The sequence below is a fragment of the Thermomonospora catenispora genome (assembly GCF_006363815.1).
Classification (GTDB): domain Bacteria; phylum Actinomycetota; class Actinomycetes; order Streptosporangiales; family Streptosporangiaceae; genus Thermomonospora; species Thermomonospora catenispora.
In genome coordinates, this window is sequence record NZ_RRYT01000008.1 from 115209 (window position 1) to 172879 (window position 57671).

The 57671-nt window shown below is 71.3% G+C and carries 46 protein-coding genes, 2 tRNA genes and 2 CRISPR repeat arrays (1 of these 50 only partly in view); of the genes, 18 read left to right on the forward strand and 30 right to left on the reverse strand.

The features are described from left to right. Positions 1–672: 672 nt before the first annotated feature. From EIO00_RS25580 to EIO00_RS09075, 3 genes are all read left to right on the forward strand, one after another. Entirely contained in the window at positions 673–798 is a 126-nt protein-coding gene (locus EIO00_RS25580; protein ID WP_277752865.1) for a hypothetical protein, read from the forward strand. Next, entirely contained in the window at positions 795–1667 is an 873-nt protein-coding gene (locus EIO00_RS09070; RefSeq protein WP_140177115.1) for a M48 family metalloprotease, read from the forward strand. The genes EIO00_RS25580 and EIO00_RS09070 overlap by 4 nt, the downstream gene beginning before the upstream one ends. Positions 1668–2411: 744 nt before the next feature. Continuing rightward, positions 2412–2672 (forward strand): hypothetical protein, encoded by a 261-nt coding sequence (locus tag EIO00_RS09075; RefSeq protein ID WP_140177116.1) that lies wholly within the window; start codon positions 2412–2414, stop codon positions 2670–2672. A gap of 709 nt (positions 2673–3381) precedes the next feature. Then, positions 3382–7929: direct repeats of the CRISPR family, unit length 29 nt; unit sequence GGGACCATCCCCGCGTGCGCGGGGAGCAC. 221 nt (positions 7930–8150) lie between these two features. Here the strand turns inward: EIO00_RS09075 and cas2e are convergent. The 16 genes from cas2e to galU all read right to left on the reverse strand — a co-directional run bounded on the left by cas2e (position 8151) and on the right by galU (position 24154). Beyond that, a complete protein-coding gene (gene cas2e / locus EIO00_RS09080) occupies positions 8151–8498 on the reverse strand; it encodes a type I-E CRISPR-associated endoribonuclease Cas2e (RefSeq protein WP_140177118.1) in 348 nt (115 codons plus the stop codon). Beyond that, a complete protein-coding gene (gene cas1e, locus EIO00_RS09085; protein WP_140177120.1) occupies positions 8495–9445 on the reverse strand; it encodes a type I-E CRISPR-associated endonuclease Cas1e in 951 nt (316 codons plus the stop codon). The genes cas2e and cas1e overlap by 4 nt, the downstream gene beginning before the upstream one ends. 3 nt (positions 9446–9448) lie before the next feature. After that, the gene (gene cas6e / locus EIO00_RS09090) at positions 9449–10138 is read right to left on the reverse strand and encodes a type I-E CRISPR-associated protein Cas6/Cse3/CasE (RefSeq protein WP_140177122.1); all 690 of its coding nucleotides are present in this window, start codon (positions 10136–10138) and stop codon (positions 9449–9451) included. After that, on the reverse strand, positions 10138–10842 hold the full coding sequence (cas5e, locus tag EIO00_RS09095) for a type I-E CRISPR-associated protein Cas5/CasD (RefSeq protein ID WP_140177124.1): 705 nt from the start codon (positions 10840–10842) through the stop codon (positions 10138–10140). The genes cas6e and cas5e overlap by 1 nt, the downstream gene beginning before the upstream one ends. Next, complete coding sequence (gene cas7e, locus EIO00_RS09100; protein WP_140177126.1) at positions 10839–12035, reverse strand: type I-E CRISPR-associated protein Cas7/Cse4/CasC; 1197 nt, start codon at positions 12033–12035, stop codon at positions 10839–10841. Before cas7e ends, cas5e begins: the two co-directional genes overlap by 4 nt. Next, a complete protein-coding gene (gene casB, locus EIO00_RS09105) occupies positions 12032–12676 on the reverse strand; it encodes a type I-E CRISPR-associated protein Cse2/CasB (protein WP_140177128.1) in 645 nt (214 codons plus the stop codon). Before casB ends, cas7e begins: the two co-directional genes overlap by 4 nt. Then, positions 12673–14358 (reverse strand): type I-E CRISPR-associated protein Cse1/CasA, encoded by a 1686-nt coding sequence (gene casA, locus EIO00_RS09110; RefSeq protein WP_140177130.1) that lies wholly within the window; start codon positions 14356–14358, stop codon positions 12673–12675. Before casA ends, casB begins: the two co-directional genes overlap by 4 nt. Continuing rightward, positions 14348–17251, reverse strand: a complete 2904-nt coding sequence (gene cas3, locus EIO00_RS09115) for a CRISPR-associated helicase Cas3' (RefSeq protein WP_140177132.1) — start codon at positions 17249–17251, stop codon at positions 14348–14350. The genes casA and cas3 overlap by 11 nt, the downstream gene beginning before the upstream one ends. Positions 17252–17472: 221 nt before the next feature. Next, positions 17473–17929: a CRISPR direct-repeat array (repeat unit 29 nt; unit sequence GTGCTCCCCGCGCACGCGGGGATGGTCCC). Positions 17930–18441: 512 nt separating this feature from the next. Further along, complete coding sequence (locus EIO00_RS09120; RefSeq protein WP_140177134.1) at positions 18442–19026, reverse strand: HD domain-containing protein; 585 nt, start codon at positions 19024–19026, stop codon at positions 18442–18444. A 305-nt stretch (positions 19027–19331) separates the two neighbouring features. Further along, a tRNA-Ala gene (locus EIO00_RS09125) sits at positions 19332–19405 on the reverse strand. 72 nt (positions 19406–19477) lie between these two features. Continuing rightward, positions 19478–20053: a divisome protein SepX/GlpR gene (gene sepX / locus EIO00_RS09130; protein WP_140177136.1), complete on the reverse strand. Its 576-nt coding sequence runs from the start codon at positions 20051–20053 to the stop codon at positions 19478–19480. Positions 20054–20235: 182 nt separating this feature from the next. Next, complete coding sequence (locus EIO00_RS09135; RefSeq protein WP_140177138.1) at positions 20236–20874, reverse strand: GNAT family N-acetyltransferase; 639 nt, start codon at positions 20872–20874, stop codon at positions 20236–20238. A 36-nt stretch (positions 20875–20910) separates the two neighbouring features. Further along, entirely contained in the window at positions 20911–21420 is a 510-nt protein-coding gene (locus tag EIO00_RS09140; protein ID WP_140177140.1) for a MogA/MoaB family molybdenum cofactor biosynthesis protein, read from the reverse strand. After that, positions 21417–21890, reverse strand: coding sequence for a cyclic pyranopterin monophosphate synthase MoaC (gene moaC / locus EIO00_RS09145; protein WP_140177142.1), 474 nt, complete (start codon positions 21888–21890; stop codon positions 21417–21419). The genes EIO00_RS09140 and moaC overlap by 4 nt, the downstream gene beginning before the upstream one ends. 10 nt (positions 21891–21900) lie before the next feature. Further along, positions 21901–23091 carry a molybdotransferase-like divisome protein Glp gene (gene glp, locus EIO00_RS09150; protein WP_140177144.1) on the reverse strand — a complete coding sequence of 397 codons (1191 nt, stop codon included), beginning with the start codon at positions 23089–23091 and terminating at the stop codon, positions 21901–21903. 160 nt (positions 23092–23251) lie between these two features. Further along, positions 23252–24154, reverse strand: coding sequence for a UTP--glucose-1-phosphate uridylyltransferase GalU (gene galU, locus EIO00_RS09155; RefSeq protein WP_140177146.1), 903 nt, complete (start codon positions 24152–24154; stop codon positions 23252–23254). Between the two features lie 570 nt (positions 24155–24724). Between galU and EIO00_RS09160 the strand changes: the two genes are divergently transcribed. The 8 genes from EIO00_RS09160 to EIO00_RS09195 all read left to right on the forward strand — a co-directional run bounded on the left by EIO00_RS09160 (position 24725) and on the right by EIO00_RS09195 (position 35145). Beyond that, positions 24725–25336, forward strand: coding sequence for a 5-formyltetrahydrofolate cyclo-ligase (locus EIO00_RS09160; protein WP_140177148.1), 612 nt, complete (start codon positions 24725–24727; stop codon positions 25334–25336). A 190-nt stretch (positions 25337–25526) separates the two neighbouring features. Next, positions 25527–26522, forward strand: coding sequence for a 2-hydroxyacid dehydrogenase (locus EIO00_RS09165; RefSeq protein ID WP_241661232.1), 996 nt, complete (start codon positions 25527–25529; stop codon positions 26520–26522). 275 nt (positions 26523–26797) lie between these two features. After that, positions 26798–28282 carry a potassium/proton antiporter gene (locus EIO00_RS09170; RefSeq protein WP_140177150.1) on the forward strand — a complete coding sequence of 495 codons (1485 nt, stop codon included), beginning with the start codon at positions 26798–26800 and terminating at the stop codon, positions 28280–28282. Positions 28283–28423: 141 nt separating this feature from the next. Continuing rightward, the gene (locus EIO00_RS09175; RefSeq protein ID WP_140177152.1) at positions 28424–28726 is read left to right on the forward strand and encodes an FmdB family zinc ribbon protein; all 303 of its coding nucleotides are present in this window, start codon (positions 28424–28426) and stop codon (positions 28724–28726) included. 1536 nt (positions 28727–30262) lie between these two features. Next, the gene (locus tag EIO00_RS09180) at positions 30263–32404 is read left to right on the forward strand and encodes an MMPL family transporter (RefSeq protein WP_140177154.1); all 2142 of its coding nucleotides are present in this window, start codon (positions 30263–30265) and stop codon (positions 32402–32404) included. A 278-nt stretch (positions 32405–32682) separates the two neighbouring features. Continuing rightward, positions 32683–33048, forward strand: coding sequence for a cupin domain-containing protein (locus EIO00_RS09185; protein ID WP_140177156.1), 366 nt, complete (start codon positions 32683–32685; stop codon positions 33046–33048). Between the two features lie 137 nt (positions 33049–33185). Continuing rightward, complete coding sequence (locus tag EIO00_RS09190; RefSeq protein ID WP_140177158.1) at positions 33186–33995, forward strand: S-methyl-5'-thioadenosine phosphorylase; 810 nt, start codon at positions 33186–33188, stop codon at positions 33993–33995. A gap of 349 nt (positions 33996–34344) precedes the next feature. Further along, a complete protein-coding gene (locus tag EIO00_RS09195; protein WP_140177160.1) occupies positions 34345–35145 on the forward strand; it encodes an SAF domain-containing protein in 801 nt (266 codons plus the stop codon). A gap of 172 nt (positions 35146–35317) precedes the next feature. Here EIO00_RS09195 and EIO00_RS09200 read toward each other — a convergent pair whose 3' ends face one another. Continuing rightward, positions 35318–36349 carry a M15 family metallopeptidase gene (locus EIO00_RS09200; protein WP_140177162.1) on the reverse strand — a complete coding sequence of 344 codons (1032 nt, stop codon included), beginning with the start codon at positions 36347–36349 and terminating at the stop codon, positions 35318–35320. 1306 nt (positions 36350–37655) lie between these two features. On the opposite strand from EIO00_RS09200, the gene EIO00_RS09210 reads away from it, so the two are divergent. Continuing rightward, positions 37656–37728 (forward strand) — tRNA-Arg (locus tag EIO00_RS09210). Positions 37729–38181: 453 nt separating this feature from the next. On the opposite strand, the gene EIO00_RS24135 is transcribed toward EIO00_RS09210, so the two are convergent. The 4 genes from EIO00_RS24135 to EIO00_RS09225 all read right to left on the reverse strand — a co-directional run bounded on the left by EIO00_RS24135 (position 38182) and on the right by EIO00_RS09225 (position 40035). Next, complete coding sequence (locus EIO00_RS24135; protein WP_161602680.1) at positions 38182–38328, reverse strand: hypothetical protein; 147 nt, start codon at positions 38326–38328, stop codon at positions 38182–38184. A 100-nt stretch (positions 38329–38428) separates the two neighbouring features. Beyond that, positions 38429–38695, reverse strand: coding sequence for a hypothetical protein (locus EIO00_RS09215; protein ID WP_241661233.1), 267 nt, complete (start codon positions 38693–38695; stop codon positions 38429–38431). Further along, the gene (locus tag EIO00_RS09220; protein WP_140177166.1) at positions 38692–39015 is read right to left on the reverse strand and encodes a hypothetical protein; all 324 of its coding nucleotides are present in this window, start codon (positions 39013–39015) and stop codon (positions 38692–38694) included. Before EIO00_RS09220 ends, EIO00_RS09215 begins: the two co-directional genes overlap by 4 nt. 276 nt (positions 39016–39291) lie before the next feature. Then, positions 39292–40035: a GntR family transcriptional regulator gene (locus EIO00_RS09225; protein ID WP_140177168.1), complete on the reverse strand. Its 744-nt coding sequence runs from the start codon at positions 40033–40035 to the stop codon at positions 39292–39294. 86 nt (positions 40036–40121) lie between these two features. Between EIO00_RS09225 and EIO00_RS09230 the strand changes: the two genes are divergently transcribed. Then, a complete protein-coding gene (locus tag EIO00_RS09230) occupies positions 40122–41231 on the forward strand; it encodes a DUF1152 domain-containing protein (protein ID WP_140177170.1) in 1110 nt (369 codons plus the stop codon). A 127-nt stretch (positions 41232–41358) separates the two neighbouring features. After that, complete coding sequence (locus EIO00_RS09235; RefSeq protein ID WP_175596164.1) at positions 41359–41586, forward strand: hypothetical protein; 228 nt, start codon at positions 41359–41361, stop codon at positions 41584–41586. Here EIO00_RS09235 and EIO00_RS09240 read toward each other — a convergent pair. Continuing rightward, on the reverse strand, positions 41567–42226 hold the full coding sequence (locus EIO00_RS09240; RefSeq protein ID WP_140177172.1) for an HAD family hydrolase: 660 nt from the start codon (positions 42224–42226) through the stop codon (positions 41567–41569). The genes EIO00_RS09235 and EIO00_RS09240 overlap by 20 nt on opposite strands. 678 nt (positions 42227–42904) lie before the next feature. Here EIO00_RS09240 and EIO00_RS09245 point away from each other — a divergent pair. Further along, positions 42905–43426, forward strand: a complete 522-nt coding sequence (locus EIO00_RS09245) for a tetratricopeptide repeat protein (protein ID WP_140177173.1) — start codon at positions 42905–42907, stop codon at positions 43424–43426. A 777-nt stretch (positions 43427–44203) separates the two neighbouring features. Here the strand turns inward: EIO00_RS09245 and EIO00_RS09250 are convergent. The 8 genes from EIO00_RS09250 to EIO00_RS09285 form a co-directional block, all read right to left on the reverse strand. Next, on the reverse strand, positions 44204–44554 hold the full coding sequence (locus tag EIO00_RS09250) for a hypothetical protein (RefSeq protein WP_140177175.1): 351 nt from the start codon (positions 44552–44554) through the stop codon (positions 44204–44206). Between the two features lie 656 nt (positions 44555–45210). Beyond that, a complete protein-coding gene (locus tag EIO00_RS09255; protein ID WP_206664087.1) occupies positions 45211–45645 on the reverse strand; it encodes a hypothetical protein in 435 nt (144 codons plus the stop codon). A gap of 574 nt (positions 45646–46219) precedes the next feature. After that, a complete protein-coding gene (locus tag EIO00_RS09260) occupies positions 46220–47731 on the reverse strand; it encodes an NCS2 family permease (protein ID WP_175596165.1) in 1512 nt (503 codons plus the stop codon). A 148-nt stretch (positions 47732–47879) separates the two neighbouring features. After that, positions 47880–49559 carry an AMP-binding protein gene (locus EIO00_RS09265; protein ID WP_140177179.1) on the reverse strand — a complete coding sequence of 560 codons (1680 nt, stop codon included), beginning with the start codon at positions 49557–49559 and terminating at the stop codon, positions 47880–47882. A gap of 39 nt (positions 49560–49598) precedes the next feature. Then, positions 49599–51239, reverse strand: a complete 1641-nt coding sequence (locus EIO00_RS09270) for an AMP-binding protein (RefSeq protein WP_140177181.1) — start codon at positions 51237–51239, stop codon at positions 49599–49601. Between the two features lie 99 nt (positions 51240–51338). After that, positions 51339–52217: a helix-turn-helix transcriptional regulator gene (locus EIO00_RS09275; RefSeq protein ID WP_241661234.1), complete on the reverse strand. Its 879-nt coding sequence runs from the start codon at positions 52215–52217 to the stop codon at positions 51339–51341. 115 nt (positions 52218–52332) lie between these two features. Then, positions 52333–53205, reverse strand: coding sequence for a hypothetical protein (locus EIO00_RS09280; RefSeq protein ID WP_140177183.1), 873 nt, complete (start codon positions 53203–53205; stop codon positions 52333–52335). A gap of 242 nt (positions 53206–53447) precedes the next feature. Next, positions 53448–53780: a cupin domain-containing protein gene (locus EIO00_RS09285; protein WP_140177185.1), complete on the reverse strand. Its 333-nt coding sequence runs from the start codon at positions 53778–53780 to the stop codon at positions 53448–53450. Positions 53781–53851: 71 nt separating this feature from the next. Here EIO00_RS09285 and EIO00_RS09290 point away from each other — a divergent pair, with 71 nt between their 5' ends. From EIO00_RS09290 to EIO00_RS09300, 3 genes are all read left to right on the forward strand, one after another. Beyond that, the gene (locus tag EIO00_RS09290; protein WP_140177187.1) at positions 53852–54802 is read left to right on the forward strand and encodes a GlxA family transcriptional regulator; all 951 of its coding nucleotides are present in this window, start codon (positions 53852–53854) and stop codon (positions 54800–54802) included. A 412-nt stretch (positions 54803–55214) separates the two neighbouring features. Beyond that, the gene (locus tag EIO00_RS09295; RefSeq protein WP_140177189.1) at positions 55215–56393 is read left to right on the forward strand and encodes a Cmx/CmrA family chloramphenicol efflux MFS transporter; all 1179 of its coding nucleotides are present in this window, start codon (positions 55215–55217) and stop codon (positions 56391–56393) included. 393 nt (positions 56394–56786) lie between these two features. Then, positions 56787–57671, forward strand: the 5' end (the start) of a protein-coding gene (locus EIO00_RS09300; RefSeq protein ID WP_140177191.1) for a hypothetical protein. The gene runs 2727 nt beyond the window's last position; the window shows 885 of its 3612 coding nt (coding positions 1–885); its start codon is at positions 56787–56789; the stop codon falls past the right edge of the window.

A 57671-nucleotide genomic window follows, 5' to 3' on the forward strand; every position in this document is an offset into this window, starting at 1 on the left:
AGGTCAGCTGCGCGGGGCAATCTACTACAGCCGCACCCTCGAGAACGGACATATCGCCATAACGACCGCCGTGGGCCATGCGCACACCGCCCCGCGACGACCACCCGCACAGCACGGCGGCACAGCGCCCCGGAACCTTCGAAGCGGGCAGACGATCGTCGACGCCGCACCCGGCCCGCTGTGGGCGGAGTCACCTCGTGACGACGGGCGGACATCACGGTCTCGTGACCAGCCAGGACTTCCGTCTGACCGCGAGGTGACCTTTTCCGCCCGCCCCGGGGTCCGGACATGACCAAGGCTCTACTACTAATGTAAGAGTTCATAGCGTGAAAGCCTGGTCGAGCCCATCGCGACCGGCCGCCCACCGCGCCGGCGCCCCGGGCTCACCCGGCCGAACAAGCGGACCCGCACCGGGTCCGACGACCCCTTGGCCCCGACACTTCGTTAGGTCAGGATCGTGCGGCGTAGACCACTGGGACAGCCGAAGGTCGACGTGCCGGCCGTGAACGGCTGGGCCCGGACGGCGAGACCTCGGACCCTCCCCCACGGCGTGCTCGCCCATGCCGCGGTCGAGCACGATCCCGCCCCGGCCGCACGTCCCGCCGCCCTCCGCCCGAGCCCGCCGGGAACCCCGGCGCCGCCATCGGCCGACGACGGATGAGCCCCGGCCGAATGCACCATCGTGTGCGGCACACCGGCGATCCGGACGACGCGTTGAGCGAGCTCGTGCAGGCGCCCGCCACCCGCAAAGGGCAGGCGCCGCACGACATCCTCGACACCCGGGGAGAGCCAGGGTGAACCCGCTGACCTTCCTGCCCGTCGCGCTCACGCTGGCGCTGAGCCTGCTGCTGGGCGGGGTGACGCTGCCGCTGCATCCGGCGTGGACGGCCCGCTCCCTGGCCGTGACCGCGGCGATGACCACCCTCGCCGCCGTCGGCACCGCCGTCTTCATCGCCGTCAACTACGGCGCCACCCTGGCGCCCGGCCTGGCCGCACAGGTGCCCGAATGGGCGCTGATCGGCGACGACAGCCCGATCCCGGCCTGGCTCGGCATCCCCGGCGTCGCGGCCTCGATCGCCAGCCCGGCGCTCATCATCCGGCTGCTCGTGCGCTGGACGGCCGACCTGCGCGCCGCCCGCGCCGCCTCCCGCGAGCCCTTGGACACCGACGACCCCATCGCGATCGCGATCCCGGGCCGGAACGGCGGCGTGCTGGTCTCCCGGGGCCTGCTGCGCAGGCTCACCTCCCGGGAACTGGAGGTGGTCTTCCAGCACGAGCACTCCCACCTCCGGCACCACCACCATCGCTACCAGGCCGTCGCCGCGCTGAGCGCGACCCTGCTGCCGCCGCTGCGCCCCCTGGAGCGACGCCTGCGGCTGGCCATCGAACGATGGGCCGATGAGGAGGCCGCCGAACGCGTCGGCGACCGCGCGCTGGTCGCCCGCACCATCGCCAAGGTCGCCCTCACCCGCTCGGCGTACGCCGGCCCCACCCCGGCCTTCGCCGAATCCGGGGTCGTCGCCCGCGTCCAGGCCATGCTGACCGCGCCCCCGGACAAGAACACCATCAGCGGCCCGCTCCTCCTGACCAGCACCGGCCTGGTCACCAGCAGCCTGGCGGCCGCCGCCCTGCAACTCCACCACGCCCTGGCCTCCACCTTCCTGTGAGCACGGGCACCCCTGAACAGCCCACGACGGCATCGAGCAAGGGCAAGCAGAGGACCGTACGTTGTCAACGCCGTTCTTGGTCAAGAACCGCATCTGATGACGATCGAGGCGAGGACGCGGTCCATAGCGCCCGAGTCCAACGAGACGGCCGCGGCGGCAACCGAGATCGGCCAAGAGCCGATCAGCCGGATGACGCCCAGGCTCTGTGGGGCCGGTCCTGACCGCCGACCCGGCAGGGCAAGCCGCTGCGGCAGCAACCGACCAAGCACGCTGAAGGCACCTGGGCAGACCCGCTGGTCACTTTGACCAGGACCAGCGGCGAACGCACCGACAAGCCTGGCGACGGCTCCCATCACGGATACCGGCCGGTGCTGAGATCACTGGACCACCCCAGTCGAAAGCGACCCACTGCATAACCGCAAGAGCTCCGCCATCGTCCGCTCAACGCCTTCGACTTCCCAGAAGGCCGCCTTGCCGCTACCCCATCCATCTCGAGAAGACCGGCTTACACCACGAACTAAGCACCCCCAGCTTCCCGCTATCTACACATTAGGGAAAGAACTTCACAAAAGCAATTAGATCAGACACCTAAACACAAATAGAATAAAATTGCAAGGAGTTCTTATTTTTGGGAGCGACAAAACCAGTAGACGGCCACCAAGTCGGCACACCTTGCTAGTCTTTGACCACCCCTCCTCCAAGGCAACAGCCAAGCGTTAGCGTGAAGCCCCCTGAGGGATTAAGATGAGCACCATGAAGAAAACCAACGATTATACATTTGACCTGCACGTCTTCGTCCTTCTACTTTTCTCCGGCATTGCCGCCGCGGCCGCAGCGACCCTCACTTACCTGTCAGGCCAAGACGTTCCCCGCGCTCTGATCGCCGGAGGCGTTGCGGGGGCCGGCGCCATCACCTGGGGAAAGAGCAACGTCAGACCACCCAGGGATGATCATCGACTCGATAAGCACGATGCATCTCTGCACCCGCACGACGAAGCGAGCTAGTGTACCCTTCCTCAGGCGCCGGCCTGCTCCCTGCGTACGCAGGGTTGGCCCCAGCCATGCGTATGCGGCAACCTGCTCCCCGCGCACGCGGGGATGGCCCCGGCCGGCGCCCCTTCAAGAAATAGAGTCCGCGCGCAAACAAGGCGACTTCCCCGCAAGTCGGTTCATCTGCACACCTACAGAGCAGCTTAGCGGACGTGAGTGATCACTCATAGACTATGTACTCTCTACAAGGTGCAGGGCACGGTAATTTCACATCAGAAGCCCTCATCACACATAGAGACAGCAGGATCCTCACCTAGAAGAAACCTCAACGGGCGCCATCTCTATCCACATAGGAGCAACCACCCGGCGCCATAAAGTTGACGAGAAAGGGTCCCTGCATACACATAAGAGCAGTCCTTTGGTTCGACGGCACGCCCTTTCAAAGCACCTCACGCACGCAGGAGCAGCGGGAACGCCAATCACGTCGGCAGTGGTGAAGGAACCACCTCCGTGCGATCTGAGTGCAACCACACCGGCGAGAGCCATAGGGCTCATTCCTGCAAACGTGGCAGCAATCGCTGACATGAGCTTGCGAACGCAAGGCGCGGAACTATCCCCGCATGCGCAGGGAGCAGTCAGGCCTAAGGCAATCCAGCTCCACCTGGGCTACTCCCGCGTACGCGAAGAGCAGGTACGCCCCGGAGCTGCACACCAGCCCAGACGCCGGACCATCCCCGCGTGCACGGGGAGCACTTGCCGGGCGGCAGCACCACCAGCACATACAGGGGGCCATCCCCGCGTGCGCGGGGAGCACGCAGTGAGCGAATCCGTCCGGCTAGAGGAAGAGGGACCATCCCTGCGTGCGCGGGGAGCACTTCCTGCTACATCGCCTTGCCCTTTCCGCTCGGGGACCATCCCCGCGTGCGCGGGGAGCACACGGCTTACCGGCACCGACAAGGTTTCCGCCCGGGACCATCCCCGCGTGCGCGGGGAGCACCGCCATGATTCATCATTCCTTTCGATCACGACGGGACCATCCCCGCGTGCGCGGGGAGCACTCGCCGATCCGGTAGAGCCTGCGCCCGAACCGGGGACCATCCCCGCGTGCGCGGGGAGCACCCGCGGCCCGGGGACGTCTGGATCAGCCCCTCGGGACCATCCCCGCGTGCGCGGGGAGCACCCGCCGGGCCGGGCGCGAAGCTCCCCCTTCTCGGGACCATCCCCGCGTGCGCGGGGAGCACTGACGCTGCGCCGTCTCCTCGACCTCCTCCGGGGGACCATCCCCGCGTGCGCGGGGAGCACTGGAGGATCCGCGCCGACCAGCCTCAGTACGCGGGACCATCCCCGCGTGCGCGGGGAGCACTCTCCATGATTCTTCCCTCCTCAGACCAGACCGGGACCATCCCCGCGTGCGCGGGGAGCACCTCGGCGGCCGCGCCGGTGGGCTGGGCTCGATGGGACCATCCCCGCGTGCGCGGGGAGCACCCGCTGGTAGCGGGCCAGGTTCCGGGCCTTGCGGGACCATCCCCGCGTGCGCGGGGAGCACCATCGTGGTGGCCTCCTCCTGCTCCTGGCACGGGGACCATCCCCGCGTGCGCGGGGAGCACTGCGCAAGTCGCGGGGGTCTGCCGAGTCAAGTCGGGACCATCCCCGCGTGCGCGGGGAGCACGTCTCGATCCTGATGCGGCGACCGAGCGCCGGGGGACCATCCCCGCGTGCGCGGGGAGCACTGACCCTCGGCGGCGACAACGCGGCGACCCTCGGGACCATCCCCGCGTGCGCGGGGAGCACCTGTGCGGGCTGATGTTCCCCGGCCTGCGGGTGGGACCATCCCCGCGTGCGCGGGGAGCACTCGCCCGGAGCCTGGACGAGCTCACGCGGGAGGGGACCATCCCCGCGTGCGCGGGGAGCACGGGGGCCTTCCGTCGTTTCAGGACATCAGCTCGGGACCATCCCCGCGTGCGCGGGGAGCACCGCTCGGTCAGGTCGTCCAGGATCACGCGCCAGGGACCATCCCCGCGTGCGCGGGGAGCACAGCTGGACCCCGCCAGCCTGAGCCAGATGCCGGGGACCATCCCCGCGTGCGCGGGGAGCACGCTCGCGTGGCCGGTGAGGAGTGCCGAGGATGGGGACCATCCCCGCGTGCGCGGGGAGCACCCGGGCCGGGTTGAGGGATGAGAGCAGGGACCGGGACCATCCCCGCGTGCGCGGGGAGCACCGCCAGCTCAGCCGGTAGTCACGGGCCACAACGGGACCATCCCCGCGTGCGCGGGGAGCACCGTCAGGGTGAGGTCGGCGTCGCCGACGACGAGGGACCATCCCCGCGTGCGCGGGGAGCACTGCTAGCCCAACTCGGGCAAGGTCGGGCAAGGGGGACCATCCCCGCGTGCGCGGGGAGCACGATATGACTGCTCGGGTCTGATCAGCGCCATCGGGACCATCCCCGCGTGCGCGGGGAGCACCATGGCGACCGTGTCCCATGCGCCGGTTTCAAGGGACCATCCCCGCGTGCGCGGGGAGCACTCGAACTGGTGTTGATGTGACGAAGTGACGAAGGGACCATCCCCGCGTGCGCGGGGAGCACCGTACCCCGCGGAGACAGCCCCAGGCCGAGGCGGGACCATCCCCGCGTGCGCGGGGAGCACTCGCGAGGGCCCGTCCCACTGACGCTTGGCTTGGGACCATCCCCGCGTGCGCGGGGAGCACCGCAATTCCCCGGTGCGGAGATCGACCACGCCGGGACCATCCCCGCGTGCGCGGGGAGCACGGCCACCCCATCGCATGGGACACCGACACCCTGGGACCATCCCCGCGTGCGCGGGGAGCACCCCGGACGGGGTAACGACGGTCATACCGTTGAGGGACCATCCCCGCGTGCGCGGGGAGCACCTGGCCAACCGCCTGGTGTTGATGCTGCGCGGGGGACCATCCCCGCGTGCGCGGGGAGCACCAGCTCGATCCGCAGTACGTCGCGGTTGGTCAGGGACCATCCCCGCGTGCGCGGGGAGCACCTACCCGGCTGGTGTACGACATTGGGGACGAGGGGACCATCCCCGCGTGCGCGGGGAGCACGCGCGCGCACCCCGAATCCGCTTGCCGACGCTGGGACCATCCCCGCGTGCGCGGGGAGCACTGGAGGACCAGCGCCCACCAGCCTCAGTACGCGGGACCATCCCCGCGTGCGCGGGGAGCACCGGCCCGTCGATGGCGCGGATGATGTCGGCCAGGGACCATCCCCGCGTGCGCGGGGAGCACCCGCGAGACGATTGTGTTCAACCTGTAAGGGGGGGACCATCCCCGCGTGCGCGGGGAGCACGTACGCGCACCCAATTTGTCGGTGATTCCAGCGGGACCATCCCCGCGTGCGCGGGGAGCACCGCCCGGTCACCGGCTGGGTGCGCTTCCGGCGGGGACCATCCCCGCGTGCGCGGGGAGCACCCGGAACCCGGCGTCGAGCAGGGCGTGTGCCTCGGGACCATCCCCGCGTGCGCGGGGAGCACATTCCCCGTTGAGGCTGTCCCAGATGACGAGGGGGACCATCCCCGCGTGCGCGGGGAGCACCCCTGCGGCTGAATGCCACGCAGATCGCCGCGGGGACCATCCCCGCGTGCGCGGGGAGCACTTGGTCCCGGAGATCGACCCGGATAACACCCGGGGACCATCCCCGCGTGCGCGGGGAGCACCGGGTGCCGAGCAGCACGGAGCTTGCCCGGGAGGGACCATCCCCGCGTGCGCGGGGAGCACGCGATCTACCCGGCCCTCGTCGCGCTCAAGCTGGGACCATCCCCGCGTGCGCGGGGAGCACTGTCCGACCCTGCCCGCTGCCCGAACGGGACGGGGACCATCCCCGCGTGCGCGGGGAGCACGGTCGGCGGTGGCGGTGAGGGCGTGAACCGCTTGGGACCATCCCCGCGTGCGCGGGGAGCACTGCACGCGCGGCGGACACAGGCACTGCCCCTTGGGACCATCCCCGCGTGCGCGGGGAGCACTGCACGCGCGGCGGACACAGGCACTGCCCCTTGGGACCATCCCCGCGTGCGCGGGGAGCACCGCCTTGGACACCCCGACCGCCTCGCACAGCGGGGACCATCCCCGCGTGCGCGGGGAGCACCGGTCCATCACCCAGGTGTAGACGTCCCGCATGGGACCATCCCCGCGTGCGCGGGGAGCACACCACGACGCCGGCGAGGTGCTGGAGGGCACGGGGACCATCCCCGCGTGCGCGGGGAGCACCAGTTGCCGCACTTGAGCTTGGTGCCGCGGATGGGACCATCCCCGCGTGCGCGGGGAGCACTGCATGACCGCACCTCGTTCATCGACAGACCGGGGACCATCCCCGCGTGCGCGGGGAGCACCATCGCTCGATCGACCCCTGCCGAGCATCAGCCGGACCATCCCCGCGTGCGCGGGGAGCACGCCCTGGCTCCTGAGGCCGCCGGCGGCCGGGTGGGACCATCCCCGCGTGCGCGGGGAGCACTCCGGCACGGCCCCCTTGGACGTGACATGGATGGGACCATCCCCGCGTGCGCGGGGAGCACGAAGACCGGCCGGTCTTCACGGGCCGGCACCCGGGACCATCCCCGCGTGCGCGGGGAGCACGTGGTAATGCTTGGCGTCACCGCTCCCGAAGTGGGACCATCCCCGCGTGCGCGGGGAGCACGCGATCACGTTCGACGAAGCGGAGCAGGAGACGGGGACCATCCCCGCGTGCGCGGGGAGCACGCGATCACGTTCGACGAAGCGGAGCAGGAGACGGGGACCATCCCCGCGTGCGCGGGGAGCACGATTCGCTCAGCCGCCAGAGCCCAAACGGACGGGGACCATCCCCGCGTGCGCGGGGAGCACTTTTGCCGCGGGTGGTGTCCCTCCCGATCAGGGGGACCATCCCCGCGTGCGCGGGGAGCACGTGGACCGGGAGAGGGAGTTCCGCCCGTCGGCGGGACCATCCCCGCGTGCGCGGGGAGCACCCCGAACGCCGCCTACCCTCTGCCGGCGCCGGGGGACCATCCCCGCGTGCGCGGGGAGCACTCGCCGTAGCTGGCCGTGCGCCGGCGGCGCCGGGGACCATCCCCGCGTGCGCGGGGAGCACGTACACCGCAGCAAGGGCGAAGAGGGCGTTGAGGGACCATCCCCGCGTGCGCGGGGAGCACATTATATCGGGCGGAAAAGCGCCCCGCCTTCGGGGACCATCCCCGCGTGCGCGGGGAGCACGCCATTTCCTGTGCGTATTTGGCGTTTTTGCCGGGACCATCCCCGCGTGCGCGGGGAGCACACTCGCTGACCTGCAGTTTTATCTCGGACTGACCTCGGAATTCATCACTTCTTGCAACTCAGACATATCGGGCATCGGGAATCGTGCTGGAGGCATGATGAAGCTCTGCCGGTGACCTGCCGCCGTCCAACGGCCTTGCCTGCCCTGAGACCACCCGGACGGCAGGCCCTGCCGTGGCGGACGCGACCGCCGTTCCTGAGCCGTCGTGACGACGGAGCAGATCAACGTCTATAGCGGCGACGTTTGGATGCCTTGCTCCAGCCGCTCGGCGGCGGGGCCGCGGAGACCGCAGGCCTCTGCTTAGGGCGGCGGATCAAGGTGACGCCTTCGTAGTCGACGGGGTGCCACTTGTGGTCCCACGTCTCGAAGGTGAAACCCTGCTCATTGTTGGTGGTGTAGGCGAGGAGAGCACGGCCGGCTCCGGCGTACTGGCGCACCTCTCGCCAAAGGGCCTCCCGGACGCGTGCGGAGGGGCCGCCGATGAAGACGCCCGGGGATATCTCCATCAGCCACCGGGTGAGGAAGCCGCGGAGACCGGTGGGGCACTGGGTGAGGATGATGATCGTCACCAGGGCATCCCATCGTCGTAGTTGCGACCCGATTCCAGCTCCGCCCCTCGATCGCCCTGGAGGGTGACGCGATCAATGCCGCCGTCCATGGGGTCGTCGACCTCCTCGGGCAGCAGAAGGCTCTTGATGTCGTCGACGCATCGGCGGAGCAGGCCGATGCGGTTGACCTCGTCGCGGACGGCTCGACGGGTGCGGGAGCCCACGTCCTCAGGGCTTTCGGCGGCGGTGGCGAAGGCTATGGGTAGGGCGATCTCGGTCTTGTAGAGGTCGGCGATGTCGAGGACGAAGGCCAGTTCATGGCCCGAGTGGATGAAACCGAGGCCGGAGGCGCAGCCGAGGGCGGCGACGGTGGTCTGAGCGATGCCGTACATGCACTGGGCGGCGGCCGTGACCGCTTGGTTGACCGGGTCACCTGAGCCGAAGTCTCCCGGTATGTAGTGGCGACCGCCCCATGTGATGCCGTATTTAGCGGCTTCCGTCCGATAACGCTCCTTGACTCGTCGGCCCTCTCTGCCGAGGAGTTCTTGGCGGGTGAGGCCGGCGGGATCCTCGTCGGGGAAGCGCATCCGGTACATCGCGCGGGCGACTTCCAGGCGGGTACGGTGGTTGGCCCATTTCTTCGCCTGGGCCTCGACCAGGGCGGAGGATCGGGTGAGGGATCTTCCGCCCGAGTAGAAGCGGACCCCTTGCTCGCCCACCCACACCACGCCTGCTCCGCTGTCGCCCAGAACGCTCATGGCCTGGTGGGTGACGCGGGTTCCGGGCCCCAACAGCAGGCAGCCGATCGTCGCCGAGGGGATGTGCGTGATCCCGTCCGCATCCTCTGCGGTGATCGCGTTGTCCTCGCGGTGGATGGTGCAGCGCTCCAGGTAGAGGAACGAGATCCGGTCGCCCATCCTGGTCAGTTCTCGCGGCGAGGAGGCTCCTCGCCGGCTGACGGTGGACATGGGTCACGCCGCCGCGAGGGTCATCAGGCCGCAGCCGTAGGCTTTGGCCCGGCCCAGTCCGCGGGTGAGGGTGCGGCGGAGGGCGTCGGGGTCGGTGACCTCGAGCCTGCCGTCATAGGTCACGGTGAGCAGGGTGACCGGTTTGGTGCCGCCGCGCTTTCGGAACGTCAGCCGGCGTCGTTCCCGGATGACCACTTCGTGGAGGTCGACGCCGGGGATGAGCTGGCGTTCGCCGGGTTTTTCCACCACCCGGAAACCGGCGGCCTCCTGGCGTTGCAACAGCCAGCGGAGCTGGTGCCGCAGGCCGACGTGGGCTGTGATCTTGGTGGGTTCGGTGTCGTTGCGTCGGGCGGTGTGCACGGGGTTGGCGGTGAGGCGGAAGGCCCACTCATCGCCCTTGGCCAGGCGGGAGAGGAACGGCTCGTAGTCGTAGGTCTGCCAGGTGCCGGTGGTGGGCCAGCCGGCCTGTTCGACCAGGTGGGTGAGGTCGGGTCTGGTCGGGCTGACGATGTAGAGATAGGTCTCCGCCCGGCTGTTGCGGTCGATCCGCCACAGCACTCGCGGTCCGCCGTCCTCCTGGGCCGGGATCTCGGCGAATGAGGACATCACCGCGGCGTGCATCGTCTGGGGCGAGGAGAGGACCTTGCGGGCGGTGATCCGCGCCGTGTTGATGCGGAAGCGGGTCAGGTACATCACTCGCCTCCAAGGACAGCGATCGGGTCGTGGTCGGGCGGTTGTGGGGCCATGGGGTTGGGCACCTCGACGTATCCGTGGCGGACGCCGCGCAGGGCGTACCGGCGATGGGCGGGGTCGAAGCTGATGGGCTGGTCACGGATGCTGTCGACCCGGCCGTCGTCAGCGGTGGCTTCGATGAGGGTCTCCAGCCGCACGGTCGGCTCGCGGTGCCGTCGCTGATACCAGCGGGAGGCCCGCCACTCCTCTTCGCGTAGGGCCTGCTCGACGCCGCCGGCTTCGCGGACCCTCAGGTCGAGCGGGCGTGAGGGCGGGCAGGAGCGGCGCCCGAGGTAGGGCAGGTACGTCGGTCGGCGCACGGCCCGGTGCAGCTCGTCGATCAGGTCGTCGGGACCTTCGAGCGCGACGACGAACACGGCGTCCGCCAGGTAGAACCGCTCGGAGACCGGCATGGACTTGCCCGTCTCGAAGTGGTGGGCGGTCTGATAGTCGCGGACCGGCACTCCGCGCTGGTCGATGCGGACGCCGAACCGCAGTGCCGCCAGGTCGGCGGGATCGTGCGAGCGGTCCCGTCCGAGTGCCGCGGCGAGCAGGCCGATCACACCGCTCTTGGTGGGGGCCGGCTCCGTGGTGCGGCGGGCGAATCGCGCCGAGGAGCCCCATGCCTGGAGGGGGCCGGCGAGCTGAAGCAGCAGAACGCTCATGATTCGTCGTTCTGTCGGGCGGCGACTTCGGCGCCGACCGCTTTGACGAGTTCGGGAAGGGACACCTCGGTGCCGAGGCCGGCCAGGGCGGTGGTGTTGGGGCCGACGCGCAGCACCCAGGTCTTGGTGTCGTCGGTGACGCCGTAGGCGCGCTCGATCTCCGGAATGTACCGAGCCAGGCGTTCGCAGGCTTCGCGCATGTGCCCGCCGCCGCCCTGGTCGGGGCGGCAGGGCTCTTCGAATGCGCTGACGAAGTTGATCGGGCGGGTCGAGCGGATCTTCACCACGACCGCATCGGGCAGGGTGTGGTTGCCGAAGGTGTTGAGCTTTCCGGTGGGCAGCGAGGTGATGAAGCCTTGGATGAAGGCTTCCACCGCGCGGCGGACCGGCTCGGTGAGGGGCTCGTCCTCGCGCAGTCCCTTGCCGAGGTTCCGGCTCAGCAGGTCCACGTCGACCGCCGCGTACCGGTAGAGGGTGGCGGAGGTGAACTCGACGGTGCCGATCATGCCCGCGCCGGCATCGTCGTCTTCGCGTTCCTTGTGGTCGTCGACGGCGGTGTAGTAGTCGGATTCGCTCTCCGCCTGGTGGACGCTGATGGCGTGGGCCACCTGGGCGGCGGCGTCGACGTTGATGTCGACGCCGTCGGCGACCATCCGGCCGAACAGCGCGATGTCGACCGAGTGCCGGCTGTTGGCGATCTGCTTGGCCTCGGCCTTGTTGCCGGAGTCTTTGAAGAACGCCTTGATGTCGTCGCGGCCCTTGACGGCGAGCTCGGCCAGGCCGTCCAGCTGGCGGGCGCTGAAGAACAGCAGGTACTTGGCCTCCGGAGGCGGCGTGGAGCCGCCCTCTTTGGCGGACGCCTTGCGCTTGGGCGGTTCGACCTTCGTGCCGGTGGCGGCTCGGACGGTCTCGGCGGCCAGGTCCCAGGCCTCGGTCTCGGTGATGGAGTCGTCCAGCCCGCGGATCCGGCCGGCCAGCAGTTCGGCGACTCGCCTGGTGCGGACGCCCAGCTCGCTGGGGTCCAGCAGCTCGTGGAAGGCACGGCGGGTGGCGCGCTTCCAGGACTGGCTGGAGACCCGGGCGCGGCGGACGCCTCCGTAGACGGCGGTCTTGGGGGCGCCGGTGTCGTCTCGGTTGAGATTGCTCGGCGGGACGGTCTGCAGGGCGTGGAGTTCGACGATGGTGCGGGTCATCGGGCGTCCTTGTCGTTCGTTGTCGCGATGGGGGTGTTTTCGGTGTCGGCGTTCTCGGGCCGGTAGGCGTGGAAGCTGCCGCCCCAGATCTGCCGGACTCGCCGCATGCCGTCCGGCGTCTGGGCCTGGTAGAGACGGGTCGCGAGCAGCCGGTAGTCGAGGGGGATGGCGTATCGGCGCAGGAGGGTGACGAGCTCCCGCAGCCGGTAGGCCAGGACGTCCGGGGTGGACGCCGCTCCCACGCGGACGAAGCGTCGGCGGATCGGCTCGTCGATCTCGTTGCCGGGCATCATCCGGCGGACGGCCGCGCCGAGTTCGATGCCGGGTTGGTGCATGCCCTGCTCGGTGCGGGACTGCTGGTGGAGCGCGTACAGGGTCACCGCCAGGAACAGGGCGTTCTCGGCGCGGATCGCCTCGGTCTCGGAAAGGTCTTCTTCGAAGAGCGCTTCGGTGCCGATCATCCCCCACAGTTCGGGCATGTCCTGGGGCAGTTTGCCGGCGCCGCGCCGCAGCTGGGCCAAGGTGGCGACGGCCGCGCTCTGGTCGGCGAGGTAGCCCTTCTGCCATCTGGTGATGGACTCGTCGGCGACCTGGCCCACCAGGTCCTGCAGGCGGTGTCGGGCGGGCGGAGCCGTGGTCATGACCGGGCCTCCAGAATCTGGTCGTCGTCGGCGGAGGGGGTGCTTCGGGCCGCTTTGGGCAGGGCCGCGGCGAGCTCGCGGCGGAACGTCCGGAAGGCGCGGGAGGAGTTCAGCCAGATCTCCTGCCCCTTCTTGGTCTCGATGACCCGTCCCTCCCATGCCGGGTCACCGGCCGCGTTCACCAGGTCGCGTCCCAGGGCGTGGACGATCCGGTGGGCGCGGCTCTGCCATGCGGTCCGGCGTTCGTCGGCGTCGACCCCCGGTTCGAGCCCGGTCAGCCATTCGCGGAACGGGCCGTCCAGCATGCCGAATCCGAGGGTGCGGGCGGTGGCCGCCGCGGGCTCGGGGTCGGTTCCGGACGCCCTGGCCAGGTCGGCGGCGAGGGTGCCGAGGATCCGCACGGCGTTCTCCGCGTCGGCCACGGCGTCGATCGCCGTCTGCCCCAGGTCCTTGTCCCGGTCGTGGAGGAGGACGACGGGCATCGTCACGGCGTCGTCGATCATCTCGTCGATGACCGACTGCTGGGTGCCGTACACCACGCCCAGCAGCCGGGCCCGGATCAGATGGTCCTGCGGCAGCGGCCCCTCGATCGTCAGGCGTGCGACCCAGTCCAGGATGCGGGGGCGCACGATGGCGGCGGCCTCTCCGCGCCGCTCGGCGCCGTCGGCGCGGCCGGCGATCAGGGCGCCCAGGCCGCGCCATGCGCTGCGGCCGGGGTCGTGCTCCCGCGGCAGGTACACCTGGGGTTCGCCCAGTTTCTTCTCCTGGGCGGGGCTGCGCCGCCAGGCCGTCATCGGTTCGTGCGCGTGCTTGTTGTGCGGGGCGAGGGGGTCGCCGTAGGCGAGGACTACGCCGTGGACGCCGTCGGCGTCGAAGTGCAGTCGTATGCGTCTGGACTGCCAGGTGTAGAGGTCGCGGACGCCGGCGGGGCGGGTTGTCAGCTCGGTCGCGTCCAGCTCCCGGGGGCCGCGCGGTTCCTGTCGCCAGGCCGGCCTGTCGCGATCCGGGTCGACCTGCAGGTTGGGAGTGTCGAACGCGATGAGGTTGAGCAGCAGCGTCTCGCGCAGGTCGTCGCCTTCGACGAGGACGCCTCCGAGGTTGCCCGCCCAGGCGACTCCTTGCGGGTACACCTTGCCGCCCTTGACCCTGGGGTCGCCCACCGCCCCGGACTTGATGCCTGAGGTGTCGAAGGCGTGGGCGTGCACGAGCCACCGTGCGGCCTCGGCGAACTCGAGCCGTTCCACGCCGGTCGCGCGCATCGTGAAGAACAACGCGCCGTTGGGAACGTCGGCGACGATCCGGTCCAGGGAGAAGACCTCGTCGTTGGCGGTGCGCAGGTCGGCGGTCTGCAGAAACGGCGTCCGGGGGTGGAGCAGGTCGAATCGCTCACGGTGCCGTTCCAGGTAGGCGGTGATCCGGTCGACGGGCAGTCCCTCTTCCCACAGTTCCGTCCAGGCGTGGACGTCCTCGGGCCCGTCGATCACATCGTGCAGCACGGCCAGCAGCAGCCGAAGGAGCGCGAACTCCTGGGTGGGCACGTCGCCGACCAGCCGGTGCAGGTCGTGGGCCTGCTGGAAGACCTCGGCCAACGACAGCACGTCCTCAGAGCCGTCGCGACGCAGCACCGGCAGCCACGGGCGGCTGGTGAGGTCGAAGGACGGTATGGCCGGTTCACTCGGCACGGGTCACCTCCAGGCCATCCGTGGGCGTGTAATGCAGGTCGTAGCCTGCCAGCCGGGTCCGACATTTCTCGTCCAGGAACAAGATCAATTCACCGGCCAGCCAGTGGCATTCCTTGGACTGCCAGGCCGGAATGCATTCGGCCTCCAGCTCCTCGATCGCTTGGTCGATCACTCCGGGGAGTGAAAATTGGAAAGGAAGCCGCAGTCCGCACGCCGCAACGATTTGTGCGAGGCGGGGTTCGGGCGCGGTTTCGGTGGGCAGCTCCAACCCACCCCTGCCCTTGGTCAGCCACGGCACCGTGCGCGCGGTGCCGTCGGCCAGTCGCTGCACCACGAGTACTTCCAAAGACTCCTGGCCGTCGCGGACCTGGGCTCTGCCCGCCCGGGTGTCGTCGGCGTCGCCGACACCGGCGTCGACCCACCCGATCAGGGGTCGCCCGTTCTTGGCCGCTTTGTCGAGCAGGAAGGCCTTCGCTTTCTGGCGTCGGGTCTCCTGGTGCAGGTCATGCTCCTGGCGGGCCCGGTCCATGGCTGCCTGCCATTCGTTCGGCCCTACCGGGTCGTCTCCATACGCTTTCTGAACCAGTGGGCTGATGTCCTCCGGAAGGCGCACCACGTTCCCGGTGTCCGCCGTTCCGGAAAAGTACGGTTCCAGAACCGCGGCGGAGCGCAGCAATGCGTAAGAGCGGTAGACACGCCGGGAACCGCTGACCGGCTCGACCGGAACGGCATCCCAGTCCGCGCCCGTGACGAGGCACCGGGCCGTGCGGAGCCGGGGCGGACGCTCGGACTGCCCTTCGCCCCTCAGATGCCGATGTACGCGTCCCATGCGCTGCAGCAACAGGTCGACCGGGCACAGATCGGTCACCAGAAGGTCGAAGTCGATGTCCAAGGACTGCTCGGCCACCTGGCTGGCCACCACGATGTGCGCCCCGTCCGGACGCCGGGAGCCCCGCCCCGGCGGGCCGAACCGTTCGAGCAGGTCGGCGTCCTTGGCCATGCGGTCCACGTCGAGGAACCGGGCGTGCGCAACGGTCACCTTGTCATCACCGAAACGGCGCCGCAGGTGGGCGGCGGTCTCCTGGACGCGGTCCACGGTGTTGCGCACCACCAGCGCGCAGCCGCCGTCGGACAGCTCGCGCTCCAGCCGATCCGCCAGCACGTCCAGGTCATCGCTCACGCGTTCCAGATGGACCCGGGCGCTGCGGCCGGAGGAGGGGACGGAGCGGAACACCGGGGAGCCGTCGATCTCCAGGGCCGTCAACAGCGGATAGCCCTCCGCCGTCTCCGCGTCGGTGAAGGCGGGTCCCTCCAGCCGGGCGTACGCCTCGAGGAGCTCGCGCCGCCTGGCGGCCGGCAGCGTCGCCGACAGCACGATCACCGGAACTCGGTAGGCGCCCAGCCACGACAGCACCCGGTCCAGGTAGGAGTTCATGTAGGTGTCGTAGGCGTGGGCCTCGTCGATGACGACGACCTTGCCTGCGAGGGCGAGGTGCCGCAGCGCAAGGTGGCGGCTCTTGAGACCCATGAACAGCAGCTGGTCGATGGTCCCCACGCCGAAGGAGGCGAGCATCGCCTTCTTCCTGCCGCGAAGCCACTGATGGGCCACCAGCTCGGCGGAGTGCACGCTGTGATCGCCGCGGTGATGCCACTCATCGTCGACGCCGTCCGGCTCCACCGCGGTCACCGCCCGCCGGCCGGCGCGGAGCAGGTCCCGGTACTCCTCGTTCAGCGCCGCCTTCGAGTGCGCCAGGTGAACCGAACGCACGCCTTCCGAGCCGTCGCCCGGAAGCCGCCGCAGCCACTTCAGCAGGCGAGAGAACATCGCGTTGCCGGTCGCCATGGTCGGCAGCGCCACATAGCAGCCGCCCGCACCCGAACGGGCGGCGAAGATCTCGGCGACCGCCAGCGCAGCCTCGGTCTTGCCCTCTCCCATCGGAGCCTCGATGATCATCAAGCCCGGGCGTTCCATGCGGCGCGCCAGTTCCACCGCCTGCTCCTGCACCGGGCGGACACGGGCTCCGGCCGGAAACTCGAACCGCGACGCGAACAGCTCGGCCGTGTTCTCCGTCGGCTCCTCGGCCCGCCAGGGAGCGGGCAGCGCCAAGCCGTGCCACGCGGCCTCGATGCGCTCACGGTCGCCGACACCGGCCGCCTCGGGAAAGTAGGGGAACAGGTCCGAGTTGCTGGCCATCCAGTCGGCGACGATCACCAGGCCCGACAACAGCGCCTGAACCGGCTGCGACAGCTTGACCCGCCGCCAAGCGTCCAACCGCTCCCGCACTCCGCAGGCCGCCGCACATGCGTCGAGCAGCTCGTCCTGCACGCTCCGCCATGCCTCCGCGCAATCCGGTGTGCGGAGCAGACGGGGACGGACGTTCAGTTCACGAATGTCCAGGAACGTGGGCGGAACGCCATGATGCCCGCCCGCGACCACACTGAACTGCAAGGTCGCCGGGCGGCTCCACCCTTGCCGCTCCGTCAGCCACTCTTGGAGCAGGAGCTGTCCGGCCAGACCGTGCGGAGCCAATCTCCGGTCCGCCAGCTCCTCACGGCCCGGCATCCCCAGCCCTGCCTTGCGCATCGCGTCGGCGAGCGTCTCCACCTGACAGGCGAACGCCGGCGTGGCCTTACCGATGTCGTGCGTGGCGGCCAGCCACACCACCAGCCGCCGTGCGTCCTCCGCTCCCCCCGGCATCTCCGCCGCCACCAACCGCCGCACCTGCCACGGCAGCCACTGGTCCCACAGCAGTCCCGCGACAGCACCGCTGTCGGCCATGTGCCGCCACAACGGCAGCCATCCGCCGGTCGCGCGGTCATGCTTGGCCCACACGGCCCGAGCAGCGACCGACAAGCCGTCTCCCAGCAGCAGCGGCCCACCCATGTCAGGCATGTGCGCAGTCAAGCAGGAGATGCGCAGCGATGTGGCGTTTTTCAGGATTTCACTTGAAACTCATCTTCACAGGAGATCTTGAACCTGCCCACCTTGCCCCCACCGCCAGGCCCCGGGCAGGCTGTACCAGCGACCACCAACGAACAATGTCCGAAATGTCCAAGTCTGCAGAAGTGAGGATTTTCGCCCCTACTCCGCGATAAACCCGCAGGTCAGCGAGTGTGCTCCCCGCGCACGCGGGGATGGTCCCGCTCCTACCGAGCCCTGAAGGCCCAGGCCAACGTGCTCCCCGCGCACGCGGGGATGGTCCCCGCAAAAGCCCGGGGCAGTGCGCCCCGGGCTTGTGCTCCCCGCGCACGCGGGGATGGTCCCGGCCTGCACCACCCCTCGCACGTGTACGACGTGGTGCTCCCCGCGCACGCGGGGATGGTCCCGATCTTGGCCCGATCCGGCCAAACGCTGTACTGTGCTCCCCGCGCACGCGGGGATGGTCCGACACCGGCGCCGCGCTCACCATCCGGTCGGTAGTGCTCCCCGCGCACGCGGGGATGGTCCCTTGTGGCGGAAAGTTTCCGCGTCGGTGTCGATGTGCTCCCCGCGCACGCGGGGATGGTCCCCAGCCGTACGGGCCCGGCCGGGCGCTGCGCCGGTGCTCCCCGCGCACGCGGGGATGGTCCCGTGGCGGTTGAGACGCGAATTCACCTCAGGCGAACGACCCGTTCGGCCGACCCATTCAACTCGCCGATCCGCCCCCTGATTCGCATCCCGGTCCGGCGTTTCCACAGGGAAGTCCATGCAGTCTGCGGCAGTGTTCCCGATCGCGGGGCATCGGCGGGCTACCTGCGGAAACGGCGGGGTGAAAAGTTCACCGCAGGCCATCTGTCGGGTCCGGGTTCATACGGGTCTGCAAAACCCCGCCCTCTCCCGATGCCGGGCCTGAGGTCCGGGACGTTCCTCGGAAGCCGATGTTCGTTCGTCTTGGCCGAACGCGATGCAGTCTGAGCAGGCGCACATTTCGTCGTGGAAATCTCATGGGATTGTCCTGACGGGCAGGGAACGGACATGCCGGGGCGAAGCAGGTCCAGGGTGTGCGGGTATGCGATGCACTCGCCTGGAATCCGCAAAGCCCGCACCAAGGGGAGCCCTCTGCGAGAGGCCCGCCGTCCCCGGCGCCGCCGATCCCGGATCGCCTACCGGGCGTCCGGGTCGTTCAGGGCGCGGGTGAGCCACTCCAGCGTGCCGGTGGCGAGCGCCTCCTCGGCCAGCCTCGTGGCGGACGCGGTCCGGAGGTCGGCGAGCGAGCTGTCGATCCAGGGTCCGGTGTTCCGGTTGCCCTGCTCCCGGTACTCCAGGGCCTGCAGCAGGCATTCGAGCTTGTCGGCGTCCCGCGCGCAGATCGCCTCGCGGCTGTCGCGCCCCTCGTACTCGGCCACCGCGGCGGTGATCATGGCCGCGACGGGTTCGGGGAGGCCGCGGGTCTGGTCGGCGGTGACCTTCTCGTTGGGGGTCTTCTCCACATACGGCCTGGACAGGTGGGGGAGGTCGGTGAGGCGGGTCTCCTGGCTGTCGTGGAAGAGGGCGAGCAGGGCCGCCCGTGCGGGGTCGGCGCCCTCGAGGGCGGCCAGGACGGCGGCGATGACGGCGGTCCGCATCGAGTGGTCGGCGACGCTCTCGGGGTCGGTGACGCCGGCGACGAGCCAGCCGGTCCGCTTGTAGCGCTTGAGCAGCCCGATCTCGTGCAGGAACCCGGCCAGCCGCTTCAGTTCCTCCGTCATGCCCGTCCCTTCCGTCGCCGGTCGCCTGCCTGCAGGTGAACGAAGAGGCTCCTCTCGCCTTCCCCGCGCCCCGGGGTGGGCGCGGCGGGGCCCCGGCCTCTCATGGTCTTCCCCGGCCCTCGTGGGCGATCGCGCCGGCGGTCCATGCCGCCCCGGACCGGTTGCGCGGGAGAGCGCAGGAGGGCCGGAGGGAGGCGCAGGAAGGGCACGAGGGGGAGGCGCCGGAGAGCCCGCCGCCGTGGAAGGCCGTGGAGGAAGACGAAGAGAGGGCGGTCCCGTGGTCGGAACCGCCCTCTGCGTCACAGTGGAGCTGAGGGGATTTGAACCCCTGACCCCCTCGATGCGAACGAGGTGCGCTACCGGACTGCGCTACAGCCCCATTGACGCAGCAAGATTAGCAAACTTCGGAGGCACTTCGCGCATCGGTTTCGGCCGGGTGGGACCGGCGGGGTCAGTCGCCCACGGCTCGGCGGTCGTCGGCGTACTGGTCGAAGACCTCCCGGACCACCCGCCCGGCGGTCGGGGGGAGCTCGATGACCTCGGCGCGGGGGGCGGTCTCCTCGGCGGCGCGGCGGGCGGCGGCCGCGGCGCGGGCGCGGGCCCGTTCCCTGCGGCGGGAGGCGTCGATGCGGGCGGCCGCCCGCAGCAGGGCCAGATGGGCCAGGAAGAGGAAGGCCGCGGGCAGGGCGGTCCACCACGGGGCCTGGCGGAGGGCGACGAGGACCGTGGAGCCCAGCAGGAGGAGGGTGAGGCCGAACGTGCGGCGCCGGCGCCGGGCGATGACGGCGGCGCGGCTGGAGCGGCGCCGCCGGCGCGGCGGTGCGGGGCGCGGCTCGGTGAAGTCCTCGGCGGTCTCGTGCCCTTCGGCGCCTGTCTCCTCGGCCTCCTCCAGCTCGTCCATGACGAGTTCGTCGGCGAGGTCGGGGTGCCTGGCGAGCGCACGGGACGCGTCGCGGCGGAGCCACATGGGGACCAGGACCACGGCCCACACCGCGACGATGGCGAGGTAGAGGAGGGTGCTGCTCAAGGGCCCTCCTTCAGCGCACGCCAAGTACGCCATCTGTGTGTGCTGACTTTCGGCGCGCGCATGTTCACGTCTCGCACCGTAGGCCCCGGTGTCAGCCGCTGACGAGCATTAACTGCGGTGTGTCGCCAGATCGTGACCCGGGTTACCAGCCGTTTACCACGGCTTTCTATGCCGAAGGAATCCTACCCTCCGGAAGAGGATCGTGGAAATGCTTGCTTGGAGCGCGCGAGCCAGCGAGAACGCAGCCCTCCGGGCACGTCTTCCACAGTCAGCGCGTAACAGATGTGGTCGCGCCAGGCGCCGTCGATGTGCAGATGGCGGCGGCGAATTCCCTCTTCCCGGAAGCCGAGCTTTTCCACCACGCGGCGGCTGGCGGTGTTCTCGGGGCGGATATTGGCCTCCACCCGGTGCAGGCCCACGGTGAAGAAACAGTGGTCGACGGCCATCGCGACGGCAGTGGGGATGACGCCGCGGCCGGCGAGGGCGCGGTCCACCCAGTAGCCGATCTGCGCCGAGCGGGCCGACCCCCAGACGATGGCGCCGACGGTGAGCTGGCCGGCGAAGCGGCCCTCGTAGGTGACCACCCACGGCAGCGCCAGTCCCTGCCGGGCCTCTCGGCGCATCAGGTGCACCATGCTGAGGTAGGGCCCGATCCCGGTGTGGAACAGGGGCGTCTCCGGGTTGGTGGGCTCCCAAGGGCGCAGCCAGTCGGCGTTGCGGACACGGGTGTCCCGCCAGGCCACCGCGTCCCGCAGCCGCAGCGGACGCAGCCCGACCGGGCCTTCCGTCAGGGTGACCGGCCAACCCCGCAAGCGCTCCACGTTCTCATCATCCCCCGCCGATGCGGGCTGACGCCATCATCGTGCGTCGGGAATATCGGTCTCGTCGGCCGGCCGGGGGTGGTCGCCGCCGCGGATCTGCTCGATGGCGTGCGCGAGCACCGGGCCGAGCACCGCCATGCCGTCGCGGACCCCTCCGGTGGATCCGGGGAGGTTGACGATGAGGGTGCGGCCGGCGATCCCGGCGATTCCGCGGGAGAGGATCGCGGCGGGCACCTTGTCGCGGCCCTGCAGCCGGATGGCCTCGGCGATCCCGGGGACCTCCCGGTCGATGACGCGGCGGGTCATCTCCGGGGTCAGGTCGGTGGGGGTGAGGCCGGTGCCGCCGGTGGTGACGACGACGTCGTAGCCGTGGGCGACGGCGTCGGTCAGCGCCTCGGCGACCGGTTCGCCGTCGGGGACGACCTGCGGCCCGTCGACCCGGCAGCCGGCGTCGGCGAGCAGCTTCGCCAGCAGCGGGCCGGACCGGTCGGGGTAGATCCCGGCCGCCGCCCGGTTGGAGGCGGTGATCACCAGCGCCCGGATCATGCCGGCCTCCGCCAGACGCCGGTCTTGCCGCCGGTCTTCTCCTCGACCCGCACGTCGGTGAGCACGGCGGCGGGGTCGAGCGCCTTGATCATGTCGATCAGCGCCAGTCCGGCGACGGTGACGCAGGTCAGCGCCTCCATTTCGACGCCGGTGCGGTCGGCGGTGCGCACCTGCGCGGTGATCGCCACGCCGTCGTCGCGCACCTGGAGGTCGACCTGGACGCCGTGGACGGCGATCGGGTGGCACAGCGGCACCAGGTCGGGGGTGCGTTTGGCGGCCTGGATCCCGGCGATCCGCGCCACCGCCAGCGCGTCGCCCTTGGGGACCTCGCCCGAGCGCAGCGCGGCCGTGCACTCGGGCGACAGGCGGACGAATCCGGTGGCGGTGGCGGTGCGGGCCGACACCTCCTTGGCGGAGACGTCGACCATGCGGGCGTGGCCCGCCTCGTCCAGATGGGAGAACTGGGTCATCGGTCCTCCATCATGACAGCCGCCAGATCTCGACCCGTTCCCCGGCCGCCATGCGCTCGCGCTCCTCGGGGACCACGATCAGCGCGTCGGCGGCGGCCAGGGCGCCCATCTGGTGCGATCCCTGTGCCGAGGCGGGGGTGACCTCGTCGTCGCCGGTCAGCCGTCCGCGCAGGTAGTGCCGCAGGCCGGGCGGGGAGGCGATCGGTTCGGCGAGGACGGCGGTCCCCGGCGCGGGGGGCCGGGGGTCCAGCCCTTGCATCACCTGCAGCGCCGGCCGTACGAACACCTGGAACGACACGTAGGCGCTGACCGGGTTGCCGGGCAGGGTGAAGATCGGCACTCCCTCCAGCAGGCCGAACCCTTGGGGCTTGCCCGGCCGCATCGCGACCTTGGTGAAGGTCAGGGTGTCGCGCAGCGCCTCCTTGACCACGTCGCGGGCGCCCATCGACACCCCGCCGGTGGTGATCACCGCGTCGGCCCGGGTCAGCTGCTCGCGCAGCGCCGCCAGCACCTTCTCCGGCGCGTCCCCCAGGGCCGCGTGGCGGAAGCCGACCCCTCCGGCCTCGTGCACCGCCGCGGTGATCATGTAGCTGTTGGAGTCCCAGATCTGGCCGGGGATCAGGGGGGAGCCGGGTTCGCGCAGCTCGTCCCCGGTGGACAGCACCACGACCCGCGGTCGGGGCCGCACCCGGACCCGGGCGCGGCCGACGGCCGCGAGCATGCCGATCTGGGGGGCGCCCAGCCGTACGCCCGGTTCCAGCACGACCTGGCCCTCGGCGACGTCCTCGCCGGCGCGGCGGATGTAGTGGCCCGGCGGCGCCGATCGGGTGATCCGCACCGACACGTTCCCTCCGTCGGTCCATTCGACGGGGATGACCGCGTCGGCTCCGGCCGGGATGGGGGCGCCGGTCATGATGCGGGTGCACATGCCGGAGCGGATCGCCGAGATGTCGGTGTCGCCGGCGGCGACGTCCCCGATCACCGGGAGCGTGACCGGGGAGTGTTCGGTGGCGCCGGCCACGTCCGCGGCGACGACCGCGTATCCGTCCATCGCGGAGTTGTCGAACGGCGGAAGCGGGACGGGCGCGGTCACCGGTTCGGCCAGGACCGTGCCCTCCGCCTCCAGCAGGTCCAGGTCCAGCGGCGGCAGCGGGCGGACCGCGTCGAGGACGGCCGCCAGATGCTCATCGACCGTGCGCATCGGGCTGTCGGCTCCCTTTCTGTGCGGCGCGCCGGCGGGCGGCGCGCCGGTGTGCGTGCCGGCCTGCGCCCGTGGCGCGGCCCCGGGCCGGGGTCGGCGCCGCGGGTGCGCGGCCTGTTCACCGGTGCTCGTTCACCGGTGCTCGTTCACCGGTGCTCGTTCACTGGTGCTTGGCGACGAAGTCGCGCAGCCAGGGCATGAACTCCGGCGCCAGGTCGGGGCGCTCGGAGGCGAACTGCACCACGGTGCGCAGGTACTCCAGTTTGTTGCCGGTGTCGTAGCGGCGTCCGCGGAACAGCACGCCGTGCACGCCGCCGCCCTGCTCGGCGGGGGTGCCGGCCAGGGTGCGCAGCGCGTCGGTGAGCTGGATCTCGCCGCCGCGGCCGGGCGGGGTGTTCTCCAGGACGGCGAACACGGCGGGGTCGCAGATGTAGCGGCCGATGATGATCCAGCGGCTGGGGGCGTCCTGGGGGGAGGGCTTCTCCACCAGGTCGGTGATGCGGACGACGTCGTCCTCGTCGGTGGCCTCGATCGCCGCGCACCCGTACGCCGACACCTGGTCGGGGTCGACCTCCATCAGCGCCACGACGCTGCCGCCGTGGCGCCGCCGCACCTCGATCATGCGGGTGAGCAGCGGGTCGCGCTCGTCGATCATGTCGTCGCCGAGCAGCACCGCGAACGGCTCCTCGCCCACGTGGGCGCGGGCGCAGAAGACCGCATGCCCCAGGCCCTTGGGGTCGCCCTGCCGCACGTAGTGGATGGTGGCCAGCTCGCTGGACTCGCGGACGGCCGCCAGGCGCTCGGTGTCGCCCTTGGCGTCCAGCGCCTCCTCCAGCTCGTACACCCGGTCGAAGTGGTCCTCGATGGAGCGTTTGCTCCGTCCGGTGATCATCAAGACGTCGGTGAGCCCGGCCGCGACGGCCTCCTCGACCACGTACTGGATCGCCGGTTTGTCGACGATCGGCAGCATCTCCTTGGGGGTGGCCTTGGTGGCGGGCAGGAATCGGGTGCCGAGTCCGGCCGCCGGCACGACCGCCTTCCTCACGGGCTTCATCTCAGTCATCGCACTCCTTCGACGATGTCGTCCCCGCCGGCGAGGCGAGGAGGGAAACGCACCGCCACGCCGCACGTTCGAACATATGAGCGGAAAAGGATCGTCCTTGCGCTACCCTGTGCGGCATGGCGCGGACGGTGAGGCGGGCACGCGGGCGCCGCTCTCCTCCGATTCCCGAGCGGGTCGCGCAGCCCTCTCCGAGCGTTCGGGAGGCGTGCGCGCACTCCGCGCGGCCACCGGTCCGCCACCGCGCCGCCGCTCCGGCGTTCCCGCCGGGGACGTCCGGTGGCCGCGGGCGCCCCGCCGCTCGGGCGGCGGACGCGGCGCACCGCGCACGACGCCGCCGCGTGCTCGCGGCCGGCCCGGGCGCCGGGCGCTGCCGGGACGTTCCGCCGTTCGCGCCGCCGGGCCGGCACAAAGGTGAAACGCCCATGAATCCGATATTGAGACCTCAAACAGGAGCCTCCTGGCGGGGCGGCCGATGATGTGGCGGGCATCCAGCGGTCGCCCGCTGGACCCCCTCCGGAGGGAGGGGAGGCGGTCAAGGACAGACCCTAACCACTTTGCGAGGACCCAAGCGTGCGGGACGCCGACTCAAAGCACACCCTTCGCCGCCGGCTGCTGACGGCCCGCGCCGAGATGGGCGCGGATCGACGCGCGGCCGCCGGACGCGCTCTCCGGGACGCCCTGCTCGACCTCCCCGAGCTGGAGATGGCCGCGTCGGTGGCGGCCTACGCCTCGTTCGGAAACGAGCCTGACACCCATGGTCTGATCTTCGCATTGTGGAAGCGCGGGACGTACGTCCTGCTGCCCCGGCTCCTTCCGGACGGGGACCTGGACTGGGCGTCTTATGAGGGGCCCGATTCGCTGGCCCCGCGCGGCGCGGCGGAGGGGGACGGCGGGTCGGGGGCGCCGGGGATGCTGGAGCCGACCGAACCGCCGCGGGGCCCCGACGCGATCAAGGCCGCCGATGTGATCCTCGTCCCGGCGCTGGCGGTGGACCGCACCGGGATGCGGCTGGGGCGAGGCGGCGGCTCCTATGACCGGGCGCTGGCGCGGGTGGGTCCGCAGATCCTGACGATCGGCCTGGTGTACGACGAGGAGCTGGTGGACCGGCTGCCGGCTGAGCCGCACGACCGGCGGCTGCGCGCCGTCGTCACCCCCTCCCGCGGCCTGGTCCGTTTCCCCTGACGTTTCCCCGGCGCCCCGGCACCCGCCGCCTTCGGCGGGTCCGCGGGTTCGGTGAAGCCGCCCCGGGCCGCGAATCCCCCCAAGAAGGGCGCATTCGGGACTAACCTCCGGCATGCGCACGAAGAAGCCCACCCGGGAGGCGGCCGGCGCCGCCGCCCCGCTGGAGCAGCAGATCATCCGGAGGTAGCAGGTGAACGACGGGCGACCGTGGCGGCTGGCGGCACTGCCCCCGCTCGACGAGAAGATCATCCGCGGGATGCTCGCGCCCCTCGGCGACGCCGTGGAGGTGGTCCTTCCTCCCAGCCGGGACCGGGCGGGGCTGCACGCGGTGCTGGCCGAGGCGGAGCTGGTGGTGGGCGACTTCTCCGGGGCGCTGGCGATGGACGCGGAGGCGGTGCGCGCGGCGCCGCGTCTGGCGTTCGTGCAGATGCCGCAGGTCGGGGTGGACAGCTGCGACCTGGAGGCGCTGACGGCGGCGGGCGTGCCGGTGGCCAACACGGCGGGCGCCAATGCGCGGTCGGTGGCCGAGTGGGCGGTGGGCGCGGCGTTCGCGTTGTGCCGGCACCTGGCGTGGGGCGACCGGCGGATGCGGGAGGGCGCCTGGTCGCAGCCGGAGCTGCTGGCCCGCGGCACCCGGGAGGTCCGCTCGCTGCGGGTCGGGGTGCTGGGATACGGGGCGATCGGGGCGGAGACGGCCGGGCTGTTCGCGGCGCTGGGCTGCCCGGTGTCGTACTGGAGCAGGCGTCGGCGCGCCGAGGCCGTGGCGGAGTACCGCGAGCTGGACGAGCTGCTGGCGACCTCCGACATCCTGGTGGTGGCGCTGCCGCTGACCCCGGAGACGGCCGGGCTGCTGGGGCCGGAGCGGCTGGCCGCCCTGCCGCGGGGGGCGCTGCTGATCAACGTGGCGCGCGGCGGGATCGCCCCGGACGATGCGGTGCTGGAGGCGCTGGAGTCGGGGCGGCTGGGCGGCGCGGCGCTGGACGTGTTCGAACGCGAGCCGCTGCCGGCCGACCATCCGCTGCGCCGCAACGAGAACGTCCTGCTGTCCCCGCACGCGGCCGGCGCGACGTTGGAGGCCCAGCTCGGCATCGCCCGGATCGTGCAGGAGAACCTCGCCGCGGCGGTGGAGGGCCGGCCGGTCCGGAACGTGGTCAACGGGGTGGACGCCCTGATCCGACGGCGCTGACCGCGGTCGACGCCCGACCGGCGCCCGGGCCGGTACGCGGTCGGCACGCGGTCGACGTGCGGCGCGGTCGGCGTCCGGTCGGCGTCCGGTCGGCGCGCAGCCGTGACACGGCCGGCGCCCGGCCGGCACGCGGCCTGCGTGCCGGCCGATGCGCGACCTGCGTGCGGCCCGCACGCGGCCGACACGCGCGGCGATTAACCAGATTTGCGAAATCTCGCCCGCCTTTCTGTAGGCTCTCTACACCGACTCTGATCTTTCAGCGCGAAGGGTGGGTTGTGCGGCTCGACATCTGGCTGCTCGTCGGGGCCGCACTGGTGCTCGCCGCGATCCTCGCGGTGCGGGTCTCCCACCGGCTGGGCCTGCCCAGCCTGCTCGCCTATCTGGGGCTGGGCCTGCTCATCGGCGAGTCGGGATTCGGGATCCGCTTCGACGACGCCGAGCTGGCGCAGACGCTGGGCTGGGCCGCGCTCGTCCTGATCCTGGTCGAGGGCGGTCTGACCACCGACTGGCGGAACGTCAGACCGGCCGTCCCGGTGGCGCTGGCGCTGGCCACGGTGGGGATCGCGGTCAGCGTCGTGGTCGTGGCGGTGCCCGCGCACCTGCTGCTGGGGCTGGACTGGCAGCTGGCGTTCCTGCTCGGCGCGGTGCTGGCGCCCACCGACGCGGCGGCGGTGTTCTCGGTGCTGCGGCGGCTGCCGATCTCGTCCCGGCTGGTGGGGATCCTGGAGGCCGAATCAGGGTTCAACGACGCCCCCGTCGTGCTCCTGGTGGTGCTGCTCAGCACCACCGGCGAGCACGGAAGCGCGCCGTGGGCGCTGGCCGGGCTGGTGGTGTACGAGCTGGCCGTCGGCGCGGCGGTGGGGCTGGCGGTGGCGTGGCTGGGGACCTTCGCGGTGCGGCGGGCGGCGCTGCCGGCCTCCGGCCTCTACCCCATCGCGGTGCTGTCGCTGGCGGTGGGCTCCTACGGGGCGGCCACGCTGATCCACTCCAGCGGCTTCATGGCGTGCTACCTGTGCGCGCTGGTGCTGGGGAACGCCCGGCTGCCGCACCGCCCGGCCACCCGGGGCTTCGCCGAGGGCATCGCGTGGCTGGCGCAGATCGGGTTGTTCGTGATGCTGGGGCTGCTGGCGTCCCCGTCCGAGCTGCCCGGTCAGATCGTTCCGGCGTTGATCGCCGGATCGATCCTGGTGCTGGTCGCCCGGCCGCTGTCGGTGTGGGCGTCCACGATGGGGTTCGGGCTGAAACGCTCGGAGAAGGTCTTCCTGTCGTGGGCGGGCCTGCGCGGCGCGGTGCCCGTGGTGTTCGCCACGGTGCCGATGTCGGAGGACGTGCCGGGGGCGGACCGGCTCTTCGCCCTGGTCTTCGTGATCGTGGTGGTGTTCACCCTGCTGCAGGGGCCGACGCTGCCGCCGGTGGCCCGCCGACTGGGCGTCATCGCCGAAGGCGAGGCCGTCGACCTCGATGTGGAGGCCGCCCCGCTGGAGGAGCTGAAGGCCGATCTGCTGGAGGTGCGCGTCCCCCAGCACTCCCGCCTCGCCGGGGTGGAGATCTTCGAGCTGCGGCTGCCGCCCGGGGCCTCCGTCACCCTGGTCGTCCGCGAGGGGCGCAGCTTCGTCCCCGAGCCCACCACCATCCTGCGCGGCGGCGACACCCTCCTCGTCGTCACCACCGCCGACGTCCGCCACACCACCGAACGCCGGCTCCGCGCCGTGAGCCGCCGCGGCAAGCTGGCCGGCTGGTTCGGCGAGACCGGCGAGTGAGCGCACCGCCGTCCGGCCTGGTGAGCGGCGGTGCGGACGCCGCGGGGTGAGCATCGCGGCGCGGGCAGTACTATTTGGCAGTCGACCGACGAGAGTGCCAGTCTGCGGTCTTGCGCGGACTGTGGCGGCAAGGAGGAGACCGTGCCGACGTACCAGTACGTGTGCACCGATTGCAGCGAGCCCTTTGAGGTCGTGCAGAAGTTCAGCGATGACCCGCTGACCGAGTGCCCGGCGTGCAACGGCCGGCTGCGCAAGGTCTTCTCCGCGGCCGGGATCATCTTCAAGGGCAGCGGCTTCTATCGCACCGACAGCCGGAGCGGCAACGGCAGCGGCGGGAGCGGCAAGTCCAGCGCCTCCTCCTCGTCGTCGTCCTCGAGCAGCGGCTCGGACTCCTCCTCCTCGTCGTCCGGCTCCTCGAGCAGCAGCGACTCCAAGGTGGCCTGACAGTCCTCACCGCCGCCCCGGTGATCGGCGCCGATCACCGGGGCGATGCCCGTGCCTCGATGCGCCGGGGTGCGCGCCCTCGGGCGCCGGGCCGTGCCCTCTCCGTTCGCGGGCGAGGCGCCGTCGTGTTCTCTCCTCCGCGTCTCCTCCTCGCGGATGGACCGGGGGTCTTCGCCCCGTTCTCCGGAGAGGCTCTCCAGGGACCCCCGAGGGCCGGGCGGGCCTTCCCGGACCCGACGCCGCGACGGCCCGTCCGTGACCGGCCGTTCCCCGGCGTCATCGAGCGCCGCGAGGTCCCGCCCACACCTTCGATCACGTCTCCGGCCGCCTCTTCGGCCCGGCCGGTGGGCGCTCGCTCAGCCGCGTCCTCGCCCATGCTCCCCCGGAGGCGCCCTCGGCGGGCCTCTCCGCGTCCTCAAGACTTCTCCGGCCGACCGTTCTCACCACCCCCGGCGGGCCTCTCCGGCTGATCCTCGGCCGCCTCCCCTGCCGCGTCTTCAGCCGCTCCTCCGGCACGCCCCGGCGGCCTCTCCGACCACGCCGTCGGCGTCTTCTCCGGCCGCCTCTCCAGGTCCGTCCTCGGCGGTCTCCCGGCACATCCCCGTCCCCGTTCCTCCGGCCGTCCGCCGTGCCGGCCCCTCGCCCGCCTCGTCGCAGCGTGCCCGGCGCGCATCCGGCCCACACCGGGGCGCCCGCCCCCGATGCCCGTCTCCAGCGGGCGGATCCGGCCCGCCCTCTCGTCGTTCCCGCCGCGGTCCCCCTGCCCTGCGGTCCGCCGAGCGAGGCCGGCCGTCGTCGGTGCGCGTCCCGGTGGCGGCGGATCACCGGCGGATCTGAACACGGCAGCGGGCGGCAGGACCCGCCCTCCCCGGAACGCGCTCCGGTGGCGGTGGACCACCAGGGGTCGAGCACGACGACGAGCGGCGGGGCTCGCCGTCGTCGGCGCGTATTCCGACGGCGGACGGCGCGGTCCGCCCCCATCGGCACGTGTTCCGGCGGCGCGCCCATGTCCCGACCCGTCGGATCGGCCGGTCGACCGCCTGGCCCTGTCCCGCTCCGCAGGGACCTGGTCCCTCCCGTGCCCGACGGCGGGGCCTCCTCGGAGGCTCTCGACGCCGCGCCCCGCCGATCGCCTCGTCCCCCCTGACCTTCACGCCACGTTCGCGTTCCCTGCGGGGCGCCGGTCCCGATGCGGGTGACGCCGACGGGTGCGGCCGCGGCGGCCGCCTCGGGGTCGGGCGGCGCGGCGGACGAGGCGGCCGTACCGCCCGCGGGGGCGGAGGCGCTGCTCACGGCGGGTGCGGTGCGGCGCGGACGCCGGGCGGTCCTCAGGAGGTGGGAGGGCGGGGTCCGGGACCGGGTCAGGGACGACTCAGGGACGGGTCAGGGCGGCTCCCCGATGCCCGATGCGGCGGCGGTGGCGAAGGTTGAAGCGGATGGAAGAACACCGCGGCAATCGAGATATTACTTGACTCTCCTCGAACACCGAGACACCCTTGACCATCAAACGCGATATATCTCGAAAAGGGGGATGGCATGGCCGCACCAGGTCACAAGCCGCCGGGCGGGGTGTGGGCCCGGCTGACGGCGCTGCCCACCGGCAGCCGCAGCAAGTGGGCGGTGCTGGCGATATGGATCGTGCTGCTCATGGTGCTCGGCCCGATGGCCGGCAAGCTCGGTGAGGTCGAAGAGAACGACGATGCGGCATGGCTGCCCGCAGGCGCGGAGTCCACCCGGGTCGCCGAGCTGGAGAAGCGTTTCAGCGACGAGGAGATGGTCCCGGCCGTCATCGTCTACGAACGGCCGAGCGGGATCACCCCGCAGGACCGCGCCAAGGCGCAGGCCGATCTCGAGGCGCTGAGCAAGCTGCCCGGAGCGCGGCAGCCGCAGGGGCCGATCCCCTCCCAGGACGGCACGGCGCTGCAGACGCTCGTGCCGTTCACCGACCCCGACCACCTGATCGACGCCGTCGACCAGGCCCGCGACGTGGTCAAGCGCGCCCCTCCCGGGTTGAACGTCCACGTCACCGGTCCCGCCGGGGGTCTCGCCGACATGATCAAGGTGTTCGAGACCATCGACGGGTTCCTGCTGCTGGCGGCCGGACTCGTGGTCATCGTGCTGCTGTTGCTCATCTACCGCAGCCCGGTGCTGTGGCTGATCCCGGTGCTGAGCGCGTTGGCCGCGCTGGGGCTGGCGCAAAGCGTCGTCTACCTGCTGGCCGAGTACGCCGACCTGACCGTGAACGGCCAGAGCGCCGGGATCTTGACCGTGCTGGTCTTCGGAGTCGCCACCGACTACGCCCTGCTGCTGGTGGCGCGCTACCGCGAGGAGCTGCACCGTCACCCGGACCGGCATGAGGCGATGGCGTTCGCGCTGCACCGCGCCGGACCCGCGATCGTGGCGTCGGCGGGCACCGTCAGCCTGGGCCTGCTGTGCCTGATGGTCGCCGAGCTCAACTCCACCGCCGGCCTGGGTCCCGTCGCCGCCGCCGGGGTGATCACCGCGCTGCTGTCCATGACGACGCTGCTGCCGGCCCTGCTGGTGATCTTCGGCCGGTGGCTGTTCTGGCCGCTCATCCCCCGCTACGACGCCGCCTACCTGGACCCGGAGGCCTACGAGCGCGAGCACGGCTTCTGGGCCAGGATCGCCGCCCTGGTCGGCCGCCGTCCGCGGCTGCTGGCCGGCGTCGCCACGGTCATGCTGGCGGGGATGACGCTGGGGCTGGGCTCGCTCAAGGCCGAAGGGCTGAGCGACGCCGGGCAGTTCGTCGACAAGCCCGACTCGATCGTCGGCGCCGAGATCATGGCCCGGCACTACCCGGGCGGCTCCGGCTCCCCCACGATCGTCATCGGCAACGCTGCCGCCGCCGCGCCCCTGGCGGAGACGATCCGCGGCACCGCGGGCGTGGCCGCGGTGAGCGAGCCGCGCACCGCCGGCGACCTGGTCCGCTACGAGGTGACGCTGCGCGACCGCGCCGACAGCCAGGACGCCCGGGACACCGTGGAGCGGCTGCGCACCACGGTCGACGCGGTGCCCGCGGCCGACGCCAAGGTCGGCGGCATCACCGCCACCACGCTGGACGTCAACCGGGCGGCCTTCCGCGACAACCTGGTGATCATCCCGATCGTCCTGGTGGTGGTGTTCGGCATCCTGGTCGCGCTGCTGCGGTCCCTGGTCGCCCCGCTGCTGATGATGGCCACCGTGGGGCTGTCGTTCCTGGCCGCGCTGGGGGCGTCGGGATGGGTCTTCCGGCACGTGTTCGGCTTCGAGGGCGCCGACGCCGGATTCCCGCTGCTGGCGTTCATCTTCCTGGTGGCGCTGGGGGTGGACTACAACATCTTCCTGATGCACCGGGTCCGGGAGGAGTCCCAGCAGCTGGGCACCCGCCGGGGCGTGCTGCGCGGGCTCACCGTCACCGGCGGCGTGATCACCTCGGCCGGGGTGGTGCTGGCCGCCACGTTCGCGGCCCTGACCACCCTCCCGCTGGTGTCGATGGTCGAAATGGGCTTCGTGGTCGCCTTCGGGGTCCTGCTCGACACCATCGTCGTCCGCTCCCTGCTGCTGCCCGCCCTGTCCTACGACCTGGGCCGCCGCATCTGGGCGCCGAGCGGCCTGGCCCGCCGGGAGGCCCGTCCCGCTCCGGAGGAGGAGCAGCGGGCCCTCCAGTCCGTCGGCTGACCCGCCCCGCACGAGCCCGGAACGATCACCGCGGGTCCGGCCGGACCCCACCGGCCTCACCGGCCGGACCCGCCCTCCCCTGCGGTCCCGCGACGGCGCTCCGCCCGCCGCGGGACCGCAGGGTGCAAAGCAGCGGGGCGCAGGGCCGCAGGGTGCGGGACCGCAGAGGGCGGTCGCCGCCGCGGTCGAGACCGGCGGACGACCCCAGCCCGCCGCCGGTCCGTCCCTTTCGTCGCCGTTCCCGGCGCCGGGCGGCGGGCTGCTAACGTCCAGATCCCGTGGACGACGGGATCTATGTGGGCAAGGCCGACCGGGACGCGGCCCTCGACCGCGGATGGCTGCTCGGGCACTTCAAAGACCCGTCGGACCTGCGGCACAGCGACGCCGTGGAGATCAAATGGGGCGTCCATCCGCGCGGCGAACGCCGGGCCCGATGGACGACCGGGGAGAAGCGCACGGCCCTGCTGGTGCTCATCAGCGGACGCTTCCGCCTGGACTTCCCGCACCGTTCGGTGACCCTCTCCGAGCGGGGCGACTACGTGGTGTGGGGCAGGGGCGTGGACCACTCCTGGTACGCCGAAGAGGACTCGGTCGTCCTCACCGTGCGCTGGCCCTCCATCCCCGGCTATCGGGTGGACGCGTGAACGTCATCCTCGCGGGCGGCCGAATGACGCCTCCGTCCCCGGCCGCCGAGGCAGACGCCGAAGACTGACCCGGGAGGGTTTTCCACACCTCGTCCGGGGGCTCCCCGCGCCGAGGGCCGCTGGCTAGGGTCGGCGGCATGGCTACCACCACTGCTGAGATCGGGGTCATCGGCGGCTCGGGGTTCTACTCCTTCCTCGACGACCCCCACGAGGTGACGGTCCAGACCCCCTACGGCCCGCCCAGCGATCCGATCGCGGTGGGGACGGTCGCCGGCCGCCGGGTGGCGTTCGTGCCCCGGCACGGCCGCGACCACCGCCACCCGCCGCACAAGATCCCCTACCGCGCCAACCTGTGGGCGCTGCGTTCGCTGGGCGTCCGGCAGATCATCGCCCCCAGCGCGGTCGGCTCCCTGACCCCCGAGCACGGCATCGGCACGCTCGTCGTGCCCGACCAGCTGGTGGACCGCACCTCGGGGCGGGTCCAGACCTACTACGAGGAGGGCGCCGCCATCCACGTGTCGTTCGCCGACCCCTACTGCCCGGCGGGTCGCCGCGCCGCCGTCGCCACCGCCCGGAAGGCCGGCTGGGACCCCGTCGACGGAGGCACCCTCGTCGTCATCGAGGGGCCGCGGTTCTCCACCCGCGCCGAGTCGCGGTGGTATGCGGCACAGGGGTGGACGCTGGTGGGCATGACCGGCCATCCCGAGGCGGTCCTGGCCCGTGAGCTGGCCCTCTGCTACATCCCGATGTGCCTGGTCACCGATCTCGACGCGGGCATCGAAGAGGGCGAGGGCGTCACCATGGAGGAGGTCTTCCGCGTCTTCTCCCAGAACGTCGACCGGCTGCGCGCCCTGGTCGCCCAGGTGGTCGAGGCCCTGCCGTCCGAGCGGTCCTGCCCCTGCCCTCGCACCCTGGACGGCATGAAACTCCCCATCGAGCTTCCCTGACCGGCTCTGCTCACCGACCCTCCCGACCGGCCCGGCCGCCGACGATCCGGCGCTCCCCCGGCCCTCCACGGCGGCCCGCGGCCGTGTCCGACGCCGCCTCGATGCGGCCCGATGCGGCCCCGGTGGGGCCTCGACGCCGCCCGACGCCGGACCGCGCCGGCGCCGCCCCTGAAGGGCTCTCGCGTGCGCGATCCCGGCGAGACGATCACCCCGCCCTCACGACCTCAGGCCGCCCGCGGCCGCCGGACGCCCGCACGCCCCGCCCTCCGCGGGAGGGGGCGTCCGACGAAGAGATCCACCGCCGATCCACCACTGATCCGCCGTCGAAGGAAGCCGAAAGGAACACGTCATGAAAGACCGCACGGCCCCCTCGCCCGCATCCGGTGTGAGCCGCTGGAGCAGGCGCTTACTGCGTCATCGGCGGCCGGTGGCGGCGGCGCTGGCCGCCCTGTCGGTGCTGCTCACGGTGGCCGCCGTCCGGCCCGCCGACCCGGACGGCGTACGGGTGCTCGTCGCGGCCCGCGACCTGCCGGCGGGCGCGACCCTCCAGCCCGGGGACCTGCGCCCGGCCGTCCTGCCCGCCGCGGCGGTCCCGGACGGGGCGATCCGCAGGCGTGCGAAGGGACGGACCCTCGCCGGACCGATGCGGCGCGGGGAGGTCCTCACCGATGTGCGCACGGTCGGCAGGCGGCTCCTCGCCGGATACGGCCCGGACGTCGTGGCCACCCCGATCCGGCCCGCCGACCCCGGCACGGTGCGTCTGGTGCGTCCCGGCGACCGGGTCGACGTGCTCTCCAGCGACATCCCCGCCGATCTGGCGGGCTCCGGAGTGGGCCTCGACGACCTGCGCCCGCACGCGCCCGCCGCGCATCCTCACCCGGAGCCTGCCCCCTCCGCCCCGTCGCCCGCCCCGTCCGGCCCTCCCGTCCCCCTCCCTCGGAACACCGGCGACGCCAGGGTGGTCGTCTCGGCCGTCCCGGTGGTCGCGGTCCTGCGGGAGGACTCCACCACAGGCGAACCCGGAGGCCTGATCATGCTGGCCACCACGAGGGAACAGGCCGCCGCCCTCACCGCCGCCTCGGGTTCGCGTCTGGCGGTGGCCCTGGTGAACGCCCCGCGCACCGCCGCGACGCACTCCCCGCCGTCCTGAGACGACCCGCACGGGCGGCACCACGGCGACCGTCCCGCGACGGCCCCGCCCTCGCCGTCGAGCCGCCGTCGACCGGCCCGGGCGTCACGGAGGAACCGTCACCGTGCACAGGGCCGGTCCGCCCCTCCCCGACCCCGCGACCGGCCTCGCGGGCCCGACCGCCGCGGCCGGCTCACTCGGAGCCGTACTCCCAGTGCCAGGGCTCGAAGGGGTTGCTGTAGGCCCAGCTGGGATGGAACCAGCCGTATCTGCGGGAGTTGGCCTCCATCCACCTGAACTGCACCGAGCCGGAGATCTGGACGCCGCCGCACAGGTCCAGCGCGGTGCCCAGGCCGTGGTTGCTGCGACCGGGGATCGCGGCGAACCCGGGACGCTGGTAGTAGACGCGCTGCTGGTCGGCCAGGCTTCGATAGGAGTCGGTGATGCAGATGTCACGGCCGAAGCGCCGCTTATAGGCGGCGTTCAGCTTGTAGAAGCTCCTGGCCGCGTCCGCGCGCAGCTGCTCGCCCTTCTGCGGCAGATCGCACAGGTACTTGGCGGGGATCAGGCCGTTGGGATACTTGCGGGCGTCGGCGACCAGATCCGCGGGGCACTCCATCAGCAGCCTGCGCTCCCGGCTGACCTCGAGCTTGTCGAGCATCGCGGTCAGCTGGGAGGTCAGTTCGGCCGACCGCTGCTTGAGCCTCTGCACCTCCTGCTGCACCCGGGTCTGCTCCACCGCGTTCCGCGACTGCAGCTCCTGCGCGGTGGTGGCCAGCTGCTCGTAGCGGCGCTGCAGTTCATCGGCCCGGCGGATCAACGCCTCCTGCTCGCTGGCGATGTGCGTCAGATCGGCGGCGGCCCGCAACGCCGTCCTCGACCCCTGCGCGGAGAAGATCACCATGGCGCCGCCGAGGCCCGGCGTCTGGTACATCGTGTTGGCCAGCCGGGCGAGCGGCACCCGGATCCGGTCCAGCTCCGCCTCGGCCTTGCCGAGCTCCTTGAGCGTCTCGCGCAGCTTGGCCTGCGACGCGGCCAACGCCTTCTTGCGGCTCTCCCACTCCTTGGTGGCCTTCTCCAGGTCCTTACGCGCCTTGTTGGCCTCGCGGCGCAGTTCATCGATGGGGTCGGCCGCCCACACTGAGCCTTGGGGTGCGCAGACCACCGCCAGCAGCGTCATCGCCAGGACGAACGCCCTCAGCGGCGCTGATCGCGGGACCAGCACGTGCGTGTCCTCCGGGTACCAAGTGAAGGGATCGCACGAACGCTACTACACGTTCGCATCTGAGACCGGGTGTAACCAAGCCCGACAAGTCTTTTCGATCACCGTTCTACACCGCCGGGCCGCCCCCGTCCGACGTTCCCGTCACATCACTGCAGGCCGGGGCTACGAGAGCGGAACCCGAACGCCCCTTGGCTCCCCAATCGTCCCCTCCCCCCGCCCGAGGGCCTCTCGTTCGGAACCGCCGCCCGCCGTCTCGTCGGGCTCCGTCCCCACGTCCCCTTCCCCGGCGCGGACACCGCACGGCGGCCCGGACGAATGACGGCGACGCCCGGGATCGCGGCCCGCCCACTGCGGCGGACGCGCCGGACCGGGCGCCGCGGAGGAGCCGGACGAGCCCTACGGCGTCCCCTGCGACGTCGTCCGCCCGTCAGTCCCTGTCGCGGCGGTCGTCGCCATGGCCGTAGCGGGCGCACCAGTGCCGCAACCACGGGTTGCGCCGCCCGTACTCGGCACAGATCTCCCTGGGCTGCGGCCCGGTCCGCTGCGGCTTCGGAGGGGATGTCTCCCGAGGCTGCGGTCTCTTCTCCGTGACCTTGGGCTTGGGGCGCGACGCGGCCGTGGCCTTGTCCGACTTGGGCGGCACATACTGCCCGAACGTCGGATAGACCGGCGGAGTCTCCGGCGACTCAGGCGACGTGGCCGGGCCGCCCGCCACGACCCGTCGCGGCTCGCGTCCCTTCCCCTCGGACTCATCGGGCCCACCGAGCCACATGACGACGCCCCCGCCCAGCACCAGCCCGGGAGCGACGAGAGCGCCCACGAGCGCCCCCCTGCTCCGCACGAGCCGCGGCACACCGGGCGCAGGTTTTCCGCGATGCCGACCAGTCACGACATGGAAGGGTATCGATCTCACCACAAACGAGACAGACCGAACAGCTGTGCCCTGGGTGACCCCAGTGGTGATCTTCACCCCCGTGCCCGCCGCCCGGAGCCGCTCCCGGAAGTGCGGGAGAAGCCGCGCCGTCATGCAGTGAACCCGGAAGCGAGGAACTCGCGGTTCTCCAACGGCCGACTCCAGTCACGGGCGCCTGCCGCCGACGGGAGCGGACACCGCGCCGCCTCGGGCCGCCGAGGCCGTGGGGGGCACACGGATAATCCCGCGCGGGACACGTCGAGGAGCGCGTACCCTGGTCCCGGACGACGGTCGGCGACCGGAGCGCCCGCCCGCACGCGGCGCGATATGTACGCATCGGCCGCTGCGTGCGGCAGACGGTCGGGCGGTCCGCTAGGCTCTGACCTGCGCCGAGCCCCCGTAGCTCAGGGGATAGAGCAACGGTTTCCTAAACCGTGTGTCGCAGGTTCGAATCCTGCCGGGGGCGCCCCGCCCGACCAGCGAAAAACAGCGCCCTACCTGCGGAAACGCAAACAGGGCGCTGTCGTGTGTGGTCCGGCTGCCCACGGCTGGCACCGGCCTTCCACGGCCGTCTGTGCCGAATACGTACCGAAGTTTTCAGGGAGCCGGCGGGGCATCCGTCGGGCCGCCGTCGCCGTCGAGAGCCTCGCGTAGGGCCCCTCTCGATGCGCCGTCAAGAACGGCGGCGCATAGCATCGCCACCCGGCCCGCCGACCCCACCGCCCGGCGCATGCGGCCTGACGGTCGGCCACCGGGCGGCGACCGCCGCGCCGAACCCAATCCAGGACCACGCCGGAGTCCACACCGCGACGCAGCGATCCCTCCTAGAAGCGATGAGAACCCGCCCGAATGAGGATCGGCTGCATAACGTTGGCCCCTCGCAGGGGTGATGAGGACCTGCTCCCAGGTACCGGGCAGATCAGCGGCGTTCCTGGCCGCGCGGAGCGGGCACGAGCCCGGCAGTGATCAGCGCCGCCGTGATCTCCTCGATCCGCCGCGGCCCCAGGTTGCGCACGTCCTGGAGTTCGTCGTTCTCCCACAGCCGCAGCACTTCCCCCACCGTCACCCGGTCCACCAGATGAAACCGCAAGGGATCGGCGGCACGCCGCGACAACCCCAGGCAGGACAGCGGACACTCCCGGGCCACCGGATCCGCCGGGTGATGCTCATGCACCCTGGACCGCCCTCGTCCACGCCCCCGACTCCGTGCGCGGGAGCCGGACCCCCAGGTCGGCCAGGGCTTGGGCGGCGTAACGGACCCGTCGCACCGCCAAGTCCCGCTCGCGGGTGCTGATCACCTTGGACCTCGTCCACGGCCCGTACACCCGGATCACCGCCTGCAGATACGCCGCCTGCACCACCGCATCCCCCGCACCCGACCCCGCCGGATCCGCCGAGACCGCCGGGGCGTTCAGGCCCGCCGCCCGGCTCACCGGGCCGCCCGCCCGGTCAGGACCTGGACGATCCGGGCGGCCACCGCCACGGGGTCGCCGGCCGGGCCGATCGGCTCTCCGGTGTCGGCCCGGGTGAACACCCAGCCGGTGGGGTCTTCCCGGCAGTCCACCTCCACCGCCCGCAACACCGCGCCGGAGGCCATCACCCGCAGCACCCGCACCCCGCCGCGTGCGACCAAGCCGCACAGCACATCGGGCCGCTTGCACAGTTCGGCGTCCAGCGCGGCCAGGTGCATCCGGCGGGGGCCGAACGCACCGGCCACGTCCGCCGCCTCGAGCCGTCCGCGATCGAAACCCACGTCTTTTCGCTCCCGCTCCATCTCCGAGCGGGACCGGCGGACGCGACGGCAAGGCCCCCTCCAGACGGCCACCCAGAGGGTTGCAATGCCGCGCCACAGCCCACCATCACGCCGCCGATCCCGCAGCCCATCACTCCTCGCCTGACCACCCGCGTTCGCGTTCCACGCAACCTAGCCACTTCGCTCTTTTGGCTAGTGGCATAGACCACTTGCATTGAGAGGGTGGCATAGGCCACTTGCGATGACAAGGGCTTCTAGAGGACTCGGGGCCTGGACTCAGTGGATCGTGTACCGCTGCTCGTAGGTCCACGCGTCCGGCGGGTACACCGCCTCGGCGAACTCCAACGGGCGTTCGTCCACATCGAGCACCACGTGCCGAATGACGAGCACGGCCGCCGGAGCCGCCAGGCCGAACACCGCCAGCTCCTCCCCGCCGGCCAGCCGAGCGGCCACCCTGTCATAGGCATGACGCGCCCGCCGACCCGTGGCGCTCTCCACGTAGGCGAGAGTGCCTTCAAGAATCCGCTCATGTTCGAGCAGCCGAGGAGCCCGCTCCGCGATCGCCGCCGGGTACCAGGACGTCGAAGCCTCCACCGGATGATCATCGCGATAGATGATCCGGTGCCGACGCACCGCCTGCTGCCCGTTCTCCAACCCCAGAGCCTCGGCCACATGCGGCGGAGCGGGGACGAGTTCGGCGGCCACGATCTCCGCCCGCTCGTTCGGCGGATAGATCCGTCCGGTCTCGCTCGCCCGCTGGTATCGCTCACGCGCCCGCCGATGCAGGTCATAGCGGTTGCGCACGTAGGTTCCTGATCCGCGCCGGGACTCCACCAGCCCTTGCAGGCGCAGCGCTTCAAGGGCCTTCGTCGCAGTCGGACGCGAGACGTTCCATTCCGCCGCGATCTGCCGCTCAGACGGGACCTCGTCCCCAGGCTGAAGATCACCGCGCAGGATCCGATCACGAATGTGCCCAGCGATCTGCAAGTACTTCGGCAGGGCCTGCTCCAACTCCGGCATGCGTTCCCGCCCGCGATGAGAAGTGGACAATGCCACCAGCCACTCTACTGGCCAATGTCTTCGCGGCCAGCTCGTAAAGTGCGGCCATGACCCGGCTGCTCATCGCCGCAGGCGGAGGAGGCGACGCCCTGGCCGCCGCCATCATCCACGCCGCAACCGGCAGCGAACCGGCCTGCATCGCCACCCTCGCTTGGGACCGCCTGCTCATCGACCCCTTGCCCGGTCCCCGTAGCGTACGCGACTTCGCCAGCCTCCGCCGCCTCACCGAACACGTCAGGGTGATCACCCCTCACACCCGCCCGATCCCCCCGGCCGGCTCTACCCTGCCCCGCCTCGCCGCAGCACTCGATGCCCCCCTGGCCCTGCTCGACCCCACTCATGGAGCCCACGGCCTGCGCCTCCAACTCCGCGAACTGGCCGCCGTCCTCGCCGCCCCTCACGCCGAAATCATCGACGTCGGAGGCGACATCCTCACCACTGGCGACGACCCCGGCCTACGCAGTCCGCTGGCCGACGCCCTGGTGCTGTCCGCATGCCACGAGCTGGACATCCCGGTAGACGTCCTGATCGCCGGCCCAGGACTCGACGGCGAAATCCCCGAAATCGACGTGCTGGCACGCGCGGGCACCGCCATCGCCACCCGACTGCGTCCGGCCGACGTCGACCGCTGCCTCCACGTCTTCGACTGGCACCCCTCCGAGGCCACCGCCCTCCTGGCCGCAGCCGCCCGAGGCGCACGCGGCACCGCCGAAGTCCGCGACAGCGGCCTACCGGTCCCCCTCACCGACCACAGCCCCAACGTCTACCGCCTCACCTACGCTCAAGCCTTGGCCGTCAACCCCCTGGCCCAAGCCCTCCGGCACGCGACGTCCCTGGAGGAGGCCGAACGGATCACGGGCGCCCTGTGCGGTTTCTCCGAGCTCGACTACGAACGGGCCAAAGCCACCGCCCTACGAGAGGCAGGAAGCAGAGCCCGACATGAACCCCACGCCGTCACCATCGAAGACCTCGGTCACCAAGCCCGCATCTATGAACACAACGCCGCCGGCCGCGGCATCGACTACCTGACCTTTCGCCGCCTCGCCGAAGCTCTGGGCGTTTCCACCGCCACGGCCGGACACCTGCGGACCCATCTCATCACCACACGCCCAGCCCACTACCTGCCCCCGATCTGGGCGACCCGTCCCATCCGCTGATCGTTCGACCACGGCCTCCGAGAAGAGCACCGGTCTGGAGGCCGGTCTCATCCCCCAGGCCCGCGAGACCCTGACCAAGGTCCTGGAGAACCTCCCCGCCGCGGACACCAAACAGCGCAGCGTCGTATTGGGCGACCTGGCCTCCGTCGAAGCGGCCGCAGGCGACCCCGAAGCCGCGTGCGCCCGCGCCGAGGAGGCCCTCGACCAGCTGGCCCGCACCTGGTACGCCACCGGCATGGACCGCATCACCCAGGTCCGCCGCGCCCTGGAGCCCTGGGCCGATCAAGAATGCGTGCGCCGACTGGACGACCGCCTGTACGGGTGGGAGACCACCCTCAGCGCGCTGAAGCGTTGAACTCCGCGATCTTGCCGGGCAGCTCCGTGAGGGAATCGATCCGCATCGTCGGCAACCGATCCGCATCCGGATCGTGCTGCTGGATGATTCCCCACGGACCCCGGCGGATCAACGCCGTCTTCAACCCCACCGCCGCCGCCGGCCGGATGTCGTTGTCCAGCCGATCACCCACATACAAGATCTCCCCCGCCTCGCACGGGGCCTCCCGGACCACCGCCTCGAAGAAGGCCGGGTCCGGCTTGGCCACCCCCCAGTCATCAGAGGTGGCCAGCATGTCGCACGGCAGCTTCAACTCCCGCAGGATGCCGCCCGCGCGCACCGTCTGATTCCCCGCGATCCCCACCCACAGGCCGGCCTCCCGCAGCTCGGCCAACGTCGGCCGCGCATCCGGATACAGATCCTCCTCACCGAACCACTCGGCCTGCCCCACCGCGGCCCGCTTCTCCCGCTCCTCGGTCAGATCGAACCCCGGAGCGAACACCTGGAAGGTCTCCCGATAGTCCAGCCCACGGGCGATCACCGCACCGAACACCGCCGAGAACGTGTGCCGAGGCACTCCCAGCCAGTCCGCCCAGGTGCCGTACTCCCGGGTCTCATCGACCAGGCACTCACCCACATCGAACACCACAGCACGGATCACGCGCCCCAGCCTACGAACCAGCCCCAGACCACCCGACACCCACACACGAACGCCACCAGCGGCAGAAACACCAACCCCCATGCACGCTGGCCACAAGAACCGGCCGCCTCCACGAGACCGAGTCAGCAAACGTCTAAACTCAATGAGGAACCTCCGCACAGGATTCAAGGGCGACCCGCTAACGGAGACCGCTATCATCCAGACCGGTGTGGCGGATGTACGGCCTCCCTGGACCGATCCCATCGCACCGTCTGTTTCCAAGCAGGTTGCTAAATAAGCGCAAATCCGCTTGAGTGGCCTTGTGGCAGAGAGTAGGCAGTCAAGGGCATCGTGGAGAGCAGGCGTAGTTGCCGCCCTTGTCGTGGCCGCCCTAGGAACCGGGACAAACGTAGCGATCAACTACACAACCACTCAGGCTACAACTTTGCGGTGGGTTGCAGTTGTCGTACTGACAGTCGCGAGCGGACTAGCCACCTCCCTGATAAAGAACGACCGAGATAATAATGAGGTCAGAGCCCTCGACAAGCCAGCAGTCCACCCAAGAATAACTGAACACGAAAGAACTATCGATTTTAAGATTTATAGCGAAGAGGTTGCCCTCCAGCCTGGATACATAAGCCAATGGATTCGCACCGCTCACGGCAATAGCGAATCTTCTGAACGCAATGAGGGATCCGAATGAAGAATCTCCAAGACCTTGAAGAGGAAGTGCGCCGTTATCGTGAACTAGTCGCCTCTGCCCCTGAAAAGCACAAGCCAGATCTGGCATCTTCTTTGAACAACCTCGCAGTTCGCCTCGCCGAAATGGGACGGCGAGAAGAAGCACTAGAGACCAGCCACGAAGCCACCACCATCTACAGGAACCTGGCAGAAAAAGTGCCAGAAGCTTACATGCCTGGCCTCGCATCCACTCTTGACAACCTGGCCAATCTTCACGCCAATCAAGGTCAGCTCTCTAGGGCTGAGAGTGAGGCACTAGAGGCTCTTAATATTCGAGAGCGTTACCTCGGAAAAGAGAGTAAGGCCACTTTGGCAAGTCGCTCCAACTTGGGCTCTATCTTGCGAGATCTTGGGCGCCTAGATGAGGCAGAAAGAATGCTTCAAAAGACACTCGACGATTCTCAACGGATACTCGGCCCAGATCACCCAACCACGCTGATCAGCCAGGATAGACTCGCTCGACTTTTGGAGCGGCAATGACCTTGAGGTCGAAAGTCCACTTGTCGTGATAGTTGAGGTCAAGGTACTGCTGTAGGGCTTCCGGTGCTCATCCCCTTGCCGGGTTCTGTGGGTGCCCGGCGTGCTGCTAACGCTGGTACCGACAATGGCCCTTGACGATGGTGGACGGGGCTGCACAGAGTTGATCTTGCTACGGATCAGACGCCCACGCAGCGTCCGGACTTACCGAATTCAGCCCATTGAGATCAAGAGTGGCGGCGCTACACGCCGCCACACGGCCCGTTGGCCCTGCCGCCCGGTGCATGCGGCTTGAAGGCCGATCACCGGGCGGCAACCGCCGGGCCGGACACCCCAAATCACCGGCCAAAGTCCCCATCCTTCCAGGGGTGATTAGGGCCCTGGATGTGGCGAGTTCGGGGCGCGTGAGCGGACGGGCGCTTATTCCCTAGAGGGATCGCAACCGCGTCCGGCGCAACTCCTCGTTGATCTGCCGTGCCTGTTCCTCATCACCCCTGGAGGAACCACAACTGCTCATCGGGCGTGCTCCATAGTGAGGGCGAGCAGGGCACGGGTACAGCGCGGGTACGCCGCAGGACGGACAGAACAGCATCCCACCTGGGCAAACACCGATAGGACACCATCGCACTGCCCCCAGCGCCCACATGCAGCCTGTGTCGTCTCCCACGGCCGTCCGTGCCGAATCGGGGCGCCCCAGAAAGGGCTTTCCACCATCCTCGCCAGGTTCCCCCACACGGGCCTCCTCAATACGCCGCCGGATGAGCCTGTCCTGACCGACGATCACTCGGCTTGGACGCGCACCGGCAAGGCCGAGGTCAGGGTCTCATCGAGGGACAGCGTGAAGGCCGGGCCCGGCTGGAAGGGGCGCCATCCTCTGGCCAATGCCAGTCTGATCGCGGTGGCCACGGTTCGCGGCAGGACGGGGACGCTCGGCAGGTCCAGCCAGTTGCCCGGGTGCGGGTGGGGCAGGGAGACCACGAGCAGTGATTCCGGACGTTCGGCCGGCTCTGCCACGAAGGTCAGCGGGCTTGCCCCGATGCCCTGGTCGTAGGTCGGCTTGTGGCGGACCTTCCAGCGGAACTCGACTCCGTCGACGACGATCCGCCGGGTGCCTTTCCTCGCCAGAGTCACCTTCTCCCCCCACCGCCCATCGCCCCGTCTCTGGACGAGGCACGGCACATGCTCTTCCTCGGTGCTCGCTCCCCCGGTGCCGGATCTGCGTCGTCGCACCGGTCGCGGCGCCGTACACGGGATGCGGGCGGGGACGAGCGGGAGCCCATGCCGGCACCGATGCCTTCTCACGGATCAGGCGGCCGGCTCATTCCCCTGGCCCGTCATCCCTTCGGCTCGTTGGATCCTCGTCCGTGCATGCGGGTTCGGCCTCATCGCAAGGGACGCCAGGGACGATGGGCACCGTGGACGATCCCCCGACGGGAAAACGCTCCTCATCCACAGGAGCACGAGGTGTCGCGGTGCCGGTGCATCTCGCTTGGAACCGGTCGTTCCAGGGCACCGAGCGCCGGAAACCGCCTCGGCGGCCCGGTGGAGACGTGGAAGGCGGGCGCCGGTGAGTGAACACCGGCGCCCGCTTCGACGACCGTCCGACGGTCCTTTTCACCGCCGTGCCGCGTGATCCGCGGTGGCCGTCCGCCATCGCGGAACCCGGTGTCCGGGGTCTCGCGCACCGCGAAAGCGGCGGGCGACCGGGGCGGCATAAGGCCCATCGAACGGTTTCCGTGTTTCCGGGGTAAGGGCTCCCGTCATCTGTCCGGAAACACCGGCTCGGATCAGTACCAGCTGGTCCAGGCGACCTGGTGACCGTCCACCACGAGAACGGCGCGGGAGACCCGGCCGTGGAGGTTGTTCCCGATCATGGTGTAGGCGTAATTGATACCCGGGTCCACGCTCTCGGCGACCCAGCCGTCGGCCTCCGGTCGGCCGTCGTCGGAGCGCTGCAGCAGGGCGGAGCTGTTCTGCGGCGCGTTCTCGATCCGGGCGAACGAGCCGCAGACGTCGGAGTAGAAGTACTTGAGCCGGATGCCGTTCCAGGTCGTGCTGTGAATCAGCCGGAAGGTTCCCGCGCAGGGTTCCTGCGTCGGGTAGAACCCTTCCATTCCGTAGAGCCCATAGTTGCCGCCCTGGTAGGGGGCAGCCTGGGCCGCGGGCGCGGCAAGGGCCACGAGCCCACCGATCATGGCGAGGCAGGCGACGAGCTTGCGCACTGATTCCCCCGATCCATCGAAATTCCCGAAATCACCGGGACGAGCGCACGCCGGAACGCTCCGCGCGTCTGCAGCCACGCCGACGCCTCGGCGGTGGCTCACCCCCGTGACAGCGCTCCCGTTTCCCGTCGGAGCGCCTCGCACACGTTAACCCCCAATGCCCGTTTTATCAACTCCCCTCAGGGGATTAGGCATTTGGCCAGGTCAGTACCGGATTCAATTGCCGGGGCGATTGATAAAGCCGCATGGAGGGAGAATCCCGCCGACCGGTGAGGGCGGCATCGCGGCGGTCGGCATGGGCGCCGCGCCCCCCGGCCCGAAGCCCTGTGCCCCGGCGTGAGACCGGCGCGCCCCGATGGGGAACCCGATGGGGAATCGGCGCGCCCTCGCACAGGACCGACGCGCCTTGCGCGCGGAACCGCCTCGATGTGAGACCGTCCGTCCTCGCACGGGGCCGCCCCCGCAGAACCGCCCTGACGGAAGAAGAGCCCTCACACGGGACCGGCCCGCACCGAACCGTCCCCCCGATACGGGACCGGCGGCCCGCAGGCCGCCGGTCCGCACTCCTCGCTCATCAGACCACGTTCAGCAGTTCCTTGATCGGGTCCAGGGCGAAGTAGATGACGAACAGCACGGCGATCAGCCACATCAGCGGGTGGATCTCGGCGAATCGCCGGCGGGCGGCCTTGATGACCACGTAGGCGATGAAGCCCGCGCCGATGCCCGCGGTGATGGAGTAGGTGAACGGCATCAGCACGATGGTCAGGAACGACGGGATGGCCACGTCGTAGTCGCTGAAGTCGATGTTGCGGATCTGGGTCATCATCAGGAACCCGACCACGACCAGCGCGGGGGTGGCGGCCTCGAAGGGCACGATCGTCACCAGCGGCGAGAAGAACATGGCCACCAGGAACAGCGCCCCGGTCACCACGCTGGCCAGGCCGGTGCGGGCGCCCTCGGCGACACCGGCGGCCGACTCGATGTAGGTGGTGTTGGAGGACACCGATCCGGCTCCGCCGGCCGCGGCGCCGATCGAGTCGACGATCAGGACGTTCCGCACGCCCGGGAGGTTGCCCTGCTTGTCCAGCAGGCCGGCCTCCGCCCCCACGCCGACCACGGTGCCCATGGTGTCGAAGAAGTCGGCCAGCATGATCGTGAACACGAACAGCAGGGCGGCCACCACTCCGACCCGTTCGAAGCTGCCGAACAGGCTGAACTCGCCGAGCAGGCTCAGGTCGGGGACGCTGACCACCTCGTCGGGCAGTGTGGGGACGTTCAGCTGCCAGCCGTCGGGGTTGATGACCGGCTTGCCGTCGGGGCCGGGGCCGGCGTTGAACGGACCGACCTTGGCGAAGGCCTCCACGATCATCGCGAAGACGGTGGTCGCCACGATGCCGATGAGGATCGCGCCCTTGACCCGCCGCGCCACCAGGAACGCGGTCAGCAGCAGTCCCACGCAGAACACCAGGGTGGGCCAGCCGGAGAGGCTGCCGGTGGCACCGAGCTGCACCGGCACCGTCGATTCGCCCTCGGCGCCGGGGATGCGGCGGACGAATCCGGCGTCCACGAAGCCGATCAGCGCGATGAACAGGCCGATGCCCACCGCGATGGCGGTCTTCAGCTCGGGCGGGATGGCGTGGAACACCGCCGTGCGGAAGCCGGTCAGCACCAGCAGCAGGATGATCAGGCCCTCGAGGACGACGATGCCCATCGCGTCCTCCCAGGACATGCCGCTGGCCACGCTGAACGCCAGCACCGCGTTCAGTCCGAGGCCGGCGGCCATCGCGAGGGGGTAGCGGCCGATCACGCCCATGGCGATCGTCAGCAGCCCGGCGATCAGCGCGGTCGCCGCCGCCACCAGGGGGATCGCCCCGCCGGGCTGGGTGGAGTCGCCGAGGAACTGCCCGTCGGCGTCGGCGACCGTGCCGATGATCAGGGGGTTGAGGACCACGATGTAGGCCATCGTGAAGAAGGTGGCCAGCCCGCCGCGCACCTCGCGGGCCACGGTGGAGCCTCGTTCCGTGATCTTGAAGTACTTGTCGAGTCCGCTTCTGGTCTCTGCGGCCTGCGCTTGCTGTGCGTTCACGGCCGCAGACTGGCAGATCGGGACATCGTTCCCAAGGGTGCGTACGAAAACAAAACCACAACGATCCGTAAGGGGATCAAGAAGTGGCCTGGCCCACTGCCTGGGGTGATGCAGTGGACCAGGTCACATCCGTTACGGAGGGTGACGATCAGGACGTCAAGAGGTCCTCTTCGCGGTACTCGGTGCCGGAGGCTCCCGAGGCGGCGTGCGCGCGCAGCTCGACCCGGCGGATCTTGCCGGAGATGGTCTTGGGCAGCTCGGCGAACTCCAGCCGCCGGATCCGCTTGTAGGGGGCGAGGTGCTCGCGGGAGTAGCGCAGGATCTCCGCGGCGGTCTTCTCATCCGGCGTCCATCCGGCGGCGAGCACCACGTACGCCTTCGGCACCGCCAGCCGCACCGGGTCGGGGGCGGGCACCACGGCCGCCTCGGCGACCGCCTCGTGCTCCAGCAGCACGCTCTCCAGCTCGAACGGCGAGATCCGGTAGTCGGAGGCCTTGAACACGTCGTCGGCCCGGCCCACGTAGGTCAGGTAGCCGTCCTCGTCCCGGGAGGCGATGTCGCCGGTGTGGTAGTAGCCGTCCTTCATCGCCTCGGCGGTGCGTTCGGGGTCGCCGTGGTAGCCGACCATCAGCCCCAGCGGCCGGCGGGACAGATCGATGCAGATCTCCCCCTCCTGGGCGGGCTCGCCGGTGACCAGGTCGATCAACTCGATGGCGTATCCGGGCACGGGGCGGCCCATGGATCCGGGCTTGATCGGCTGGCCGGGGGTGTTGGCGACCTGGACGGTGGTCTCGGTCTGCCCGAAGCCGTCGCGGATGGTGACGTTCCAGGCGCGCTGGACCTGTTCGATGACCTCCGGGTTGAGCGGTTCGCCGGCGCCGACCACCTTGCGCGGCGGGACGCTGAGGCGGCCCAGGTCGGCCTGGATGAGCATCCGCCACACCGTCGGCGGGGCGCAGAAGCTGGTCACCCGGCAGCGTTCCATCTCGCGCAGCAGCCGTTCGGCGTCGAAGCGCGAGTAGTTGTAGATGAAGACCGTCGCCTCGGCGTTCCAGGGGGCGAAGACGTTGCTCCAGGCGTGCTTGGCCCAGCCGGGCGAGGAGATGTTGAGGTGCACGTCTCCGGGTTCGAGCCCGATCCAGTACATCGTGGACAGGTGCCCGACCGGGTATGAGGCGTGGGTGTGCTCGACCAGCTTGGGCTTGGCGGTGGTCCCGGAGGTGAAGTACAGCAGCAGCGGGTCGCCGGCCTTGGTGGGGCCGTCGGGGGCGAAAGAGGTGTCGGCGGAGTAGGCGTCGGCGTAGTCGAGCCAGCCGTCGACCGGGCCGCCCACCGCGATGCGGGTGTAGTCGCCGGCGACGTCGGCGAACTTGCCGGTGTGCTCGGCGGCCGCCACCACGTGCCTGGCCGCGCCGCGTTCCACCCGGTCGCGCAGGTCGTCGGGGGTGAGCAGGATCGTGGCGGGGATCACCACGGCGCCGATCTTCATGGCCGCCAGGGTGGTCTCCCACAGCTCGACCTGGTTGGCGAGCATCACGATGATCCGGTCGCCGCGGGTCACTCCGTGTCCGGTCAGCCAGTTGGCGACCTGGTTGGAGCGCGCCGACATCTCGGCGAAGGACCAGCGGCGCTCTGAGCCGTCCTCCTCGACGATCCACAGCGCGGTCCGGTCATTGCCGCGGGCGATCTCGTCGAACCAGTCCAGCGCCCAGTTGAACTCCTCCAGGTCGGGCCAGGAGAACTCGCGGTACGCGGTGTCGTAGTCCTCCCGGTGCCGCAGCAGGAGGTCCCGGGCGGCGCGGAAGCGCTCGTAGGCGGGCGTGCCCATCGCTGTGTCTCTCCCTCTCCGGATCAGTGTCCGGCGTCGTCAGTGTCCGGCGTCGTCGGACAGGCCGAGGATCTCCATGGCGCGCTCGCGCATCTCCACCTTGCGGACCTTCCCGGTGACGGTCATCGGGAAGGAGTCCACCACGTGCACGTAGCGGGGGATCTTGTAGTGCGCGAGCTTGCCGGTGCAGAACTCGCGGAGCTTGTCGGCGGTCAGTTCCGGCGCGCCGTCGCGGAGCTTGACCCACGCCATCAGCTCTTCCCCGTACTTGGGGTCGGGAACGCCGATGACCTGGGCGTCGACGATGTCGGGGTGGGTGTAGAGGAACTCCTCGATCTCGCGGGGGTAGATGTTCTCGCCGCCGCGGATCACCATGTCCTTGATCCGCCCGGTGATGGAGACGTATCCGTCGGCGTCCATCACCGCCAGGTCGCCGGTGTGCATCCAGCGGGCGGCGTCGATGACCTCGGCGGTCTTGTCGGGCTGCTCCCAGTAGCCGAGCATCACCGAGTAGCCGCGGGTGCACAGCTCGCCGGGCTCGCCGCGCGGCACGGTGACCCCGGTGGCCGGGTCGATGATCTTGACTTCCAGGTGGGGGTGGACGCGGCCGACCGTGGACACCCGCCGGTCGAGGGAGTCGTCGAAGCGGGTCTGGGTGGACACCGGGGAGGTCTCGGTCATGCCGTAGCAGATGGTCACCTCGTGCATGCCCATCCGCTCGATGACCTGCTTCATCACCTCGACGGGGCAGGGCGAGCCGGCCATGATCCCGGTGCGCAGGGTGGACAGGTCGGCGGTCTCCAGCGCCGGGTCGTTGAGCTCGGCGATGAACATGGTGGGCACCCCGTACAGGGAGGTGCAGCCGTGGGCGGAGACCGCCTCCAACGTGGCGGCGGGGTCGAAGGAGGGGGCGGGGATCACCATGCAGGCGCCGTGGGTGGTGGCGGCGAGGTTGCCCATCACCATGCCGAAGCAGTGGTAGAAGGGCACCGGGATGCAGATGCGGTCCCGCTCGGTGTAGCGGCACAGCTCTCCGACGAAGTAGCCGTTGTTGAGGATGTTGTGGTGGGAGAGCGTCGCGCCCTTGGGGAAGCCGGTGGTGCCCGAGGTGTACTGGATGTTGATCGGGTCGTCCATGGTGAGGGTCGCGGCGATCTCCGCCAGGACGGACCGGTCGGCGGAGCGACCCTCGGCGACCATGGCGTCCCAGTCCTCGCCTCCGATGAGCAGGACGCGCTCCAGGTCCGGGCACTGCGGCCGGGCCTGCTCGATCATCGCGGCGTAGTCGGAGGTCTTGAAGGTGGGGGTGGCGATGAGGGTGCTCACCCCGGCCTGCTTGAGGACGTACTCCAGCTCGTGCACCCGGTAGGCGGGGTTGATGTTGACCAGGATCGCGCCCAGCTTGGCGGTGGCGTACTGGGTGAAGGTCCACTCGGCGCAGTTGGGCGCCCAGATCCCCACCCGGTCGCCCTTGCGCACGCCCCGCCCGTGCAGGCCGAGCGCGAGGGCGTCGACCTCGGCGGCCATCTCGGCGTAGGTCCAGCGGCGGCCGGTGTGGTGCTCGATGAGGGCGTCCCTGTCGGGGTGCGCGGCGACCGTGCGGTCGAAGTTCGCCCCGATGGTGTCCCCGAGCAGCGGGGTGTCGGACGTTCCCGACGCGTAGCTCAGCTCGACGGCCATGTGAGAGCCCCCTGTGACCCGCATCACGTATGTGTCGGCGATCAGGGTGGCGCGGGGGACGCGGTGCGCACTACTACCCAAAGGGGGTAGCCGGGCCGGCTAGAGGGGGTAGCCGAGGGCGCGGGCGGCGTTGACGGCCTCGATCCGGTTGCGGGTGCCGAGTTTGCGCATCACGCTGCGCAGATAGGCCTTGACGGTGCCCGGGGACAGGCCCATCCGGGCGGCGATCTCGACGTTGGGCAGTCCGGCGGCGGCGTGGGCGAGGGCCTCCTGTTCGCGCGGGGACAGCGGGGTGCGCGAGAGGGCCGCCCCTCGCGGCCCCGACGGCGCGGCGCCGGCGGCCAGCCGGCGGCGCAGCGCCTCCAGGTCGGCGCGCACGGCGGGGTCGCGGACCCGTTCGATGATCGAGCCCAGTTCGCGGCAGGCGTCGCGGAGGCGGGCGTCGGCGGAGGGGGTCTGGAGCGCCGCCGGGGGCCGGGGCGGGGCGGCCAGCCGGCGGCCGACCTCGCCGGCCAGGCCCATCGCCAGGCGCTGCATGCGCTCGCCCAGTTCCAGCCGTTGCCGCAGTCCCGCGTACAGCACACCGGTGACCTGTCCGGCGGTGAGCACCGGAACCGCCATGATCGAGTGCAGTCCCTCCCGGGACACCGGCTGGTCGTAGTGGTGGCTGATCTCCGGGGCCCGGACGTAGTCGGTCACCGTGACGGGGCGTTTGAGCATCATGGCCTTGCCGCCGAGCCCGGCCCCGTTGCGGACGACCAGATCCTGCAGGGCGGTGGTGCGCGCGCCCCGCAGCCGGTGGATCACCAGCCGGTCTCCGCCCGGCACCGCCCGGGCCCCGAACGCGATGTCCACCTTCGCTCTGTCGAGCAGCGTGGTGAGCGCGTTGTCGACGGCGTCGACCCACCCGTCGTCCACCTTCGCGACCATCTGCACCACCTCGCGCGACATCCGCCACTTCAGTGTGACATCTGGCACGTTATCTCGGTCACACTCCGATGCCGACACCGAGGTCGGGTGCGGCGGCGCCGTGAGCGGCCGCGTCAGGGCCGGGCGGCGGGACGCCGAGACGCGGCGGCCTCCTTCCGCCCGGTCACTCCGGCGGCGCGGCGGCGCTCTCCGAGGCGGACTCCCAGGCGGAGTCCCAGGCGGACGCTCCGCCGGGCAGCGGCCAGGCCCGGGTGCGCTCACGCCGCCCGGGGATGTCCGCGTACACGCCGCTGAGCCGCCGCCGCTGCCTCCGGGCGGCCTCCTCGACGCCGAACCGGCCGGCCCGGCGGTCCCGCTCCAGCTGGGCCATGACCGTCGACTCGTTCCGCATCGTGATCGCGACCATCTCCTCGACCTGGGCGGGAGAGGGGGCGCGCGACAGCTCCAGCGCCGGCGGGACGATCCCTTCGGCGAGGGCCGCGACCAGCCGGGCGTGCCCGTCCAGCAGGAGCCAGCCGTCCAGGCCGCTGACCCACCACAGCAGCAGCGGCGGCAGCGTCCCCTCGCGGGCGAGCTTGCGGTGGGCCTTCACCCTGCCCTCCTCCGCCTCAGGCGGCGTCCGCAGCGTCACCACGCCCTGCCAGCCCGCCATCCAGTCCAGGTAGCCGGCCGGATCGGCGGCGAGCTCGTGTCGCCACAGGTACTCCGCCGTCCGCGGCCGCCACGGCTTCAGGCTCCACCAGCCGGCGTGCAGCGGGCCCGGTCCGTCGGCCAGCCAGGAGGCGTACCGGTGCGGCCACGACGGCGCCGCCCGCGCCAGCGCCGCGGGGATCGGCGGCAGCACCGGCTCGTATCCGGCCAGTCGTCGGTAGTGCACGCCCTGGTGTCCGTGGTCGATCCTGGCCAGCAGCAGCGGCCGTGTCCCCTGTCGCACCCAGAACCGGTCCCGACCGGCCGCCTCGACCCGCAGCCGCGGGAGCGCCGGCGCCGGCACGCCCAGCCGCAGCCCGTCGCCTGGAAGCTCCTCACGCCGCACCCGCCGTACTCTACGTCGGATGCGCCGTCCATGGGCCCCGGGCCGCGGCCGGTGCTCCGCCCCGGCCGCGGCCGGCCGCCCGGTCCCGCACCGGGGCGCTCCGGACGCCGGGCGACCCCCGGGGCGGAGGCCCGGCCGGCCTCGGGATCGGACGCCGGCCGGCCCCGAGGGGCGCGGGCCGGTCGACCGGGGCCGTGGCCGGCGGCGCGGAGTCGAGGCCGCCGCCGGCGGGCGGAGGCCGGTCAGCCCCGCGGGTAGAAGAGGAACAGCGTGCAGCCGGTTCTCGTCTGCGGGACGTGCGAGGAGCCCGCGGGGGCGTGGATGAAGGTCCCGGCCGGATGGTCCCGTTCGCCGTCGTTGAAGACCCCGGAGAGCACGAAGACCTCCTCCGGTCCCGGTTCGTGGACGTCGACCCCCTGCCAGCGGGCGCCGGGGTCCATCTCCAGCACGGCGGCCTTGGCGCCGTCGTCCCCCTCCCACAGCGGCCGCACCCGGACGCCCGGGAACACCTCGCGGACCGGGGCGTCCTGGACGGTCGACCGGACACAGGCGGGTGTGTTCCGCTCCGTCGTCATGGGACCAGCCTGACCGGCGCCCCTGGGCCCCGCCGAGTGTCAGAAAAGACATCCTGCGGTACTTTCCTGCCATGCACCGCGTCGTGGCGCTCGTCCGCCCGCCGCAGTCGGCCTTCGAACTCGGCTGCGCCGCCCAGGTGTTCGGGATCGAGCGGCGCGGGCTCCCCACGCGGTACGCCTTCGGGGTGTGCACCGAGCGTCCCGGCCCGGTGGCGACGCTCGCCGGGTTCGACATGCTCGTGACCGACGGGCTGGAGGCGCTCGACCGGGCGGACACCGTGATCGTCCCCGGCTGGCTGCCCGCCGGGGAGCCGCCCTCGCCCGCGGTCACGGCGGCGCTGCGCCGTGCGCACTCCCGAGGGGCGCGGGTGGCGAGCATCTGCTCCGGCGCCTTCGCGCTGGCGCACGCCGGGCTGCTGGACGGGCGGCGGGCGACCACCCACTGGGCGTTGGCGGCCGAGCTCGCCGCGCGTTTCCCGCGCGTCCGGGTCGATGCGGACGTGCTGTACGTGGACCACGGCGACGTGGCCACCAGCGCCGGCGCCGGAGCCGGTTTCGACCTGTGCCTGCATCTGGTCCGCCGCGACCAGGGCGCCCGCTACGCCGCGCACATCGCGCGGACCATGGTCATGCCGCCCCACCGGGAGGGCGGGCAGGCGCAGTACTCGGCGCCGCCCCGCCCGGCGCAGATCGACGGCACGCTCGCGCCGCTGCTGGAGTGGGCCGCGGAGCGGCTGGGCGAGCCGGTGACCGTCGAGGACATGGCGGCGCGCGCGGGCGTCTCACCGCGCACCCTCGCCCGGCGGTTCGCCGACCAGCTCGGCGTCAGCCCGGGACGGTGGCTGCTCGCCCAGCGGATCGCCGCGGCCCGGGACCTGCTGGAGTCCACCGACCTCCCGGTGGAGGCCGTCGCCCGGCGCGTCGGCCTCTCCTCGGCCGTCAACCTCCGCAGGCGCTTCCGCGACGCCCTGGGGACGACGCCGGGCGCCTACCGGCGGGCGTTCCGGGGCGGGCGGCGATGACGACCCGCCGGCCCGGCGACGCACCGCCGCTTCCGGCCTGCCGGGTCCCCCGGTGACCGGGCCGCCCGCCGGAGGTCGCCGCGCAGGGCTCCCCGCGGTCCCCGTCCTCGGGTTCACCCGCGGCCGGTTCGCACCGTTCGGCGGTCGCCGCAGAATCGGGCGTCGGCGGCACCGTCGGGATGCGCCCGAAATCGAGGTGCTCCGGGCGGGGCCGACGCGGTAGGGTGCGCGACATGTCGAGTCCAGAGGCGTCCAGGACGGGGGCTTTCGGTCACCCCGTCAGCCCCCTGAACCACTGAGTCCCGAAAACCCCTCCCCGTTGCCCGGTGCAGCGGGGTGACGGCGGTATGGGGCCGCTGACCGGCGGTGACGAGACGTTCCCTCTCCTCTCTCCTCACCCCGGAGTCATCGGATGCCTCTGCCCCTGTATCTGCTCGCCGTGGCCGTGTTCGCCATGGGCACCTCGGAGTTCATGCTCGGCGGACTGCTGCCGGACATCGCCGCGAGCCTCGACGTCCCGGCGGCCACGGCCGGGTTGCTCACCTCGGCCTTCGCGATCGGCATGGCCGTCGGCGCCCCGCTGATGGCGGGGCTCGCCCGCACCTGGCCGCGACGGGCCTGCCTGCTGGGCTTCCTGGGCGTGTTCCTGGCCGCGCACGTCGCCGGAGCGGTCACCGAGAGCTTCACCGTGATGTTCGCGACCCGAGTCCTCGCGGCCGTGGCCAACGCCGGTTTCCTGGCGGTCGCGCTCACCACCGCCGCCGATCTCGTCCCCGCCGACCGGAAGGGCCGCGCCCTGGCGGTCCTGCTGGCGGGCACCACGGTCGCCACCGTCGCCGGCGTCCCGGGCGGCGCCCTGCTGGGAGCGCTGCTGGGCTGGCGCGCCACGTTCTGGGCGGTGGCGCTGCTGTGCCTGCCCGCGGCGTTCGGGGTGATGCGCGGCGTCCCCGCCGGAACCGGAGCGCTCACCGGCGCCGAACGCCCGGATCTGCGCCGGGAGCTGGCCCAACTGCGGCGGCCGCGGCTGATCCTGGTCCTGCTGCTGGGCGCGCTGGTCAACGCCGCCACCTTCGGCGGCTTCACCTTCCTCGCCCCGATCGTCACCGATGTCGCCGGGCTCGGCTCCCTGTGGATCCCGGTCGTGCTGGTGCTGTTCGGCCTGGGGTCCTTCGTGGGCGTCACCGTCGCCGGGCGCCTGTCCGATCGCCGTCCCGGCGTCGTCGTTTCGGCCGGAGGGCCGCTGCTGCTCGGCGGCTGGTCCGCCCTCGGCCTCGTTGCCGACCGGCCGGCGGCCCTGCTCGTGCTGGGGTTCGCCCTGGGTGCGCTCTCCTTCGCCGTCGGGAGCACGCTGATCGCGCGCGTGCTCTACGAGGCCGCGGGCGCACCGACCATGGCCGGCTCCTATGCGACCGCGGCCCTCAACGTCGGGGCGGCCGTCGGTCCCGTCATCGCCGCCGCCGCGTTGAGCACGGACCTGGCCGCGCTCGGACCCGTATGGGCCGGCGCCGCCCTCGTGGCGGTCGCGCTCCTGCTCGCCCTGCCCTTCCGTCGTGTCCTCGCGCACGGCGCGCACGAAGGGAGCGGGCCCTGACGGAGGCGAAGGCCGCCGGCCGAGGCGCCCCGTCCTCCCGCCGTCCTCTCGCCCGGTCGGGAGAGGCCGGACTCCGAACGTTCCCGCCGGGCCGTTTCGGCATCGCCGAGCACGGGCCGTCCGTCGGCCGCGCCGAGCACGGGCCGTCCGTCGGCCGCGCCGGGCGCGCGGCCGACGGGCCGCGGACCCGGCCGCCCGGGGCCGCCGGCGACAGGCCGGGAGGCGGCCGGGCATCCGGCGGCGGGCCGCTTCACGGCATGGAACCGGACGCACGAGAGCACGATCATGGCGGGGAACAAGACGATGATCGTTCCTGGAACGATGCCGGGGCGTGAGACGCTGGTCATGGTGGGGAACGCACACGCGAACGCGAAGCGGCGGCCGAGGGGAAACATGGAGACGGCGCAGCACCCAGCACAGTCCGGCGGACCGGGCGGCGACCCCCTGACGCCCCTCCAGGAGCAGATCGCCTCCGCCTATCGTCCCGTGGTCCAGTGGCTGGAACGACTGGACGACGGGCCGCGGCTGGCGGCGGTCCGCGCCCTGCTGGAGGAACGGGTCGTCGGGGACTGGTCCGACCTGGCCGGGCTGCTGACCGACCCCGTCGCGCTGACCCGGCGCACCGGACCGACCGGGACGATCGCCGCGCCCGCCGCCGACGACCCCCGGGTGCTGTTCTATGAGGACTATCGGCTGGGGCTGCTCCCCACGACGGATCCGGAGCCCGACCCCGAGCCCGAGCCGGCCGCCGGCACCGCCGAGGAGATCGTGCAGGCCGCCATGGACGCCCCGCACGCCCGCCTGATCCAGGCCCCGGACGGCCCGGAGCGCACCGCCCTGCTCGCCGACCTGCTCCGCCGCCTGGTCGCCGCGGGCCGCCGCACCCTCCTGCTGTCGGTGGAGCGGCCGGAGGAGCTCCTCGACTCCCTCGAGGACGTCCCGGCGATCGACGCCGCCCCCTCCGGGGACGATCCCGACCCGCTGGGCGAGCTGATCGGTCTGCGCCGGGACCTGCTGTGGCTGGAGCAGTGGCCGCGCGACAAGGCCGTCCTCCGGGCGTGCCGGGAACGCCGCGAACGCCGCCGCACCGAGCTGCAGGCCGAGGAACGGCGGCTGGTCGAGGAGATCGAGACGACCGGCGAGCGCATCGAGGCCGCCGACCGGCAGGTGGCACAGGCCCGTGACCGCCACGAGCAGGCCGCCGAGGAGCATCGGCGGGCCGCCGAGGAGGCCGAACGCACCCGCTCCGAGTGGCAGGAGCTGCAGGCCGTCGCCGAC

Excerpts from the sequence above, each read along its gene's own strand:
- EIO00_RS25580 (WP_277752865.1), top strand. The coding sequence starts at position 673 with ATGCACCATCGTGTGCGGCACACCGGCGATCCGGACGACGCGTTGAGC.
- EIO00_RS09075 (WP_140177116.1), top strand. The coding sequence starts at position 2,412 with ATGAGCACCATGAAGAAAACCAACGATTATACATTTGACCTGCACGTC.
- cas1e (WP_140177120.1), bottom strand. The coding sequence starts at position 9,445 with ATGTCCACCGTCAGCCGGCGAGGAGCCTCCTCGCCGCGAGAACTGACC.
- cas6e (WP_140177122.1), bottom strand. The coding sequence starts at position 10,138 with ATGTACCTGACCCGCTTCCGCATCAACACGGCGCGGATCACCGCCCGC.
- cas5e (WP_140177124.1), bottom strand. The coding sequence starts at position 10,842 with ATGAGCGTTCTGCTGCTTCAGCTCGCCGGCCCCCTCCAGGCATGGGGC.
- cas7e (WP_140177126.1), bottom strand. The coding sequence starts at position 12,035 with ATGACCCGCACCATCGTCGAACTCCACGCCCTGCAGACCGTCCCGCCG.
- casB (WP_140177128.1), bottom strand. The coding sequence starts at position 12,676 with ATGACCACGGCTCCGCCCGCCCGACACCGCCTGCAGGACCTGGTGGGC.
- cas3 (WP_140177132.1), bottom strand. The coding sequence starts at position 17,251 with ATGCCTGACATGGGTGGGCCGCTGCTGCTGGGAGACGGCTTGTCGGTC.
- EIO00_RS09120 (WP_140177134.1), bottom strand. The coding sequence starts at position 19,026 with ATGACGGAGGAACTGAAGCGGCTGGCCGGGTTCCTGCACGAGATCGGG.
- EIO00_RS09140 (WP_140177140.1), bottom strand. The coding sequence starts at position 21,420 with ATGATCCGGGCGCTGGTGATCACCGCCTCCAACCGGGCGGCGGCCGGG.
- moaC (WP_140177142.1), bottom strand. The coding sequence starts at position 21,890 with ATGACCCAGTTCTCCCATCTGGACGAGGCGGGCCACGCCCGCATGGTC.
- glp (WP_140177144.1), bottom strand. The coding sequence starts at position 23,091 with ATGCGCACGGTCGATGAGCATCTGGCGGCCGTCCTCGACGCGGTCCGC.
- galU (WP_140177146.1), bottom strand. The coding sequence starts at position 24,154 with ATGACTGAGATGAAGCCCGTGAGGAAGGCGGTCGTGCCGGCGGCCGGA.
- EIO00_RS09180 (WP_140177154.1), top strand. The coding sequence starts at position 30,263 with ATGGCCGCACCAGGTCACAAGCCGCCGGGCGGGGTGTGGGCCCGGCTG.
- EIO00_RS09190 (WP_140177158.1), top strand. The coding sequence starts at position 33,186 with ATGGCTACCACCACTGCTGAGATCGGGGTCATCGGCGGCTCGGGGTTC.
- EIO00_RS09195 (WP_140177160.1), top strand. The coding sequence starts at position 34,345 with ATGAAAGACCGCACGGCCCCCTCGCCCGCATCCGGTGTGAGCCGCTGG.
- EIO00_RS09225 (WP_140177168.1), bottom strand. The coding sequence starts at position 40,035 with ATGCCGGAGTTGGAGCAGGCCCTGCCGAAGTACTTGCAGATCGCTGGG.
- EIO00_RS09230 (WP_140177170.1), top strand. The coding sequence starts at position 40,122 with ATGACCCGGCTGCTCATCGCCGCAGGCGGAGGAGGCGACGCCCTGGCC.
- EIO00_RS09245 (WP_140177173.1), top strand. The coding sequence starts at position 42,905 with ATGAAGAATCTCCAAGACCTTGAAGAGGAAGTGCGCCGTTATCGTGAA.
- EIO00_RS09265 (WP_140177179.1), bottom strand. The coding sequence starts at position 49,559 with ATGGGCACGCCCGCCTACGAGCGCTTCCGCGCCGCCCGGGACCTCCTG.
- EIO00_RS09270 (WP_140177181.1), bottom strand. The coding sequence starts at position 51,239 with ATGGCCGTCGAGCTGAGCTACGCGTCGGGAACGTCCGACACCCCGCTG.
- EIO00_RS09285 (WP_140177185.1), bottom strand. The coding sequence starts at position 53,780 with ATGACGACGGAGCGGAACACACCCGCCTGTGTCCGGTCGACCGTCCAG.
- EIO00_RS09290 (WP_140177187.1), top strand. The coding sequence starts at position 53,852 with ATGCACCGCGTCGTGGCGCTCGTCCGCCCGCCGCAGTCGGCCTTCGAA.
- EIO00_RS09295 (WP_140177189.1), top strand. The coding sequence starts at position 55,215 with ATGCCTCTGCCCCTGTATCTGCTCGCCGTGGCCGTGTTCGCCATGGGC.